Annotated in this window: 59 protein-coding genes and 2 pseudogenes (1 of these 61 cut by a window edge); 29 read left to right on the top strand and 32 right to left on the bottom strand. The window is 62.0% G+C overall.

Translation table 11 applies throughout. From position 1 onward, the window contains the following. Positions 1 to 496: 496 nt before the first annotated feature. A complete protein-coding gene (locus tag QN219_RS07190) occupies positions 497 to 886 on the top strand; it encodes a YkvA family protein (RefSeq protein WP_283998891.1) in 390 nt (129 codons plus the stop codon). 92 nt (positions 887 to 978) lie between these two features. Here QN219_RS07190 and QN219_RS07185 read toward each other — a convergent pair whose 3' ends face one another. Next, positions 979 to 1,386, bottom strand: coding sequence for a RidA family protein (locus tag QN219_RS07185; protein WP_283998890.1), 408 nt, complete (start codon positions 1,384 to 1,386; stop codon positions 979 to 981). A 253-nt stretch (positions 1,387 to 1,639) separates the two neighbouring features. Between QN219_RS07185 and QN219_RS07180 the strand changes: the two genes are divergently transcribed. After that, positions 1,640 to 2,536 (top strand): LysR family transcriptional regulator, encoded by an 897-nt coding sequence (locus tag QN219_RS07180; protein WP_283998889.1) that lies wholly within the window; start codon positions 1,640 to 1,642, stop codon positions 2,534 to 2,536. Between the two features lie 74 nt (positions 2,537 to 2,610). On the opposite strand, the gene QN219_RS07175 is transcribed toward QN219_RS07180, so the two are convergent. The 8 genes from QN219_RS07175 to QN219_RS07140 all read right to left on the bottom strand — a co-directional run bounded on the left by QN219_RS07175 (position 2,611) and on the right by QN219_RS07140 (position 8,731). Next, a complete protein-coding gene (locus tag QN219_RS07175; RefSeq protein WP_283998888.1) occupies positions 2,611 to 3,681 on the bottom strand; it encodes a D-alanine--D-alanine ligase family protein in 1,071 nt (356 codons plus the stop codon). A 141-nt stretch (positions 3,682 to 3,822) separates the two neighbouring features. Further along, complete coding sequence (locus QN219_RS07170; protein ID WP_283998887.1) at positions 3,823 to 4,515, bottom strand: SCO family protein; 693 nt, start codon at positions 4,513 to 4,515, stop codon at positions 3,823 to 3,825. A 2-nt stretch (positions 4,516 to 4,517) separates the two neighbouring features. Beyond that, positions 4,518 to 4,985 carry a cytochrome c gene (locus QN219_RS07165; protein WP_283998886.1) on the bottom strand — a complete coding sequence of 156 codons (468 nt, stop codon included), beginning with the start codon at positions 4,983 to 4,985 and terminating at the stop codon, positions 4,518 to 4,520. Then, a complete protein-coding gene (locus QN219_RS07160) occupies positions 4,982 to 5,107 on the bottom strand; it encodes a hypothetical protein (RefSeq protein ID WP_283998885.1) in 126 nt (41 codons plus the stop codon). The genes QN219_RS07165 and QN219_RS07160 overlap by 4 nt, the downstream gene beginning before the upstream one ends. A 9-nt stretch (positions 5,108 to 5,116) precedes the next feature. Beyond that, complete coding sequence (locus tag QN219_RS07155) at positions 5,117 to 5,557, bottom strand: DUF411 domain-containing protein (protein ID WP_283998884.1); 441 nt, start codon at positions 5,555 to 5,557, stop codon at positions 5,117 to 5,119. Positions 5,558 to 5,576: 19 nt separating this feature from the next. Continuing rightward, on the bottom strand, positions 5,577 to 7,079 hold the full coding sequence (locus QN219_RS07150) for a multicopper oxidase family protein (protein ID WP_283998883.1): 1,503 nt from the start codon (positions 7,077 to 7,079) through the stop codon (positions 5,577 to 5,579). A 129-nt stretch (positions 7,080 to 7,208) separates the two neighbouring features. Next, a complete protein-coding gene (locus QN219_RS07145) occupies positions 7,209 to 7,631 on the bottom strand; it encodes a hypothetical protein (protein ID WP_283998882.1) in 423 nt (140 codons plus the stop codon). A 149-nt stretch (positions 7,632 to 7,780) separates the two neighbouring features. Continuing rightward, entirely contained in the window at positions 7,781 to 8,731 is a 951-nt protein-coding gene (locus QN219_RS07140) for a LysR family transcriptional regulator (protein WP_283998935.1), read from the bottom strand. A gap of 100 nt (positions 8,732 to 8,831) precedes the next feature. Here QN219_RS07140 and QN219_RS07135 point away from each other — a divergent pair, with 100 nt between their 5' ends. Then, positions 8,832 to 9,719 carry an NmrA/HSCARG family protein gene (locus QN219_RS07135; protein ID WP_283998881.1) on the top strand — a complete coding sequence of 296 codons (888 nt, stop codon included), beginning with the start codon at positions 8,832 to 8,834 and terminating at the stop codon, positions 9,717 to 9,719. 537 nt (positions 9,720 to 10,256) lie between these two features. Then, positions 10,257 to 10,546, top strand: a pseudogene (locus QN219_RS07130) (GIY-YIG nuclease family protein). 470 nt (positions 10,547 to 11,016) lie between these two features. On the opposite strand, the gene QN219_RS07125 reads toward QN219_RS07130, so the two are convergent. The 3 genes from QN219_RS07125 to QN219_RS07115 form a co-directional block, all read right to left on the bottom strand. Then, positions 11,017 to 11,355, bottom strand: coding sequence for a hypothetical protein (locus QN219_RS07125; protein ID WP_283998880.1), 339 nt, complete (start codon positions 11,353 to 11,355; stop codon positions 11,017 to 11,019). A gap of 35 nt (positions 11,356 to 11,390) precedes the next feature. After that, the gene (locus QN219_RS07120; protein WP_283998879.1) at positions 11,391 to 12,425 is read right to left on the bottom strand and encodes a methyltransferase; all 1,035 of its coding nucleotides are present in this window, start codon (positions 12,423 to 12,425) and stop codon (positions 11,391 to 11,393) included. Positions 12,426 to 12,825: 400 nt separating this feature from the next. Next, on the bottom strand, positions 12,826 to 13,905 hold the full coding sequence (locus QN219_RS07115) for an adenylate/guanylate cyclase domain-containing protein (protein ID WP_283998878.1): 1,080 nt from the start codon (positions 13,903 to 13,905) through the stop codon (positions 12,826 to 12,828). A gap of 303 nt (positions 13,906 to 14,208) precedes the next feature. Here QN219_RS07115 and QN219_RS07110 point away from each other — a divergent pair, with 303 nt between their 5' ends. Together QN219_RS07110 and QN219_RS07105 are read left to right on the top strand one after the other, a co-directional pair. Then, positions 14,209 to 14,424, top strand: a complete 216-nt coding sequence (locus QN219_RS07110; RefSeq protein WP_283998877.1) for a hypothetical protein — start codon at positions 14,209 to 14,211, stop codon at positions 14,422 to 14,424. A gap of 23 nt (positions 14,425 to 14,447) precedes the next feature. Further along, the gene (locus QN219_RS07105) at positions 14,448 to 15,215 is read left to right on the top strand and encodes an aminoglycoside adenylyltransferase family protein (RefSeq protein ID WP_283998876.1); all 768 of its coding nucleotides are present in this window, start codon (positions 14,448 to 14,450) and stop codon (positions 15,213 to 15,215) included. A gap of 85 nt (positions 15,216 to 15,300) precedes the next feature. Here QN219_RS07105 and QN219_RS07100 read toward each other — a convergent pair whose 3' ends face one another. Continuing rightward, positions 15,301 to 16,266, bottom strand: a complete 966-nt coding sequence (locus QN219_RS07100; RefSeq protein ID WP_283998875.1) for a C45 family autoproteolytic acyltransferase/hydolase — start codon at positions 16,264 to 16,266, stop codon at positions 15,301 to 15,303. 173 nt (positions 16,267 to 16,439) lie between these two features. After that, positions 16,440 to 16,889 (bottom strand): nuclear transport factor 2 family protein, encoded by a 450-nt coding sequence (locus QN219_RS07095; protein WP_283998874.1) that lies wholly within the window; start codon positions 16,887 to 16,889, stop codon positions 16,440 to 16,442. 217 nt (positions 16,890 to 17,106) lie between these two features. On the opposite strand from QN219_RS07095, the gene QN219_RS07090 reads away from it, so the two are divergent. The 3 genes from QN219_RS07090 to QN219_RS07080 all read left to right on the top strand — a co-directional run bounded on the left by QN219_RS07090 (position 17,107) and on the right by QN219_RS07080 (position 18,541). Beyond that, positions 17,107 to 17,664 carry an AAA family ATPase gene (locus tag QN219_RS07090; RefSeq protein ID WP_283998873.1) on the top strand — a complete coding sequence of 186 codons (558 nt, stop codon included), beginning with the start codon at positions 17,107 to 17,109 and terminating at the stop codon, positions 17,662 to 17,664. 146 nt (positions 17,665 to 17,810) lie between these two features. Continuing rightward, the gene (locus tag QN219_RS07085) at positions 17,811 to 18,260 is read left to right on the top strand and encodes a DUF6130 family protein (protein ID WP_283998872.1); all 450 of its coding nucleotides are present in this window, start codon (positions 17,811 to 17,813) and stop codon (positions 18,258 to 18,260) included. Positions 18,261 to 18,340: 80 nt separating this feature from the next. After that, positions 18,341 to 18,541 (top strand): hypothetical protein, encoded by a 201-nt coding sequence (locus tag QN219_RS07080; protein WP_283998871.1) that lies wholly within the window; start codon positions 18,341 to 18,343, stop codon positions 18,539 to 18,541. 74 nt (positions 18,542 to 18,615) lie between these two features. On the opposite strand, the gene QN219_RS07075 is transcribed toward QN219_RS07080, so the two are convergent. Then, positions 18,616 to 19,119 carry a DUF2380 domain-containing protein gene (locus QN219_RS07075; protein ID WP_283998870.1) on the bottom strand — a complete coding sequence of 168 codons (504 nt, stop codon included), beginning with the start codon at positions 19,117 to 19,119 and terminating at the stop codon, positions 18,616 to 18,618. 254 nt (positions 19,120 to 19,373) lie between these two features. Beyond that, entirely contained in the window at positions 19,374 to 19,832 is a 459-nt protein-coding gene (locus tag QN219_RS07070) for a carboxymuconolactone decarboxylase family protein (RefSeq protein ID WP_283998869.1), read from the bottom strand. A gap of 292 nt (positions 19,833 to 20,124) precedes the next feature. Here QN219_RS07070 and QN219_RS07065 point away from each other — a divergent pair, with 292 nt between their 5' ends. The 8 genes from QN219_RS07065 (at position 20,125) to QN219_RS07030 (ending at position 27,775) form a co-directional block, all read left to right on the top strand. Next, entirely contained in the window at positions 20,125 to 21,444 is a 1,320-nt protein-coding gene (locus QN219_RS07065; protein ID WP_283998868.1) for an epoxide hydrolase, read from the top strand. 174 nt (positions 21,445 to 21,618) lie between these two features. After that, a complete protein-coding gene (locus QN219_RS07060) occupies positions 21,619 to 22,419 on the top strand; it encodes an SDR family oxidoreductase (protein WP_283998867.1) in 801 nt (266 codons plus the stop codon). Between the two features lie 181 nt (positions 22,420 to 22,600). Next, positions 22,601 to 23,872: an epoxide hydrolase family protein gene (locus tag QN219_RS07055; RefSeq protein WP_405052090.1), complete on the top strand. Its 1,272-nt coding sequence runs from the start codon at positions 22,601 to 22,603 to the stop codon at positions 23,870 to 23,872. Between the two features lie 91 nt (positions 23,873 to 23,963). Beyond that, positions 23,964 to 24,590, top strand: a complete 627-nt coding sequence (locus QN219_RS07050) for a VOC family protein (RefSeq protein WP_283998865.1) — start codon at positions 23,964 to 23,966, stop codon at positions 24,588 to 24,590. A 222-nt stretch (positions 24,591 to 24,812) separates the two neighbouring features. After that, a complete protein-coding gene (locus QN219_RS07045) occupies positions 24,813 to 25,190 on the top strand; it encodes a MarR family winged helix-turn-helix transcriptional regulator (protein ID WP_283998864.1) in 378 nt (125 codons plus the stop codon). 170 nt (positions 25,191 to 25,360) lie between these two features. Further along, on the top strand, positions 25,361 to 26,296 hold the full coding sequence (locus tag QN219_RS07040) for an NmrA family NAD(P)-binding protein (RefSeq protein WP_283998863.1): 936 nt from the start codon (positions 25,361 to 25,363) through the stop codon (positions 26,294 to 26,296). A 282-nt stretch (positions 26,297 to 26,578) separates the two neighbouring features. Further along, positions 26,579 to 26,980 carry a cupin domain-containing protein gene (locus QN219_RS07035; RefSeq protein ID WP_283998862.1) on the top strand — a complete coding sequence of 134 codons (402 nt, stop codon included), beginning with the start codon at positions 26,579 to 26,581 and terminating at the stop codon, positions 26,978 to 26,980. A 300-nt stretch (positions 26,981 to 27,280) separates the two neighbouring features. Further along, positions 27,281 to 27,775, top strand: coding sequence for a nucleoside deaminase (locus QN219_RS07030; protein WP_283998861.1), 495 nt, complete (start codon positions 27,281 to 27,283; stop codon positions 27,773 to 27,775). A gap of 63 nt (positions 27,776 to 27,838) precedes the next feature. Here QN219_RS07030 and QN219_RS07025 read toward each other — a convergent pair whose 3' ends face one another. Further along, on the bottom strand, positions 27,839 to 28,030 hold the full coding sequence (locus QN219_RS07025; RefSeq protein WP_283998860.1) for a DUF6494 family protein: 192 nt from the start codon (positions 28,028 to 28,030) through the stop codon (positions 27,839 to 27,841). Positions 28,031 to 28,283: 253 nt separating this feature from the next. Between QN219_RS07025 and QN219_RS07020 the strand changes: the two genes are divergently transcribed. Continuing rightward, on the top strand, positions 28,284 to 29,033 hold the full coding sequence (locus QN219_RS07020) for a carbonic anhydrase (RefSeq protein ID WP_283998859.1): 750 nt from the start codon (positions 28,284 to 28,286) through the stop codon (positions 29,031 to 29,033). A gap of 197 nt (positions 29,034 to 29,230) precedes the next feature. On the opposite strand, the gene QN219_RS07015 is transcribed toward QN219_RS07020, so the two are convergent. The 7 genes from QN219_RS07015 to QN219_RS06985 all read right to left on the bottom strand — a co-directional run bounded on the left by QN219_RS07015 (position 29,231) and on the right by QN219_RS06985 (position 33,304). Beyond that, complete coding sequence (locus tag QN219_RS07015) at positions 29,231 to 29,704, bottom strand: VOC family protein (protein ID WP_283998858.1); 474 nt, start codon at positions 29,702 to 29,704, stop codon at positions 29,231 to 29,233. A gap of 142 nt (positions 29,705 to 29,846) precedes the next feature. Further along, entirely contained in the window at positions 29,847 to 30,113 is a 267-nt protein-coding gene (locus tag QN219_RS07010; protein ID WP_283998857.1) for a DUF2277 domain-containing protein, read from the bottom strand. 22 nt (positions 30,114 to 30,135) lie between these two features. Beyond that, positions 30,136 to 30,372, bottom strand: a complete 237-nt coding sequence (locus QN219_RS07005) for a hypothetical protein (RefSeq protein ID WP_283998856.1) — start codon at positions 30,370 to 30,372, stop codon at positions 30,136 to 30,138. Between the two features lie 40 nt (positions 30,373 to 30,412). Continuing rightward, on the bottom strand, positions 30,413 to 30,877 hold the full coding sequence (locus tag QN219_RS07000) for a cupin domain-containing protein (protein WP_283998855.1): 465 nt from the start codon (positions 30,875 to 30,877) through the stop codon (positions 30,413 to 30,415). Positions 30,878 to 30,999: 122 nt separating this feature from the next. Then, entirely contained in the window at positions 31,000 to 31,761 is a 762-nt protein-coding gene (locus QN219_RS06995; RefSeq protein WP_283998854.1) for a Stf0 family sulfotransferase, read from the bottom strand. Between the two features lie 198 nt (positions 31,762 to 31,959). Then, the gene (gene greA / locus QN219_RS06990; protein ID WP_283978710.1) at positions 31,960 to 32,445 is read right to left on the bottom strand and encodes a transcription elongation factor GreA; all 486 of its coding nucleotides are present in this window, start codon (positions 32,443 to 32,445) and stop codon (positions 31,960 to 31,962) included. 175 nt (positions 32,446 to 32,620) lie between these two features. Beyond that, on the bottom strand, positions 32,621 to 33,304 hold the full coding sequence (locus QN219_RS06985) for a TetR/AcrR family transcriptional regulator (protein ID WP_283998853.1): 684 nt from the start codon (positions 33,302 to 33,304) through the stop codon (positions 32,621 to 32,623). Between the two features lie 285 nt (positions 33,305 to 33,589). Between QN219_RS06985 and QN219_RS06980 the strand changes: the two genes are divergently transcribed. The 3 genes from QN219_RS06980 to QN219_RS06970 all read left to right on the top strand — a co-directional run bounded on the left by QN219_RS06980 (position 33,590) and on the right by QN219_RS06970 (position 36,297). After that, a complete protein-coding gene (locus QN219_RS06980; protein ID WP_283998852.1) occupies positions 33,590 to 34,078 on the top strand; it encodes a RidA family protein in 489 nt (162 codons plus the stop codon). Between the two features lie 200 nt (positions 34,079 to 34,278). Beyond that, positions 34,279 to 35,427, top strand: a complete 1,149-nt coding sequence (ampC, locus tag QN219_RS06975; protein ID WP_283998851.1) for a class C beta-lactamase — start codon at positions 34,279 to 34,281, stop codon at positions 35,425 to 35,427. A gap of 300 nt (positions 35,428 to 35,727) precedes the next feature. Continuing rightward, positions 35,728 to 36,297, top strand: coding sequence for a putative glycolipid-binding domain-containing protein (locus QN219_RS06970; protein WP_283998850.1), 570 nt, complete (start codon positions 35,728 to 35,730; stop codon positions 36,295 to 36,297). 139 nt (positions 36,298 to 36,436) lie between these two features. On the opposite strand, the gene QN219_RS06965 is transcribed toward QN219_RS06970, so the two are convergent. The 3 genes from QN219_RS06965 to QN219_RS06955 form a co-directional block, all read right to left on the bottom strand. After that, positions 36,437 to 37,612, bottom strand: coding sequence for a PQQ-dependent sugar dehydrogenase (locus QN219_RS06965; protein ID WP_283998849.1), 1,176 nt, complete (start codon positions 37,610 to 37,612; stop codon positions 36,437 to 36,439). Between the two features lie 44 nt (positions 37,613 to 37,656). Beyond that, entirely contained in the window at positions 37,657 to 38,130 is a 474-nt protein-coding gene (locus QN219_RS06960; protein WP_283998848.1) for a DUF2231 domain-containing protein, read from the bottom strand. 411 nt (positions 38,131 to 38,541) lie between these two features. Continuing rightward, complete coding sequence (locus QN219_RS06955) at positions 38,542 to 39,816, bottom strand: hypothetical protein (protein WP_283998847.1); 1,275 nt, start codon at positions 39,814 to 39,816, stop codon at positions 38,542 to 38,544. 349 nt (positions 39,817 to 40,165) lie between these two features. On the opposite strand from QN219_RS06955, the gene QN219_RS06950 reads away from it, so the two are divergent. The 3 genes from QN219_RS06950 (at position 40,166) to QN219_RS06940 (ending at position 42,655) form a co-directional block, all read left to right on the top strand. Next, positions 40,166 to 40,543: a VOC family protein gene (locus QN219_RS06950; protein ID WP_283998846.1), complete on the top strand. Its 378-nt coding sequence runs from the start codon at positions 40,166 to 40,168 to the stop codon at positions 40,541 to 40,543. An 18-nt stretch (positions 40,544 to 40,561) separates the two neighbouring features. Continuing rightward, a complete protein-coding gene (locus QN219_RS06945; protein WP_283998845.1) occupies positions 40,562 to 41,455 on the top strand; it encodes an arginase family protein in 894 nt (297 codons plus the stop codon). Between the two features lie 486 nt (positions 41,456 to 41,941). After that, positions 41,942 to 42,655, top strand: a complete 714-nt coding sequence (locus tag QN219_RS06940) for a DNA helicase (protein WP_283998843.1) — start codon at positions 41,942 to 41,944, stop codon at positions 42,653 to 42,655. 176 nt (positions 42,656 to 42,831) lie between these two features. Here QN219_RS06940 and QN219_RS06935 read toward each other — a convergent pair whose 3' ends face one another. The 3 genes from QN219_RS06935 to QN219_RS06925 form a co-directional block, all read right to left on the bottom strand. Then, the gene (locus tag QN219_RS06935; protein WP_283998842.1) at positions 42,832 to 43,581 is read right to left on the bottom strand and encodes a class I SAM-dependent methyltransferase; all 750 of its coding nucleotides are present in this window, start codon (positions 43,579 to 43,581) and stop codon (positions 42,832 to 42,834) included. A gap of 403 nt (positions 43,582 to 43,984) precedes the next feature. Continuing rightward, entirely contained in the window at positions 43,985 to 44,386 is a 402-nt protein-coding gene (locus QN219_RS06930) for a hypothetical protein (RefSeq protein WP_283998841.1), read from the bottom strand. Between the two features lie 135 nt (positions 44,387 to 44,521). Next, on the bottom strand, positions 44,522 to 47,860 hold the full coding sequence (locus QN219_RS06925; RefSeq protein ID WP_283998840.1) for a M10 family metallopeptidase C-terminal domain-containing protein: 3,339 nt from the start codon (positions 47,858 to 47,860) through the stop codon (positions 44,522 to 44,524). A 647-nt stretch (positions 47,861 to 48,507) separates the two neighbouring features. Here QN219_RS06925 and QN219_RS06920 point away from each other — a divergent pair. Continuing rightward, positions 48,508 to 48,651, top strand: a pseudogene (locus QN219_RS06920) (VOC family protein); the annotation flags it as partial. A 26-nt stretch (positions 48,652 to 48,677) separates the two neighbouring features. Here QN219_RS06920 and QN219_RS06915 read toward each other — a convergent pair. Then, the gene (locus QN219_RS06915) at positions 48,678 to 49,316 is read right to left on the bottom strand and encodes a peroxiredoxin-like family protein (RefSeq protein ID WP_283998839.1); all 639 of its coding nucleotides are present in this window, start codon (positions 49,314 to 49,316) and stop codon (positions 48,678 to 48,680) included. 407 nt (positions 49,317 to 49,723) lie between these two features. Between QN219_RS06915 and QN219_RS06910 the strand changes: the two genes are divergently transcribed. From QN219_RS06910 to QN219_RS06895, 4 genes are all read left to right on the top strand, one after another. Then, the gene (locus QN219_RS06910) at positions 49,724 to 50,887 is read left to right on the top strand and encodes a calcium-binding protein (RefSeq protein WP_283998837.1); all 1,164 of its coding nucleotides are present in this window, start codon (positions 49,724 to 49,726) and stop codon (positions 50,885 to 50,887) included. Positions 50,888 to 51,245: 358 nt separating this feature from the next. Continuing rightward, positions 51,246 to 51,587, top strand: a complete 342-nt coding sequence (locus tag QN219_RS06905; RefSeq protein ID WP_283998836.1) for a 4a-hydroxytetrahydrobiopterin dehydratase — start codon at positions 51,246 to 51,248, stop codon at positions 51,585 to 51,587. A gap of 686 nt (positions 51,588 to 52,273) precedes the next feature. Beyond that, complete coding sequence (locus QN219_RS06900; protein ID WP_283998835.1) at positions 52,274 to 52,582, top strand: EthD family reductase; 309 nt, start codon at positions 52,274 to 52,276, stop codon at positions 52,580 to 52,582. A 181-nt stretch (positions 52,583 to 52,763) separates the two neighbouring features. Then, positions 52,764 to 53,504, top strand: a complete 741-nt coding sequence (locus QN219_RS06895) for a DUF899 family protein (protein WP_283998834.1) — start codon at positions 52,764 to 52,766, stop codon at positions 53,502 to 53,504. 220 nt (positions 53,505 to 53,724) lie between these two features. On the opposite strand, the gene QN219_RS06890 is transcribed toward QN219_RS06895, so the two are convergent. Further along, a protein-coding gene (locus QN219_RS06890) for a thioredoxin family protein (RefSeq protein ID WP_283998833.1) crosses the window boundary here: on the bottom strand, positions 53,725 to 54,012 show its end. The gene runs 477 nt beyond the window's last position; the window shows 288 of its 765 coding nt (coding positions 478–765); its start codon lies beyond the right edge, outside the window; its stop codon occupies positions 53,725 to 53,727.

Here is a 54,012-nt window from a genome sequence, read left to right as displayed (position 1 = left end):
CGCTCGCCCTGGTTTACGGGTAGTTGGTGGGAACCAGTGCCGCCCTATTCGGCGACGACTCTACCACTGTTCGATCGACAGCTAGGATGCTCATCACGAGAGAGATGAGGACGAGTATCAGCGCCATAAATGCGATTCCTGCCTTATCCATACCCCATCGTGGTCGCGTGAATGCGAGCAAAGCAGGGCGCCATCGCGAATAATCTCACTGATGCCTTTTATGGTAAATTCTGCCTTAACAAAGCCAGTTCGCAACGCAGGCAGGGCAACTGATAGCGGGGCGATCGCACGATTCTTCCGCGCCGATGGACTTGGGCGAGGAAGATTCTGTGACAAGCACAGGGAGGAGAACCTTGTCATACCGCAGCCGACGAGGCGCAGTACGCTACAGTCGTGCCCTGTGATGAGACGCGCAAAGGACGCTGCAGCACTTTGATTTGCTGCATGTTTTTGACCTCAAATCGGCTAGGATTTAAGGAGACATGCGGGAGCGAACATGCAGTGGCTGGACGGGGCAAAGAAATGGGCGAAAGGCATCAAGCGGGACGTCGTCGTCCTGTGGCTGGCGGCGCGTGACCGGCGTGTGCCCTGGTATGCGAAGCTCGCCGCCGGGGCGGTCGCGACCTATGCCTTGTCGCCGATCGATCTGATACCGGACTTCATTCCAGTCTTTGGATATCTCGACGACCTCGTCATCGTCCCGCTCGGCATCATCGCCGTGATCAAGCTGATCCCGGCCGACGTTCTGGCGCAATTGCGCATCGAAGCAACGAAACGCACCGAGCATCCCGTCAGTCGAGGTGGGATGATCGCGATCATCGCGATATGGGTCCTGCTCGCGGTCCTGCTCCTTTGGATGGTGCTTGGCGCAACCGCCCCGCGCTAGATCATTTCATTGTTTCCTTGAATCAACGAAATGATCCAACTCCTTGAAACGACGCAATTCCGGACGGAAGACCGTTGTTCGGAGGCGGCCGCTCACGCGGGCAATCGAACGATCATTTCCATCTCCAGCTGCAAGTCGGGCGCGGCGAGGGCGGCCACGCCCACGCCGGTCAGGCTCGGCTTTGCACCGGCAAACATGGCGGTGAGATGCGGCATCACCTCTTCGATCCGCGCGGGGGTCAAGTCGACCATGTAGACGCGCACCATGACGAGGTCTTCCGGCGACGCGCCGATGGCGTCGAGGACTGCCTTCGCATTGGCGGCGACGAGTTCCGCCTGTTCCGGGAGGCCGTCCGGCGCGGGCTCTCCGCCTGGCCGCCAGGCGACCTGCCCGGAAATGAAGGCAAGCCGGCCCGGCTCCACGGTTGTGATCTGCGAATAGCCGAGGGCACCTGCATCGGGCAGGGTGGGCGGGTTCAAACGCGTAAGTGACTGTGCCATTTTCGTTTTCCTGTCGTTGTAAAAGCGCGGCGGCGGTCGCTCGAAGCTGCAGCCGTCCGCCACGAGGCGCTGGTATCCATAGCCGATTGATTGACGAACGGACGTCCATACAGAAGCGAAACGCGTGACGCAGCCCTGCGCCTTGGCCGGGTTGCCGATCCGAAGCCTTGCATCGCTTGCATCGACGGGCCGTATTATATGTGCGCTCGGCAGCATGAAGCCTCTGCCACGCCCGAGTCGCTGGAGTTGTTTTATGCTGCGTGCGAATCTGAACGATATTCAGGTCTTCATGGCCGTCGTCGAGGCAGGAAGCTTTGTTGCCGGAGGGCAGGCCATGGGCCTCTCCAGGTCGGCGGCCGGAAAAGCCGTCATCCGCCTGGAAGAAAGGCTCGGCGCGCGTCTCCTCAACCGCACGACAAGAACGCTGAGCCTCACCGACGAGGGACGGATGTTCTACGAGCGCGGGCTGGAGATCCTTGCCTCGATCGACGAAGCGGAGGCGAGTGTGGCCGGGCGCAGCGGCACGCCGCGAGGCGTCCTGCGGCTCACCGTTCCCGATGCCTTCGGGCGGCTCGTGGTCCTGCCGCTGATCAGGAAATATCTTCAGACCTGGCCCGACATGCAGGTCGAGGTGAGCTTCACCGATCGCGTGGCCGACCTCGTCGAGGAAGGCTTTGATCTGGCGGTAAGGATCGGGGTCACGACCTCGGACACGCGGCTCGTCTCCCGCGTGGTCGCCCGGTACAGGGCCGTGCCCTGTGCCTCGCCATCCTACATTGCCGCGCGCGGCGAGCCCATGGACATGGATGATCTCGCCGCCCACGACTGCCTGATCTTCAGCAGCCGCAACCAGAGGCAAAGCTGGCGCTTTCGCGGGGAAGGCGGTGCCTGGGTCAAGGCGCCGGGTCGCAGCCGCCTGAGGCTCGACAGCGGAGAGGCGATCCGGGATGCAGCCATCGCAGGGCTCGGCATCGCGTTTCTGCCGGAGTTCCTGGTCGCGGAGGACCTGGCGGCGGGCCGCCTCCGGCAGGTTCTGCCCTACCTCGAGGCCGACGATGCAAAGATCGTGACGCTCTATCCCAACAAGCGCCTGCTGGAGCCCCGCGTCCGACGCTTCATAGATCTCATGGTCGAAGAGCTTGCGACGTGATGCAAGCGAGGCTAACGCTTTGAAATGACGCAATTCCGGACGGAAAACCGTTACACGCTTTTCTTGGCGTTACGCTAGCGACCGGCGCGCGCCAGCCCGTGCGCCACCAGCCGGTCGATGACCTCGGCATAGCCGACGCCGCTTGCCGCCATCGCTTTGGAATACATGCTGATATCGGTGAAACCGGGAATGGTGTTGAGCTCGTTGACGAGGAAGCGCATGTCCGGCGTCAGGAAGAAATCGACGCGCGCCATGCCGTCGCAACCGACCGCCCGGAAGGCTATTGCGGCCATCGCGCGGATATTGGCTTCGACCTCTTCCGGGAGCTCCGCCGGCACTTTCAGGGCGGCGCCATGCTCGTCGATATATTTGGCGTCGTAGCTGTAGAAACCGTGGCTTTCGGCCGGCACGATCTCGCCGGGGCGGGAAACGAAGAGGCCGCCTTCGGTATCTTCCAGCACGCTCAGCTCGATCTCGCGGCCCCGGATGAACTCTTCCGCCAGGAGCTTGCGGTCGTGCTTGAAGCCCTCCTCAAGTGCGGCCGCGTAGTCCTCCTCGGTCGAAACCTTGCTGACGCCGACGGAGGAGCCCTGCCGGGCCGGCTTGATGAAAAGCGGAAGGCCGAGCGCGCGCTCAAGTTCCGCAAAGGCGGGTGCTGCGCCCAGGTGAATGGTGACGGATCGCGCGGTCGGCAGGTCCGCCTCGTTGAGGAGCCGCTTGGCAATGTCCTTGTCGAGCGCGGTGGCGGAACCGAGAATGCCGCAGCCGACGAGCGGCACGCGGGCCACCTCCGCCAGCCCCTGCACGGCACCGTCCTCGCCATGGAGGCCGTGCAGCACCGGGAACAGCGCCCCGATCTCTGGCAGCGCGTAGGGCGCGCCATCGGCCGGGATCGCCAGCATGCGTCCCTTGCCGCCCGGCACAAGCGAGACCTCCGTTCCGCTCTGAGGCTTCGCAAGCGTGCCGTTCTCGAAGTTGCTCAGCAGCCATTGCCCCTCGCGGGTGATGAAGATGGGAACGGCATCGTATTCTTTGGGCTCCAGCGCCCGCATGACGTTGGTTGCCGAAAGCACCGAAACGTCATGCTCGGCGGAGCGTCCGCCAAAGAGCACGGCAATGCGCAGTCTGTTCGAGGAAACGGCCATGAAAGGCTCCAGGGAAACGGGTTTTGAACGCCTCCTGCATTTCCTCAAATCGCGACCGATTTAAGGAGAAACGTGTTGAGGCGATTTCAAAGCGCTGTGACTCATCCCGCCTTCCATCGGCCTGTCGCTTGATCGTCGCGCCTATTGGAACAGCGACCTGAGCCTGCCCCACACGCCGGGCTCCAGCGATTTTGAAGGGTCGGCGAGGCCCTCGAGGTAGAGAACCATATTCTGCGGGTCGAAGCGCAGGCCATGAAACTTGGCGGCGAAGCGTCCGCCCCGGTCGATGACGTGGGTGACGATTCCGTGCATCTGCTGCCCGTCCTCGACGGGCTCGAAGCGGAGATTGTAGGTTTCCGCGAGCTTGCGCGTCGTATCCTCCGGCTCGCCGGGGCGCGTGGTCAGGAACATCCAGTTGCGCGCATCCAGCCCGTGCGCCGGACCATAGGCCTTCAGCACGTCAGGCGTATCCTTGGCGGGATCCGTCGTAATCGCCAGGAACTGCACCCGGTCCTTCATCGGCGTGGCGTCGATCTTCTTCTGGATGTCGGCGATCACCTCGGAATGAACAGGGCATATGTCGGTGCAGCTCGCGAAGATGAAATAGAGCACCACGATCTTTCCGGAAAAGTCGGAGAGGCGAACCGCCTTGCCGTTTGCGTCGGCGAGCTCGAAAGGCGGTGCCGGCTTGTCGATTACCTGGAAGAACTTCTCCTCGCTGCCCATCAGCCTGTCGAGGTCGGCGCCCGGATGGTGGGCGACGGCCGGCACGACGAGCGCCGCCAGCAGGAAAACCGTGAGAAGAAACGGGTTGGCGCGGCGCAGCGGGCGCATGATCACTCTCCTTGCTCGCGACGGGTCATTTCCGCCTGATACTGACGCTCCTGTTCCGGCCAGGTGGTCTTGATGAAGGCGAGCACGGCGCGGATCTCGTCGTCGCTCATGACGTTTCCGAATCCCGGCATGTCGCTTTGGTAGCCACCGCCGACTACCGCCGACGCGCCCTCCCGGGTAATGCGAAAGAGCACGCCATCCGGATGATGCCAGGTGTGGCCGGCTGCGTCGTGCGGCGGGGCGGGCATGCGGCCCGAAGGGAGCGGGCTTTTCCAGTCCCGCTGACCTTCGAGCTTCGCGCCGTGACAGGCGGCGCAGCGCTCGGCATAGAGCGTCTTGCCGAGCGCGATCGTGGCGGCCGTGGCATCGCCGCCCGCCATCTGAGCAGCGAGAAAGGGCCAAGCCCAGGCGAGCCCCAGACCTGCCGCAGCCGCGCCGAGCGCTGCGAAAAGCACGGATGTCCTTCTCATTTGCCGCCGCCGAAGAACAGGTACTTGACGAGCGCGGCCGCCCCCAGGGCGAGCACGACGACGGCGAGCAGCCAGACGAGGCCCATGCCGAACATCATCATCCCGCCCATGCCGTCCATCATCGCAACCTCCTATTCGCTTGCGTAGACGCCGCCGATGCCACCGGATTTTTTGATCTCCAGCATCTTGAAGGGGGCTTCCTTGGTACCGCTCATGCCGGGCGAACCCATGGGCATGCCGGGGAGCGTCACGCCCCTGATGTCGGGCCGTTCGGTCAGGAGCTTGTTGACCGTGCCGATCGGTACGTGGCCGCTCACCGCATAGCCGTCGATCATGGAGAGGTGGCAGCCGTGGAACTCGTCCGGAATGCCGGCCTCGCGGCTCATCGCGGCAAGGTCATGCGTCGGCTTCACGGTCACGTCGAAGCCGTTCTCGCGCAGATAGTCGGCATAGCCTTCGCAGCAGCCGCATTCGGGAGTCTTGTAGAGTGTCACGTCCTTTTCGCCGGCGAGCGCCGAGGTGGCGCCGAACAGGAGGGAGGCGAGGACGACAGCTTTCAGAATCCTGGACATTGCATTTCCTTTCAGATTGTCAGGCGACGCGGAAAACAGCCATCATGCCGCCGGCCTGGTGTTCGAGAACGTGGCAGTGGAACATCCAGTCGCCGGGATTGTCGGCGACGAAAGCGATCTCGAGCTTCTCGCGCGGCGAGAGGAGCACCGTGTCCTGCCATTCGCGATGACGGGTTGGCTGGCCGTTGCGTGAAATCACCCGGAACGAATGACCGTGCAGGTGTATCGGATGATGCCACGCGGTGGCGTTGGTCATGGCGATCACGTGGCTCCTGTTCCGTTCGAGCGTCAGCATCGGCTTCATGTCGTGGCCGGACTCGTCGGCGGCGACACCGTTGATGAACCAGGCGGCGCCGGAGTTCATCATCGCCATCATCCCTCCCGTCATCGAATGCGCGTGGCTCATCCTGCCGCCCGGCGCGCCGGGACCCATCATTTCACCGCCCATGGTTTCGCCCATCTCCTCAGCCACCATTTCCCCCATCATGCCGCCGCTGAAGAGGACCTCGTTGCGGGATGCCGCCTTGAGGTCCGGTTCCGGCAGCGGGTTGGCGGGCAGGCCGAGCGGCCAGTCCGGCGCGCGCTCCCTCAGGGGCGTGCCGTCATAGACCAGATCGACGAGCTTATATTCCAGCCCTTCATAGAACCGGTCGGTGACCGCGGCCCGGCTGCCGGCAGTGCCCGTCATGTCGAGGATCAGGTCGACACGCATCGCCGCACCGAGAACCACCAGCCCTTTCTCCGGCGCATGCGGCGTGACCGGCTGGCCGTCGAGCGCGATCACGATCGGCTCATGGCCCGCGAAATCGAGGCTGAAGATGCGGGCGTTGGCGGCGTTGATCAGCCGCAGGCGGATGCGCTCGCCCTTCCGGACGGCAAAACCATCCGGCACGCGGCGGCCGTTGATGGTCACCGTGTTGCCGACGCGGCCATTGTGGTGGATGTCGTGCCGGTTGCCGAAATCCTCGCTGATTTCGCCGGACTTGGTCAGCCGCCAGTCGCCGAGCATCCAGGTCACGTCACGATCGACGCGCAGCGGTTCCGGTTCCTCGATGATCAGCGGGCCGTAAAGCCCGCGCCCGACCTGCTCGGAGCTCTTCTGGTGCGGGTGATACCAGAAAGTGCCGGCATCGATCGCGTCGAACTCGTAGACGAAGCGTTCGCCCGCGCCGATCGGCTTCTGGGTGAGGTGCGGCACGCCGTCCATCGCGTTTGGAAGGCGCAGTCCGTGCCAGTGGACCGTCGTTTCTTCGGCAAGGGCGTTGTCGACGGTGACGCGCAGGCGCTCGCCTTGGCGCAGGCGGATCTCCGGGCCTGGAGCGGTGCCGTTGTACAACCAGGCGGCCGTCTCGCCGGGGGTCGCGAGCCGGACGCGCCCGGCGGCGGCCCGCAACGAGACATCGCGCATGGCGGCAGTGGCCGGCGAGGCCGGCAAAAGAGGAAGCATCGCGCCGGCCGCGCTTGCGGCCGCCGATGCGAGAAGGGCTCGACGCGTCAGCGCCGGAGCAGGGTATCGGGACATGGTTCAATCATCCTGAAAAAGCTAATGGTGTTTCGCATGGCGCTGGAAGGCATCATGCGAGCCGCGATCACAGGCGGCGGACGGATCCGTCACGCATGATCGTTGGCGCCGGCAACCGGACATGCCCGGCTAAAGGATGATGGTTCGAGGGGGCGGAGACTCGGGCGGGCCGATGAGGCCGGTCAATTCGTCTGCCGGCGAGGCGGTAACATCGGCTGCCATAAGCGGAAGCTCGAAGCCCGCGGCTGCGGGAACCGCGATGAAAGGCGCAAGACAGGCCTGAACGCAGAGCGAGGCCTTGCCGTCGTCACCGGGCGGACAGCCATCGCAGTCGCCCATATCTCCCGCGCCCATATCTCCCGCGCCCATGTGTCCGGTCATGTGTCCGGCAGCCATATCGCCGGTGCTCATGTGTCCGCTGTCCATGTTTCCGGCGGCCATCGCGAGGGACATTGCAAACGACATGCGCGTCGCATTCGCCGCATGCGCAACAGTGCCCGCGGCAAATACCGCGAGCAGGACAATCGCAAGAATGCGGCCAACTCTCTCCATGCCCTCATGCTATTCCGTTTTTGCGGCATGTCCAGCTACAGGCTGTCGCAGCCAGCCCGACACTGCCCGACGCTTTTGGACGACATGCCTTTTTCATTGAAGCCTGAAATGATCCAACTCTTGAAACGACGCATTCCGGACGGAAACCGCTACACATTTTTGCTGGAATTGGGGGGAGTGGATTCGGCCGCGGCCTTGTCAGCCTCGCCGGTTCCGGCGGCGATCCATCGCTCCGCGGCAAGCTCGATGAATGCCTTGACCAGCGGCGAAAGGTGCCGACTGCTCGGATATACGACATAGAGGCCGCCCGCCGGCGTCGTGTAGTCGTGAAGAACGCGGCGCAGCTGCCCGCCGTCGATAAGTCCCTCGGCCATCCTTTGGGGCACCTGGGCGATGCCGTAGCCGGCGACCGCGGCGGCAACCACCGCCTGCATTTCATTGGCAGCGAAGCGTCCGGCCACGGTGACCGTTTCCTGGCCGTGCGGCCCGTCCAGCACCCAGTGGGCGCTGGCTGCCGACGGACCTGCGATGATGCATCGATGGCGGGTGAGTTCTGCCGGTTCCTCCGGCACCCCGCATCGCGCGAGATAGTCCGGGCTGGCGCAGAGGAGCCTGTGGGTGGAGCCGAGCTTACGGGCGATCAGCGTGGAGTCGGCGAGAATGCCGGTGCGGAACGCGAGGTCGATGCCGTTCTCGACGAGATTGAGGTTATCGTCGGTCAGGCGCAGTTCGGCCTTGGTTTTCGGATAGATCGCGAGAAAGTCGACCACGGCGCGGGTCAGGAAATGGCCGCCGAAGCCGACGGGAGCCGAGATGCGAATCGTGCCTGACGGCTCCGCTCTCGCTTCCGCGAGGCGCAGATTTGCTTCCTCTATCGTCCGGAGCGCCTGGCTGCTCTGCTCGTAATAGAGACGCCCGGCGTCGGTCATCTTGAGGCTGCGCGTCGTGCGCTGAAGCAGACGGACCCCGACCTCGCGCTCGAGGGCGGCGATGCGGCGGCTGACGGTCGTCTTGGGCATGCCGAGCTGGCGCGCCGCAGCGGTGAAGCTACCGGCTTCGACGACGCGAGCGAACACCACGATATCGTTGAGATCGAACATTGTATCCATCGGTGGGACAAAGTTTCCCAATTATAGCCCATTATGGATCAATGTGGCAGACCCTAACTTTGCTCCACTGAAAGCGAAAAGGAGCAGACACATGAGCACCAAACGAAACGTTCTCGTTACCGGCGCCACCGGCCAGCAGGGAGGCGCCGTCGCGCACGCGCTGCTCGCCAGGGGGCACCGCGTCAAGGCGCTGACCCGCAGGCCGGACAGCGATCAAGCGCGGCAGCTGGCGTCGGCGGGCGCGGATGTCGTGGCCGGCGATCTCGGCGACGCGGCTTCCATCATGAAGGCGGCGGGCGGCGTCGACACCATGTTCCTGATGGGCAACAGCTACGAGGCCGGGACGGAGGAGGAAACCCGCCAGGGGATCATTGCCGCCGATGCGGCGAAGGCTGCCGGCGTCGGGCACCTGATCTATTCATCCGTTGCCGATGCCGACAAGAAGACGGGCATCCCGCATTTCGAAAGCAAGTATCTGGTCGAGAAGCATGTCGCCGGGCTCGGCATTCCCTATACAATCAGCGCACCGGTCGCCTTCATGGAGAATATCGTCGCGCCGTGGTCGTTCGGTGCGCTGCGTCAGGGCACGTATGCTTTTGCGCTACCCGCCAAACGCGCGCTCCAACTGGTAGCCCTGGCGGACATCGGGGCTTTCGTCGCCGCCCTGGTCGAGCGGCGCGACGATGTGTTCGGCAAGCGTTTCGATATCGCCGGGGACGAGCTGTCCGGCGAGGAGCAGGCGAAAATCCTCTCGCAAGCCATCGGTCGCCCGATCGACTACCAGGAAATCCCGATCGCCGCGGCGCGCCAGCAAAGCGAAGACGCGGCGCTCATGTTCGAGTGGTTCGACCGCGCCGGCTACGACGTCGACATCGCCGCCCTGCACCGGGATTTTCCAGAGGTTCGCTGGCACAGCTTTGCCGACTGGGCGCGTGCTTTCGACTGGAGTGTTGTTGACCGGACCTCGTCGGGAACCTGAGTTCCTCTGCGGCGATTTTTGTCGCGCAACTTCATCCACTCAGTTGTGCCGGTGGCGCGGCGCTGTAGTCGCCGTGCATTCGTCGGCTGCAAGGGGACGGCACTACCGAACGAAAGCGAAAGCGCGGCGCCAAACGGAGTCTCCCGCGCCGCCGACGCGTCGCGGCTGGATTCCTGTGACAAGCACAGGAATGAGGTGGGTGGGGACGGCCGCGCACAACAAACTCAACTGACTTGATTGCTGCATGTTTTCATCCTTGAATCGGCAACGATTTAAAAAAACATGCAGTAGTCTGCTGGCGCGCAGACACAAGACAACAAATTCCCTTCTTTCCTGTGCTTGTCACAGAATCCAGCCGCGCCGCGTCGGCGGCGCGAAGGACTCGCGGCCAGCAGGATAAGCGAGCGTGACGACACCGGACCGTCGCCAACCGTCCGCCAACACGTGACTGTTAAGGCCATCCCTGATGTCTCGCTTCGCGCCGCCATCGGCAACTTTTGCTTGCTTATTCAGAACCACTCAATCACCATCAGCAACATGAAAGGCTATGTCTACATCCTGGCGTCGAACGAAACGGCACGCTTTACACGGGCGTGACGCGCGACCTGGCCGGCCGTCTCTTTGAACATTAGAACGAACTCACACCCGGCTTCACATCGAAATACGAGGTCAAAACGCTCGTCTGGTTCGAGGAATTCGACCTGTTGACGGGTGCCATCACGCGGGAAAAGACGATCAAGAAATGGCCGCGGCAATGGAAGCTGAATCTGATCGAGGCCATGAACCCGGAATGGCTGGACATTTCGCACTACTTACATGGTCTGTAAGGTCGGGCGATGGTTCACGTCGGCGCGCTGATGTACCGAGCACGCCGGAGTCTCCAGCGCCCAAGCACTTGGGCGCGCTGGATTCCTGTGACAAGCACAGGAATTGTCTGTAGAGAATCTGTTTAGATTGGGCCGCCGGTTGATCCTCAGACCTGCCTGCGCTGCCTGCCTTCAACTCAGGGTCCATATTCTCCATCGGGGATGTTGAAAGCTCTGGCAACTATCAAAGACTATCAAAAGCTCGATTGCGCCCCCGTGCGTCGCCTCAAGCTTGGGCCTTTTGAATCCACTCTGCAATTCTGGCCGCCGCATCTGTCGGGGCCAAACGCGTCACGTCGAGCTTTAGCAAGTTCGTCTCGTCGATACCTGCGAGGACTTTGCAATGTGCGTGGTTTCTCCTCGCCATTTCGGCATCGCGTGGCTTCCTCTTCGCAATTCGTCCGGCTGCCTCGATACGGCGAATATTCTCTTCAAGATCGCAGTGTATATGCACGACGAACAACGGACCCCCGCTCGCGACCAAGGCGCACGATCCGTTGCCACTCCGCGTCGCCCCAATCGCTGCTTCCGGCAAGAACGGTCGTTAGTACGACCGGAATTTCGGCCGGGAGTCTCAGAATCAGGTCATGCGCGATTGCTTCGATCTTCTCGACCGTTTCGATGAACTCCGGCGATTTGAACTCCGTCAATGCGAAGGCGACGTTGTAGACACTATGAATGTCCAGCAGGCGGCCCGAGATCTTCGATATGAGTTCTTGACCGATTGTGAGCTTCCCCACTCCGGGATAGCCGTTGAGGACAACGATCACCGATTGCTCCTTCTACAGCGCCGCTCGTCGGTTTCCTACTCGAAGAACACAAGGCTCGCGGGCGAGGGCGGCAGCGGTTTTGTGGTGGCGTTGGCAAAGCCGGCGCGACGGGCCATTTCGGCGAGCTGCTTCTCGGTATAGGCCTCGCCCCTTGGGGTGGTGGCGAGCATTTCCCAGGCGAAGGCGGCCGGGAAGGGCGGCGAGACGCGATCCTCGTTCGGCACGAATTCCACCCCGACCACCCGGCCGCCGGAGGCGAGCGTCTTCTTGCATTTATCGAGAAGCCCGGCGCAGGTTTCGATGTCGAAGTGATGCAGGAAGTTCGGCAGCAGGATGAGATCGTAGTCGCTGCCCCAGTCGACCTCGAAGGCGCTGCCGGCAATGGTCCTGTAGCGCCCGCCGACGCCGAATTGGCTGGCGTTCTGGCTCGCAAGTTCCAGGACGGCGCCCCAGTCGACAGCGACGATCTCGGCCTCGGGAAAGGTTTTCGCGATCTCGATGCCGAAAAGCCCGTGGCCGGCGGCGATATCGAGCACCTTCCTCGGCTTTCTCGGCCATGTGGCGATCTCCTCTGCCAGCGCCATGGCGCTGCGGGCAACGAGCGGACCCATGGCCCGGGCGAACTTCACCCAGACCGGATTGTCAGCCGAGATATTCGCGAGCCCGAGGGCACCGCCATTGCGCACGCAGGCCGCCGGATCGTCGAGGTGTAGCGAAAGCATCTCCGGTGCGGCAACGAATTCGATGGCTCCGCCGATATAGGCCGGCGAGTGGCGGACGAGGAACGTGCGGCTCGATGGTGTCAGCCGATAGGTGTCGCCCTCCTTGGTGAGAAAGCCGTTGACGACGAGATAATCGCAAAGCACGCGCACGCCGCGCTCGGACGCCTTCGCGGCCGCCGCGAGCGAGGCCGCCGTGCCGCCGTCGCCGATCAGGGTGAAAAGATCGAGCTCGATCGCCGCCTTCATCGCGGCCGTCTTCCGGCACGCAAACATCACGTCCACGGCGAGATCGGGCGAGACTTCGCCACCAATGTCTGGACCCATGTCCATTTCAACCGTCGATGCCATTGAGTTCTCCCCCCTTGAGTTCGCGACCTGCAAGCATCGACTCCGGATTTCGGCGAAACCGCAGGTCGTAAAGCGATCGCTACAATACACCGGCGACCACGGCGTCGAAGGAAAAAGGGGTGGAAGCGTGGGGCCATCGACCGCCGACGGTAAAGGGTAAGTCCGAGGATGACCGAACAAGTGGAACGCCCCGGCGGCAAACGACAATGCGGATGAGATGGTAGGCCGTTCATGCCAGCAACCGAGGGCCCAAGCGACCGAGGACGCGGGCGACCGAGGGCCCTAGCGACCGACGGCCCCGAGCGACCAACGGACCAAGTCGGCGGCGCGGAAAGCCTCGCCGGAAAGGCGGAGCGAATGGCCCGCCGCTTCTGCAGCAAGGGGCGGACCGCCACCCGCGTTACCCGCGTGAGCGCGGCTTCTCGCGGCGCATGACCCAGCGGAGCGCGGCGGCAAGGGTGAGGCCGAGGAGCGGCCAGACGGCCCAGAAGGTTCCCTCGAAGGAGAAGAGGTTGACCATGAGGACCGTGATGGCGGCGATGGCGAGGAGGCCGAGGACGGGATCGATGTCTGTCCTCCGCCTGAGCCAGACGACGGCGGAGAAGATCGACAGGCCGAGCAATGGCCAGACGGACCAGAGGACGCCTTCCCAGGTGAGGAGGTTTATCGCGACGAGGCCGGCGGCGATCACGGCGACGACGGCGAGTTTGCGGTTGCGCGGCGATGCGGCGGCGCTTGCTCCGGCGGGCGCTTGGGACGGTGCCGTTCCGGCAGCGGCTTGCCGGCCCCAGTTGCCTGCGGGCTCCGCTGCCGTCCCGTCTTGACGCGCCGCGCCGGCGGCGGTGGGCGCCTGCGGTCGGGCCGCATCGGGAGGAGGTTGCCGGTCCCGGGTGCGGACAGGCTCTGCCGATGCTGCCCGGTCATGCCGGGTGCCGCTCTCTCGGGCGCTGCTCTCCCGGGCGCCGATCCGCACCGCATAGCTCGGCACGCCGCCATCGATGTTCTTCACCTCGAGCTGGCCGAGGAAATCGAAGCCGACGGCGACCTTGTTGCGCACCTGATCGTAGACGGTGTTGGAGATGACGATGCCGCCGGCCGGCGCGGTCGCCTGCAGGCGGGCGGCGATGTTGACGCCGTCGCCATAGAGGTCGTCGCCCTCGGCGATCACGTCGCCGAGGTTGATGCCGATGCGAAAGAGCATCTGCGTCTCGCTGGGGCGCTCGGCGTTGAGGCCCGCAAGCTCATTCTGGACGTCGACGGCGGCGCGCACCGCCTCGACCACGCTCGGGAATTCGGCGATCAGCCCGTCGCCCCAGGTGTTGACGACGCGTCCGTCATGCGCCTCGATCAGCCGCGCCATGGCGTCGCGGTAGCGCTTCAGCGTCGCGAGCGTGCCTTCCTCGTCCGCCCCCATCAGGCGCGAATAATCCTGCACGTCGGCGGAGAAGATCGTCGTCAGCTTGCGGCGGGTTTCGGACATGATGGTTCGTCCTTGCTTCGGTTCCGCCGGGTGGCAGGAGAAAGAGCGGCGGAGCGCTTGCGAAACGGGCCCGTGCCACCTTGGATTGCGCGCAAGCTAACCTTACTGCATGTTTGCTTGAATCGAAGCCGATTCAAGGACAAAAACATGCAGCAAGTCAAAAGTGCTGCAGCGGCCTTTGTGCGTCCGTAAAGACGCACGGCGCTGCGGATCGGTTCCGTGGGAAGGGCACTGCTGCATGATTGCTTAAATCGGAATCGATTTGAGGCAAGATCGTGCAGCAGCACAGACGAGGTCAAGGCCATGCACAAATTCACAGTCATCGTCACGGAAGAGTTCGAGGCCGACACCGCCGAGGAGGCTGCCTTGCTCATGTATCAGCAACTGACCAAGGAGCCGGCACCTCTCAATTATTCGGTCGCGGACGAGACGAAGGTTGCAACCGATCTGACGCTGGACCGGGAAAAGGCAGATGAGTTTGCCAGTGTCGATCACACGGCAGATCCCGGCAACTGGTAGCGCTCGTGGCGAGACCTGTGGCGATGCATGAAGCGTCCGGTGTTCCCGTCGAGGCGCGGCAGGCGTTGCCCGTTATCTGGCACGCTTTCGGAGATTCGCTGGTGGCGGCGTACCTCCATGGCTCGGCGGTGTCCGGAGGGCTGCGCCCGGACAGCGACGTGGACGTGCTCGTGGTCATCGACCGGCCGACGACGCATGCGGCGCGCGCGGAGCTCTTGGGCGAGCTGATGAAGATCTCGGGGCGTCCCGGCGGCGCTTCCCGCCCGCTTGAGCTGATTGTCTTCCACCGCGCCGACCTCGAGGCATCGGCCTACCCGGCGCGCAGCGAGTTCATCTATGGCGAATGGCTGCGCGAAGCTTTCGAGGCAGGGGAGGTGCCGGCGCCGGCATCCGATCCCGAATATACGCTGTTGCTGGCACAAGCCCGGCACGAAGCCCGGTCCCTCATCGGCCGCGATCCGGCCGAACTCCTGCCGATCGTTCCCGAAACGGACATACGCCGCGCCATTGGCGACGCGCTTCCGGCGCTCATCTCTTCACTCGAGGGGGACGAACGCAACGTCCTTCTGACGCTCGCACGCATGTGGAGGACCTTGGCGACGGGGCAGTTCGTGCCGAAGGACGTGGCGGGCGAATGGGCCATGTCTCGCTTGCCTGCCGAGTCGGCAATGCTGGTCGCCCATGCCCGGGAGGCCTATCTCGGCGTAACGCGCGATGATTGGCGGCCTCGCCGGCAGGAAGCCCGGCGCGTGGCCGGCGACCTCAGCGCGCGGGTGGTTGCGATGCTGTGACAGGCCCGCCGGTTGGATGGGGGAGGGCGTCGCCATGGCGAGGCATCCCGAGGGTGCCGATGATCCATCCCAGGCATCAGGCCGCTCAAACAACGCGTTCGCCGTAGTGGTGCGTGTATTCGCCCGTTCCAAAGCTGTCGAAGCCCTGGGACCAGCGTTTTCCCGGCCAGATGTAGTCCACCCGGCCTTCGGCGGGCCGGTAAACGGCCGTGTAGAGCGTTGGGGAAGGGCCGCGCGCGGAATAAAGCGGCGGCTCGAGAAAACGGTCGGTCAGCGTCGAAAGCGACATGGAAGGATCCTCCAGCGCTTGCAAAACCGCGAGCTGCCGCGCCAGCGAAGACGACGAGGGTCTTCCGGTCCGCTGATGGTTCGTGCATGCCTTGAGGCGCGAGACGGTTGGTCGCTGGCCCGGGCCGAGGAGCAGGGTGGCATAGTGGCCGGAGCGGTCGAGCACGGTCACGTTCTGCGGCAGCGCCACGGGTATCCGGCATAGGGCCGCCACCGCCTCGCGCACCTGTCGGCAGGTCTCGAGCACGTAGCGGATGACGAGAATGATCGAGAAGCCGACGCCCTGGGCGCGGCTTCCGCCCAAAGTCACGCTGGCGACCAGCCCTTCCTCGTTCATCCCGTCCAGGCATCCTCCCCAAGGGCGCTGCGCCTTCGCAATCACCCTCAGGCCCGACCACGCGGTCATCTCGAAGCGCTCGGAGACGATGTCGGGCGGATAGTCGAAGTTGCGGATGAGCGCCGGGCCTTCTTCTCCCAGCCAGACGGCCTGGCTGCAGCCATAGCGCTCCGGCGCCGGGCGGTAATGGCTCAGCACCCGGTGAGCGACCTCGTCATCTCCGACGAGGCCGCAGGCGTCGTCATAGTAAGGGATCAGCTCGGGCATGTGCTGCCACAGGGCGGCGCGACAGTCCCGGGCGTTCGGGATCGATGCCACGGCGCGGCCGAAATACCATTTCTCGGCCTCGGCCCGGCCGGCGGTGAACCGGGACAGCCAAGCTTCCCCGGGCCGGTTCTCCCGCGCTGCGACGAACGTCTTGTACATGGCGGCAGGAGTATAAGGAGGGAAGGGGCCGTGTGGCAACGCAGGCCCGACTGCAGGCCTCCTTGAATCGCAGCCGATTCAAGGACAAAAATGATGCAGCAGTTCGAAGTGCTACAGCGCCGTGCGTCTGAGGAGACGCACGGCGCTTTGTTTGCTAGCCGCTGAGCTGAACGTCAATTGAACGTATGCAGCTTGATTTTCAAACTGCCATCGGCCTGCCGCTCGAAAACATGCGTGGCAACTCCGCCCCACGGCTGGTCTTTACCCTGAGCATCCTTGCCCTTGGCCGACCATTTTGCTGCGCCGTAGATCAATTTCTCGTCGCCGTCCGCCCTGATCACTTCGAGTTTGTGACCGGTGGCGCCCATGCCGAATATGCCGCTGAAAAACTTTTCGACGCCGGAGGGTCCTTCGATCACGTCATGACTGGGGGGAAGAAGGAGCGCGTCCTCGGTATAGAAGGCGGAAACCGCCTTGGCGTCCCCCTTTCCGAAGGCCTCGTCCCAAGCCGTGTAGGCGGCCTTGACATCGTCTTCAAGGGGACCGGCACGAACCTCCATCGACGCCATAGAGATGGAGCATGCTGCGAGCGCAATTCGCCAACCGACACGTGTCGTGAACATGGCTTTCCTCCTCCTGATTGTTATTATGCCCCAGGGAAGCTCATAATATACCTCTGTTCGCATGGAGGCGACGTCGGAGGCACGGATCGTCAAGAACTATGATGCCGTTTAATCTTTCGATTGCAGACCCGCGTCCAGGTCGGGGTTGTGGGTTGAAGCCGCGCTCTCTTTGACTCCGGGATGGGCCCAACTGCCGCTCTCCACTCCGTTGCGGATCATGGAGATCGGCCGAAGCTCGCTCGGCCGGCCTTTTCGTATAAGGAGAGCCATGCCTTTAGTCATTCTGATTGGCGCTTCAGGGTCGGGAAAAACGACGATCGCTCGGGCGATCCAGGATCGCCATGCCGAGAGTGTCGACGTGTTCTATTTCGATCGAGTCGGCGTGCCATCGGTCGAGCAGATGATCGCCGAGTACGGGTCAGCCGAGGGCTGGCAGCGCGCCATGACCATCGCGTGGATGATAAAGCTTGCGCAACCCGTCAAATCCGGAGGCAGAGTGCTGTTCGAAGGCCAGACACGCGTTTCCTTTCTCGCAGACGGAGCGTCCGCCGCCGGTGGTTTCAGTTATCTGCCTGTTCTCGTGGACTGCGATGATGAAACCAGATCGAAGCGCCTGACGGTCGACCGGGAGCAAGCTGAACTCGCGACCGAAGATATGATGAACTGGGCGCGATATTTGCGGTGCGAGGCCAGGAGGAGCCGCTGCGAAATACTCGACACGTCCTCGCTCTCGCTGGATGAGAGCATTTCATACGTCATGGCCAAGCTGCGTTGAGCGGTCCGATGCTCTGTATCCCACTATGTCCAAACAGCCGGCCGCTACACAGGCTTTCAAATTGGCCGGACGCCAAAACAATGGAGATACATATCGGCCGTCTTTTGTGACCGTAAGTCATCACGTCACGGAAGAGGTTCACGACCATGCTCATCAGGACGCTTGCGGCAGTCGCCGCTGCCGCCGTGCTCGCCACGAGCGCTTTCGCAGAAGGCACGGGGGAGGGCCGCCCGGCGCCGGTGTTCTTTCCCATCAAGAACGAGCCGCCGCCGAAGCTGATCGTGGAGCCGCCGCTTGCCGGGGCGCTCGCGCGTGGCGCCGTGCTCATCCCGTACCGGACCGAGAACTTCCGCATCCTATCGGTGTTCGGGGCGGGCGCCAGCAGCGTATCTCCACGGGTCGGGCATCTGCATGTGACGGTCGATGACTCGCCCTGGCGCTGGGCGGAAACCGGCGACACCAGCACGGTGGTCGTGGTCGGGCTGCCGCCCGGCGAGCACAAGGTGCGGATCGAACTGGCGAGCCCCGAGCACAAGGTCTTCACCGGAGAAACGGTGGCGTTCACCGTGCCTGAAACCGCGGCTCACCCGCATTGAAGACGACAGCGGCCGCGGCCATCGACGCGCCAAGGACGCTGCAGTTGCTGCATGTTTTATCCTCAATTCGGAGCGGACAAATGACTGAGCCATTGAAAACGATTGCCTCGAAGGCGGAAATTCGCCGCCAACTCGATCAGGCTTCGAAGGCGGCCGAGCTGGAAGAGATTGGTGTCGCGGCAAGGCGCCTCGGCCTCCGTCCGGAGGTGCTGAAAACGTTCGATCCGGTCAGGATACCGACAACGCCGCGCGTCTTTTCGGATGCGCAAGGGTCGATCTAGCACTTGTGCTGCATCTTCAGGTGCAGCAGCCGCAGCCAACGAAACAATGAAATGATCTGATCTGACAGCTGCCCCTACGGCAGAATTCTGTTTGTCATCAGCCATTTCGCAGAGCGGGGCCATGCGTGGTTCGCACCCATGCGAAGATTGGTGAAGCCCTGCGAAACAGGTTTCCCGGTTTCAGCGTCAAGGATGCGAATGAACATGGTGTGCTCTGTTCGGTTGACGCGCGTTACGACGCCCAGCAAGGCAAGAGACGCGCCGTGCTCCCTGGCGATCTTGCCCTCACAGCCCCCGCAGTTGCGCAACCCGTGCGGCGCCACCTGGTCGTCCCTTTTCGGTGCATCGATGACGGTAAAGCGCCCGGACTTCGAGAGCATGTCCTTCGCAACTTGCTCGGACTCGGACAGATAGCGCCGGTCGTGTTCGTCCGGGGGAATTATTCCTGCCCCGGCGCTCTTGTCCTCCAGTTCGAACGGAAACACCTCGATCGGCATCGGCTTTGCCTGTTGAGCCTGCGCAAATGAACAGGTGCCCGCAAGCAGCGTCATCAGGACAGTCAAACTGCGAATGCGCATGGTCGCCTCCCGTCAATGTGACCACCATTGTACACGGCTGAATTCCGGATCGCAGCGACAGCGCCGACGCCCAAGTCATCACCACTACCGCTGCGCCCGCAAGCTTGAGGCCCGCGGTGGCAGCGCTTGTGCTCGTCACAGAACGTGATCCGCGCCCAGGTCCGTGGCGCGGAAGGGTCTTTTCAGCCCAAGGACTTCAAGCGCCGCGCGTCCGATTGGACGCACGGTGCTTAAGGCTGTCGCCGCGTGCAGATCTACCAGGCCTGGCCGGCCGGTTGACGGGTCGGGACGTTGATCCGGTTGAACAGGTTGACCATCGCGACCCAGATCACCAGCCCCGCAAGCTGCTTTTCGTCGTAGTGCGCGGCAGCGTCGTTCCAGACGGGATCGGGAACCGGATCGTCCCGGTCGTCAAGGCGCGTCACGGCTTCGGCGAGCGCGAGCGCCGCTCGTTCGGTATCCGAGAAATACGGCATCTCGCGCCAGGCCGCGACGGCATGGAGCCTCTCATCGGTTTCGCCGTCCTGCTTCGCATGCTTCACACCGCCGTCGACGCAGAAGCTGCAGCCATTGATCTGGCTCGCGCGCAGATGCGCGAGGTGAAACACCTTTGGCGGGACGCCCGCCTTCTGGACGGCCGCTATCAGGGCCTGGATTGCCTGCACGGCGCCGGGCACGAGCGCGCCGGGATTTTTCATTCGGGCTTTATTCATCGAGATCTCCTGTCACATCGGGTTGGTCACATCGGGTTGACGCCATTCGGCATGCCCCATGACGGACGAGCCGGGCGGAATGTGACTGACGAGCGAAAAATTCTGGCGCGGCGGTTTGAGGCAATTTCGGAGCTTCGTATCGAAGCGTGTCCGCCCGGCATTCGCTGGCAATCGCTTACATAGCGCCCCCCATTCCGAAACATCCGAGACACCTTAGGAGCGCGATATGCGCTTCGACGGGCGGTTCGGGCAATCAGGCCTCGGCATCGCCAGCCGGTCGAAAGGAACGACAATGACGAAGACGGCAAAGGCCCAAACGGGCATCATGTCTGGATCGCCGACACGGCGCGAACTGCTTGCCGCGACGGCTGTCGCCGGGGCGATCAGCATGTTTCCCCGGACGCTTCGCGCGGCGGCCGCCGGCGAGGCGATCCGCCCCTTCCGCGTCGACATTCCGGACGACAAGCTCGCCGATCTCCGGCAGCGCATTGTCGCCACGCGCTGGCCCGAAAAGGAGACTGTCACGGACCAGTCGCAGGGCGTGCCGCTCGCGACGATGCGCGACCTCGCGGACTATTGGGCGACGGATTACGATTGGCGCAAGGGCGAAGCGAAGCTGAACACCCATCCGCAGTTCATCACCGAGATCGATGGGCTGGACATTCATTTCATCCACGTTCGCTCGAAACATGAAGGTGCGTTGCCGCTAGTCATCAATCATGGATGGCCGGGCTCCGTCTTCGAGCAATTGAAGCTCATCGAGCCGCTCACCAATCCCACAGCCCATGGCGGCAGCGCATCGGACGCATTCCACGTCGTGATCCCGTCGATGCCGGGCTACGGTTTCTCCGGCAAGCCGACGGAGACCGGCTGGGGTCCCGAGCGCATGGGCCGGGCCTGGGCGGAGCTGATGAAGCGCCTCGGCTATGCCCGCTACGTCGCCCAGGGCGGCGACTGGGGTGCATTTGTCGTCGACCAGATGGGCTTGCAGAAACCGGCGGGACTGCTCGCGATCCACACCAACATGCCTGCGACCGTACCCGCCGACGTCGACAAGGCACTTCTGGCCGGCGAGCCGGCGCCATCGGGCCTTTCGGACGAAGAGAACCGCGCCTACCGGCAGCTGGTCAGGACCTTCAAGCAGGTCGACTACGCAAGGCTGATGGCGACGCGGCCCCAAACGCTTTACGGGATCGCGGATTCACCCGTTGGCCTCGCCGCCTGGCTTCTCGACCACAACGATGCCGACGGCCAGCCGGCGGCGGCAGTCGCCTCGGCTCTCACCCGCACGACGAGCGCCACGGGCGAACTGACGCGTGACGAGATCCTCGACAACATCACGCTCTATTGGCTGACGAACACGGGCGTCTCCGCATCTCGTCTCTATTGGGAATACAAGGGCGGCTTCTTCAACACCAAGGGCGTCACCATCCCGGTAGCCGTGAGCGTCTTCCCCGGCGAGCAGTACGAAGCGCCGCGGAGCTGGACCGAGCGGGCCTATCCCAAGCTCATCCACTACAACAGGGTGGAGAAAGGCGGCCACTTCGCCGCCTGGGAACAGCCGATGCTTTTTACCCAGGAACTCAGGGCTGGGTTCAGATCGCTGCGCTGAGGCGCGGCGCTCCCGGAGGACGCGGACGGGCCCTCCTGACGTCCGCGTCCTCACCCTCGGAAGTGCAAGAGCCGTGCCGGCAGCGGTTCATGTCCTAAATCGCTGCATATACGACATTTGAGACACAAGCGCTTCGCCCTAGTATCGAAGCAGTTCAACCAAATGGAGCCTGTCATGACCCAGAACTCGAAAGGTACCGCGCTGATCACCGGCGCTTCCTCTGGCATTGGTGCGATCTATGCCGATCGCCTGGCGCGCAGGGGCTATGACCTGATCCTGGTCGCCCGCAACAAGGCACGCCTCGATGAAGTGGCCAAGCGCCTCAGCGACGAGACCGGCCGCTCGATCGAGGTGGTTGCGGCGGACCTCGGCGACCGGGCCGATCTCGCCCGCATCGAGACGGTGCTTCGGACGGACGCCAGCATCACCATGCTGGTCAACAATGCCGGCGTCGGCGCGACCGGGCCGCTCATCGCCTCCGATGTCGACAAGATGGAGGAGATGATCACGCTGAACGTCACCGCGCTGACACGGCTGAGCTACGCCGCGGTGCCGGCCTTCGTGGCGCGTGGCGTCGGCACCATCATCAACATCGCTTCGATCGTCGGCATCGCGCCGGAAGTGCTGAACGGCGTCTACGGCGGATCAAAGGCCTTCGTGCTCGCCTTCACCCTGTCGCTGCAGAAGGAGTTGGCCGACACGGACATCCGCATCCAGGCCGTGCTTCCGGGCGCGACGGCAACCGATTTCTGGGGCCTCGCCGGTACGCCCTTGGAGCATGTGCCGAGCGAGATCGTCATGCGCGCCGAGGACATGGTGGACGCCGCGCTTGCCGGCTTCGATCTCGGCGAGCGGATCACCATTCCCTCGCTGCCGGACGCAGGCGATTGGGAAGCCTACGAGGCGGCGCGCCAGAAGCTCATGCCGAACCTCTCCTTGAGCGTGCCCGCCGCGCGGTATCTGACCGTGGGCTGACCCCCGCGGCCCACGCCTTCGAATGGCAGGAGCCCCGCCGGCGGCACGCCGCCGGCCCCCCCCACAGAGCATGTCGGCGGCGTGCCGCCGGCCCTCACGGAACAGGAGAATGATCATGCCCGGAGTCTTTTCGCTGATCGGCAAACGCCATCATCTTGCGGCCACCGTCTTGGCCGGAGCGATGGCAATCCTTCTTCCCCCGGCTGCCGCCTATGCCGGAACGACGTCGCCCGTCGCGACCGTTGCGGCTGCAGCCAAACCGGCTTTCGACGAATCCATTCGTCCGTTCCAGTTCCGTGCGTCCGACGAGGCCCTTGCCGACCTCAGGCGGCGCATCGCGGCAACCAAGTGGCCGGGGCGGCAACTGGTGTGGGATGCTACCCAGGGCGTGCAGCTCGACACCATGGAGAAGCTCGCAAAATATTGGGCGACGGACTACGACTGGCGCAAGGTCGAAGCGAGACTCAATGCCCTGCCGCAGTTCGTCACCAACATCGACGGGGTCGACATCCATTTCATTCACGTGCGTTCGAAGCACAAGAACGCGATGCCGCTGATCGTCACGCACGGGTGGCCGGGTTCGGTCATCGAGCAGTTGAAGATCATCGATCCGCTGACGAACCCGACGGCCCATGGCGGCAGCGAAGCGGATGCCTTCGACATCGTCATTCCGTCGCTGCCCGGCTACGGGTTCTCCGGGAAGCCTGACGAGCTTGGCTGGGATCCTGCGCGGATCGCACGCGCCTGGACGGTGCTGATGAAGCGCCTGGGCTACACCGGCTTTGTCGCACAGGGCGGCGATTGGGGTGATGCGGTAACCGAGCAGATGGCCGCCCAGGCGCCGCCGGAGCTCATCGGCATTCACACCAACATGCCGGCAACTGTGCCGGACGAAATCCAGAAGGCGCTCGACGCCGGCGGTCCGCCGCCCAACGGACTCTCCCCGGAGGAGCGACAGGCCTATGAACAGCTCGACTTCTTCTACAAGAACGGGCTCGCCTACGCTCAGGAGATGAGCAAGCGCCCGCAGACGCTCTACGCAATCGAGGACTCGCCAGTCGGGCTCGCCGGCTGGATCCTCGACCACGATGCGCGCAGCTATGCCCTGATCGCCCGCGTCTTCGATGGCGAGCGCGAGGGCCTCACGCGAGACGACGTGCTCGACAACATCACGCTCTATTGGCTGACAAACACGGCGGTGTCCTCGGCGCGTCTCTATTGGGAAAACAAGTTCGCCTTCTTTGCTCCGAAGGGTGTTACGATACCGGTCGCTGTTAGTGCTTTTCCGGACGAACTTTACCAAGCACCGCGTTCCTGGGCAGAAAAAGCGTTTCCCAAGCTCATTCATTACAACCGGCTCGACAAGGGCGGACACTTTGCCGCCTGGGAACAGCCGGAGGTCTTCGCGGAGGAGATCCGAGCCGGATTCAGGTCGTTGCGTAAGTCGATTTGAACGCGAGTTGAGAAAAACACGAGTTGAGAAAAGCAGGGGCGCGCGCGTGTGCGTACTCGCCGCCGCCCTTCCAAATTCAAGGAGAAAAACCATGACAACTGAGACCAGCAGCGAGAGAACCGTGGACTTCAAGCTCGAGGCCATCGTCATACCCGTTTCCGACGTCGACCGCTCGAAACGCTTTTACAGCGACCTCGGCTGGAGGCTCGACGCCGACTTCGTCGTCGGCGAGACGTTCCGCGTCGTGCAGTTCACCCCTCCGGGCTCGCCCGCTTCGATCCACTTCGGCAAGGGCATCACGTCGGCCGCGCCCGGCTCGGCAAGCGGTATGTATCTCGTCGTCCCGGATATCGAGGCGGCGCGCGCCGAACTCATCGACCGCGGCGCCGAGGTGAGCGAAATCTTCCACCGGGCCGGTCCGGGACAGCCGGCGACGAGAGGGCCGGATCCGGAGCGGCGCAGCTACTTCTCCTACGCCACGTTCAGCGATCCGGACGGCAACAGCTGGCTGTTGCAGGAGGTCACGACGCGCTTCCCCGGACGCGTCGACCCGGGCGCCACGACATTCGCCTCGGCCACCGATCTCGCCAATGCCTTCCGCCGCGCGGAGGCCGCGCACGGTGAATACGAAAAGCAGCTCGGCCACCGCGACGAGGACTGGCCGGCCTGGTACGCCGACTACATGATCCGGGAGCAGAGCGGCGCGGCCGCCACATGATGAGCAACGGCCGCGGCGGTTCGCCGAGGTGAGCCGCAGTCACCACCCGCGGGCTGCGCGGCCCGCGGGTGGTGCATGAACATCGGCCTTCCCTGTCGCGGGGGCATTGCAGCATAGGGGAGCCATGATAATGAGCACCGAGATCAAGGCGGCCGCTGCAGGCGTCGTAGGCGAGGTCACGCGCGCTTGCGTGATGACGCGGACGCGAAGGATATCGCGGTTGTGACCAGCATCTACGACCAGGCGCTCAGGCCGCATGGCGTCAACGCCTCGCAGTTCTCGCTGCTGGTGCTGATCGCGAAGCTTCGCGGGGCGAGCCGTGCCGAGATCGGGCGCGCCAACTATCAGGATCGCTCGACGCTGACGCGCAATCTCGCGCCGCTGTTGACGGAGGGCTGGGTCGAGGAAGTGGCTTCCGAAGCGGGCGGCCGGAGCCGGCCGGTGGTGACATCGGAGGCGGGCAGGGAACTCCTGGTTTCTGCAGCGCCTGCGTGGCGAGCGGCGCAGGAGAAGGCAAGGGGACTGCTCGGCGAGGAGGGCGTCGCAGCCATCGTCGGCGTGGCCAACAGCCTTCCTCCCGACGAACTCGCAAGTGCCTGAACTCATTTAGATCCGGATCGAAAACCGCTTCGCGCTGTTGCGCGAATTGCCACAACCGAGATGTTGCATATGCAACGCAAGGGTTGCGCAGACCGCTGCCGGTGAGCGCAGGATCCGATGGATCGTTTGAACAAACGCTTTCAACCAATTGTCATTGAAAGGAATTAGGCATGACGACGACATCCGCGAACGAAAAACCGATCCTGGTGACCGGAGCGGCTGGCGACCTTGGCGCCATCGGCCGCAATGTCACGGAGATGCTGCTCGCCAAGGGCAGAAAGGTGCGCGCGCTGGTCCGCAGGGAGGACGAGCGCGCCGAGGGCCTGCGCCGGCTCGGTGCCGAAGTCGTGCAGGGAGACCTGACGGATCTTCAATCGATGCACCGCGCGATCGAGGGTGTCTCCCGCATCTACTTCGGCATGTCCGTTTCGCCGTCCTATCTCGAAGCCACGGTCAATACGGCCGCCGTCGCGCGGCATCACGGTGTCGAGGCATTCGTGAACATGTCGCAGATGACGGTGACGCAGATGAGCATCAGCGAAACCACCGACAGCCCGCAGCACAAGCTGCACTGGCTTGCGGAGCAGGCCTTGGCCTGGTCGGGGCTGCCGGTCGTGACCGTGCGTCCGACGGTGTTTCTCGAAGGCTTCTTCCTGCGTCTCGCCGCCGCCGGCGTCAAGCAGCGCGACGAGCTGGCCGTCCCGCTCGGCGCCGGCAAGACCTCGCCGATCTCGGCCGTCGACGTGGCGCGCGCCGTATCCGTGATCCTCGACGATCCGGCGCCGCATATCGGCAAGGTCTACAATCTGACCGGCTACGAGTCGGCGGACCTCGAACACTATGCCCGGGTGTTCTCCGAAGCGCTCGGCCGCAAGATAAGCTATCGCAACGTGCCGCTCGACGCCTGGGTCGAGGCGCTGCGCGGTCTCGGCGTGCCGGATCACCTTGTAAGCCACCTCTCCGTGATGTCGAAGCTTCACGCCGAGGGGCGCTACGACCGCATGACGGACGACCTCATCAGGCTCACGGGCCAGGCGCCGACCAGCGTGCACGATTTCGTCAAGCTCCACGCCGCCGAATTCACGCCGCGTGAAGCCGCCGCGTGAGGGGCAGGCGGCTTGGCCTTTTTGGGGAACAGGCAGCAGGTGGACCGAGCCAAGCGCCCGGGCCCGCCTCCGTGACGCTGCACCTGGCACTTCGCGGCCCCAGTGCTGCGGACATCGGCATGGCTTCCACTGTGTCCGTCGCTGCCGCGATTACATCCGCTTACAAAAGTCCCGCCCGGCCGACACATCGGCACTACACGCCTGCGCTCAAATGACGACGCTCCTTCGAAGACGAAGGCTCGACCGAAACAATCGCCATACACAAATGGAAGGACGACGCTTATGAAAACGACTCGGATCATCGCGGCTGCGCTGCTGATCGTCGCCAGCGGATTGATGCTTGACGGGGCCGCGGCCCAGCAGCCCGGAATCCACCGCACCGATCTTATCAAGAACGATCTTGGCGTTCCCGGACGCGAGACCCTTCAGGTGCGCGTCGACTTCGAACCGGGCGCCGTCTCGATCAAGCATTCCCATCCGGGCGAAGAGGTCGCCTATGTGCTCGAAGGTTCGCTGGAGTATCAGCTCGAGGGCAGGGCACCCGTGACGCTGAAGGCCGGCGAGGCCCTGTTCATCCCGGCCGGCGTGGCCCATGTGGCGAAGAACGTCGGCAACGGCAAGGCGTCGGAACTCGCGACCTACATCGTCGACAAGGGCACGCCCCTCGTCGTTCCGGTCGAGTGAGCTTGTCCTAGTTGCGTCGCGGGAGCCTGCGGGCGAGGCGTCTCCCGCGCCGTGATGACGCGCAATCGGGTAGCAACTGCCGCCAGTCCCCCGGTCGTTCTCTGACGCGCTTGCACCTTCGATCGGTGTTGCTGGACAAGTCGAAAAGGATCAAATTGATCTTTGATGCCTGTTCATCGGGGAATGTCAGATAAGTATTGCCGGGAAGCTGGCAACTTCTGCTTGGCGGAGAAATTACCCGCTCCGTCAGCGGAAACATTGATGGTGAATGAACTGCGATAATTCTCAGGAGTTCACAAAATGGCAAGCACCAAACGGCCCTATGACAAGTCACTTTTGCGGAAGGCCTTCGAGGTGGCGCGGCGTTCGCGCGAAGGCGGAGACCACCCGTTTGGTTCAATTCTCGCCGACCGTGATGGCAATGTTTTACTGGAACAATGCAATGGCTACAGTTCGGAAGGTGGCGACCGCACGGCCCACGCGGAGCGGCTTCTCGCCACGCGCGCCGGCAAAGCCTATGATCTGGATTTTCTTGCCGGATGCACGATGTACACATCCGCGGAGCCATGCGCCATGTGCTCGGGCGCGATCTATTGGGCAGGCATAGGGCGCGTCGTGTTCGGCCTTTCCGAGAGAGAGATGAAGCAACAGATCGGCGCCAGCCAGGAAAATCCGACGCTTGATCTCCCCTGCCACATCGTGTTCGCCGCCGGTCAGCGCCCAACGGAAGTCGTCGGCCCCATGCTTGCGGACGAGGCGGCGAAACTCCACGAGGAATACTGGTCTCGCCGCTAACGGTCCCTCCGCGACATGGCAGCGGAGCCGGTTCGGGTAACGGCTGGGCAAAAATTATGCCTCCTATGGAAGTTCGATCTCGCCGTCGACCACGTGGTTGAGGTCGGTGCCTTCCGCCGTCAGCGTCATGCGAACCTTCAGCTTCTTGCCGCCGGTCTGGCCTTCGCGCACCATCTCCTCGATCTTGCGCTGCGAGGTGACGCCGACTTCCTTCAGGAATTTGCGGATCGACATGTTGAAGGCGTCTTCGCTCATGGCGGAACTCCTCTGTGCCCGGAAGGGGATTGTAAGGGAAGGCGAGGGGTCAAGGAAGCTACGCTTTTGACAATGGCGAGGATCGCGCGTCTGTCGCACGGCGGAGAGCGGAGCTTCTCGCCGGCGTGCCGAAGGTTGAAATCGCGCGCCATTCTGACAGGTGTTGGACAGCTGACAGGTGTTGGACAGGTATCGAGGACAACATCCCGTCCCCGAGCGCGATCTGCTCGTGATCATTCGAAAGGGAATATGAATGGAAAGGCGTGATTTCCTCAGGGGCCTGGCCTTGCTTGCGGCCTGCCCGCTCTGCGTCAAGACGGCATACGCGGCCGAGGGCGTGCACTGGGGCTATGAAGGCGAAGAGGGGCCCGAGCATTGGGGTACCTTGAGCACTGAGAACAATGCTTGTTCGGCCGGCTCGCAGCAATCACCGATCGACATCCGCGGCGCGATCAAGGCCGAAATCCCCGATCTGGCGACGGACTGGAGGCGCGGCGGCACGATCCTCAACAATGGCCATACGATCCAGGTGAAGGCCGCCGGCGGTACGCTTCGCCGCGGCGACAAGACCTTTGATCTCGTGCAATATCACTTCCACGCGCCCAGCGAACACCTTGTCGACGGCAAGAACTTCCCGATGGAAGCGCATTTCGTTCACAAGAACGCGGAGACCGGCGCGCTCGGCGTGCTCGGCGTTTTCCTTGTCCCCGGCGCGGCCAACCCGACCTTCGCGAGCCTCGCGGCGAAGTTCCCGCAGAACGCCGGCGAAGAAACCCGGCTCGATGCCGTCGACCCGAAAGGCCTCTTGCCCTCCTCGCTGAAGTATTGGAGCTATGAGGGATCGCTGACCACCCCTCCCTGCAGCGAGATCGTCGACTGGATGGTGGCGATTGAACCGATCGAGGTCGACCCGGCCGATATCAAGAAGTTCACCGGGCTTTATTCCATGAACGCACGGCCGGCGCTTCCCGGCAACCGCCGCTACGTTCTGAGCTCCAGTTGATCGACGACGGGGGGCGCTTCTCCTCACGGCCGCAGGGCCACCTCGGCAAAAGCGTCGCTTTTGTAGAGGTGGCCGTTTGCCTGCCGGCGCATGCAACTCTCAACAATACTCACACGTGAGGTGCGGTCTCTCGCATTGACTGTCCGTCGGTTGGCGTTCAAACCATGCCGCCAGCAACCGGACCGTACGACGGGGCGTCAGCCGCGCCGCGCCGCCTCGATCGCGGCGACGTCGATCTTTCTCATGTCCATCATCGCATCGAATGCGCGCTTTGCCTCGGCGCCGCCCGCCGCCATCGCCTCAGTCAGGACGCGCGGCGTGATTTGCCAGGAAATTCCCCACTTGTCCTTGCACCAGCCGCATGCGCTCTCCTGGCCGCCGTTGCCGACGATGGCGTTCCAGTAGCGGTCGGTCTCTTCCTGATCGTCGGTGGCGATCTGGAACGAGAAGGCTTCATTGTGCTTGAACATTGGCCCGCCGTTCAGGCCGATGCAGGGAATGCCCGCAACCGTGAAATCGACCGTCAACACGTCGCCCTCCTTGCCGGAGGGGTAGTCGCTGGGTGCACGGTGCACGGCATGCACCATGCTGTCAGGAAAGACCTCGCAGTAGAAGCGGGCGGCAGCCTCGGCGTCGTTGTCGAACCAGAGGCAAATCGTATTCTTCGCCATTTGCGTGTTCCTTTGCTTTGAAGCCATACGGCCTTGTTTCCCCCACCCCCCCGGAAGTGTCCGTCTCTCCAGGCCAGGGTGGAGGCCGTGGAGCCGGAAGTCGACAGGCAAGCGCGCTTTCGTCGGCCTTGCCGCCAATAGGTTACGCGAACCGGGCTGCGCTTCTTGCGCGCGCCTTTGCGGCTTCCTCCTCGCGGTTGCGTGGCGGTTGCGATGTCTCCATGGAATCGAGCAGTTCGCGGGCGCATTCCGCGATCGAACTCACCGCGCGATCGAATGCCGCCTCATTCCGCTTCGACGGCCTGGTCGTTCCGGCGAGTTTACGCACGAACTGTAACGCAGCATCCTCTATTTCCTGGTCCGTCGCCGGCGGATCGAAATTGAAGAGGGATCTTATGTTTCTGCACATGACTTGCTCCCGGTCATCCTCATCAAGCATCGAAGGCAGAATACGACATCGAGGCATTTGCGCCAAAACCGCCGGTACGAACGCCGTCGCCTGCGGCGTAGCCGGCGCTTTTCGGTTCAGGTTTCCGCATGGCCGAAAACATTTCGGTCTCCTCTGTCGCCGGGCGGTATTCGCCATCGGATGCAGCTAGGACGAACGGGCTGGGGCGGATCCGACATCGCATCAAAATAAAGTTCAGAGCACCGTCCGAACCCGTCATCGGTCTTGCGCCGGAAACGGAGATCGGCCGGCCGCGGCAGTCAAGTTTCAGCGGGCCAGTCGGGCAGCAGGGTGATGCCGAATTTCGGGGAATCCGCCCTCAGGCGGGCAATCTCCTCGGGCGACGGTGGCCCGATCACTTCGCCGGGCCTCAGTTCGTGGCCGGCTTCCGCCAGGAAGCTGTCGAAGAGAGCCGGCGTACCGATCAGGATATAGCGTGCCGGTCGGCCGCTCCTATTCATCAGCTGATGCGGCACCCGGCGCTCGAGAAAGATGCTCTGACCGGCGGTCAACCGGTGCACCTCTCCGTTGACGAGAGCGGTCATTTCGCCCTCGATGACGTAGACGGTTTCATCGTCCTCGGCGTGGACGTGGATCGGCGTCGTCGTGTTTCCGCCGCTGATGTTTTCGAAGAGGCAGAACTGGCCGTTGGTCTCGTCGCCGGACAGCAGGCGCTTCATGACCACGCCGGCGAGAACGAACTCTTTCGGTTCCATGCTGCTCATGGCATTCATCCTTGTCGGTTTCGAGCGGTATCATCTGCTGCGATTGCAGTCTTCCGGCCACGACGGCAGATGCCGTTTCCGGGCAGCTTTGCGGACAAATCCGCCATCCAAGGAGTGAGCAGTCAAACGATATCGTGTTCCAAACGGAAACGCGACACCCAGTCCTGGTTTGTCTCGTCGGCGAGCTTTGCGACACCGGGTGCCACGCCAGTTGCGGCGTCGCCATTCAAGCCCAGCTGGCCCAGTATTTCGCGCAAAGTTTCAATAGGATCGGAAGAAAGCGCCTCATAAGTGATCCGAAGGGGTTCGATTCCCTGCGCCTCGAACCAGTTCTTCCAGTCAAGATCATATGTGGTCAATCTATCGCAGCAGGTGCGGATTTCTTCCGCGTTGTAAACCGGCGTGCTTGGCGGTGCGAGGCGTTCCAACTCCGTCCCGTCCGGCGCCCTGTGCCACAATCCGGTTTGCTCCGCCTTCACATTCGAAACTGCCTGTTGAATCTTGTCCAACCGAGTGAGGTGAATAAAAAGCGTTCGTCCGAAGGCGGCTTCAAAACGTTCTAAGTCACTCGCTCGTTCCGGGTGCAGCACCGCCAGTTTCTGGGCAAAAAAATCAAAGCTATGTCTTTGCAGCCGCAGGCCAAACATGCCCGTATCGAGGCTTCCCTTCGCGATTGCCGCGCGAAATATCAGGGCCAGAAGGTCCGGTTCCGGAGTTGAAACCTCTGAGGCCAAATCGAAATAGGCAAGCCATTCGGAAATCGAGGTGCGATGAAAGTAAGACCCTGGATTTCCGGAGACGCCGGTCGCAGCCAGGAGTTTGCACAACAGTGTACTGCCACTGCGCGGGGACGTGCAGATCACATAGGAGTCAAATTTCGACATTGCTGTTTTCTAAAACCAAGGAGGATTCTGACAAAGTTCCAACGCCTTATCAGCCCCGTGTTGCAGTGGCATGACCGCTTTGGGCGCGAAGAAAGAGAGCTTCGCCACCAGTTCCCGTCCGGCCAGGCGCGATCATTCGCCTGCAACTGCGGATCGATCCTGCAGAGCCGTTGCGTTCGCATGTCGGCGATAGGGCGCTTACTGCGAGATGGCGATGATCTCGAGCTCCTGGTCGCCTACGCTCACGACATCGCCAACGGCTTTGCCCATGAGAACCCTTGCCACGGGCGATACGTAGGAAATAGATCCGGCCTTGGGATCAGCTTCGTCCTCTCCCACGATGCGGTATTTCTGCACGCGCCCGTCGTCGCGGCTGAAGGTGACCGTGCTCCCGAAGGCAACGGTGTCACTCGAAGTCGGGTCAGGGACGACCTGAGCCGTGCGAACGCGTTCCGCAAGGTAGCGCAGGTCACGCAAGGGGCCCGCCGCCTCCCGGCGTCGTTCATTCACGTCCTCGATCTTGCTCGTCGCATCATAGGCTTCGCGCGCTTGCTGGAGCTGCAATTGCAGAGCCTTCAGTCCCGCTTCCGTGACAAGGTTCGGGTGTGGTGAAATCGGGCGGTCAGGCAGCAGGGTTTCCGAGGCCGTTTCGGCACTTTCTTCCTTGACGAAGGCAACACTCAAGATCGAACTCCGTTCAGACGCGGTGCGTTCTGACAACGCCGGGGAAACAGCAGTTATCAGAACCAGTGTTGCGGCGACTTCGGTGGCCGCCGCGGATCAATGGTATACGATGTTTCCGATGCGGACCATTGATTCCGCCCGATGCTCAATGTCCGCCCTGCGGCCCAAAGCGTCATTATCTCGGGGTCAGGCCATCGAGCAGGAAGTCCAGGCCTTTCCTGAAAGCGCCGTCCCAATCGTTATCCAACAGCAGACGAGTGCGTTCGATTGTCGGATAGCGTTCGCTGAGACGTGTAAGGCGCTGCTGCGCCGCGGCCCTGTCGTCGTCCGAGAGGTCAAAGCTCGCCCGGGTGATGGTAGCGCCTATCACATAGTTCCAGAGCGACCATATTGCGACGTTCAGATCCGCGTCCGCTACACCGGCTCTGGACAAGGCCTTGCTCAGCCGTTCCAGGCGACTGAGGATGTTCGGGCCGAGCGCCCGGCGCGGCAACAGCGATGCCGACCAAGGATGGCGCAGCATGCTGGCGCGCCAGTCTTCGAGCATATGAACGACTTCCCCGCGCCAGTCTTGAGACTCAACAGTTTGCGGCGGTGCGCGATATTCGAGCACCGAGTCGAGCGCCAGATCAAAGACCTCCTCTTTGTTGTCGACGTGCCAATACAGGCTCATTGCGCCGGAGCCGAGGCGATCGGCCAGCCGACGCATCTTCAATCCGTCGACACCCTCGGCGTCCAGCAGTTCTACCGCGGTCGCCACGATCCGTTCCAGGGAGAGAGGCGGCTCCTGTACGGACCGGAGTGATGCATCTGTCCGTGGAGACCGTTTGCCCTGAGCGCCGCTACGTTTGGCTGCCATCCGTCTTCCCTGCTACTGCATGATTTCCTCAAATCGGAATCGATTTGAGGACAAAACCATGAAGCAATTCAAAGTTCTACTGCGACCCCTTTGCGCGTCCGATTCGACGCGCGGCGCTGTAGTCACAACGTCGATTTAAGCCGACAACGCGACGAATGTCGATCCAGACCGATTGACTCGTACGGCGTACGATGCGATTGAATCGTACGCCGTACGAGTCAATCGTAGTCAATCCTGCAGACCGCGAGGTACTTTGCTCACGGTCCTCAGAGCCAAGAGAAAATCATGTCACGCGCAATCAAGCATTTGCTTATCGGAGGGCTAATCATCATGACCATCGGAGTTCCCAATGCGGCGACAGCGAATGAGAAGGATCTCAAGCTGACCATCGTCAATCCGAAGAACCTCTACGACCCGACGCCGAATGGCTACAGCACGGCGGTGATTGTGCCCCGCGAAGCCCGGGTGGCCTACATCTCCGGACAGGGCGGCCAAGACAGCACTGGAGCCTTGTCGCCCGACTTCGCTGTCCAGGTTAGGCAGGCCTACGCAAATTTGCGCACCGCCCTTGATGCGCTCGGTGCCCGGCCGGATCAGGTCGCCAAGCTCACGGTCTTCGTGGTCGATCACGATATGTCCAAGCTTGAGGTGTTGACCCAGAACGTCAAGGAAATGTTCGGCGGGGCACTGCCGGCACAGACTCTGATTCCTGTCCCCAAGCTTGCAATTGACCCCATGCTCTTCGAGGTCGAAGCCGTCGTCATGCTGGATTAGGGCAACTCCAAGGAAAAGTGTGTAGCGGTTTTTCCGTGCGGAATTGCATTTCAAAGAGTTAGATCATTTCACTGTTTCAACGAAACAAGAAATGGTCCAGTGGCGACGGAGGATCAGGCGCCGACGCTGTAGCACCTTGAATTGCTGCATGTTTTTATCCTTATATCGGATAGGATCCAAGAAACATGCAGCAGGTTCAAATGAAAACCCTAGGACTGGCAGCCTTCAGCCTCATCGTCTCGACGCTCCCTTTCACCTCCGCTGCGGCAAACGAAGACAGCTTCCAATCGAAAGCGCGCGCCGCCTTTGCAAGCGCCATCGAAGAATACGAAATTCCCGGGCTCGTCGTGGGCATGACCAGGAATGGCGAGCACAGCTTTTATGCGACGGGCCTCGCATCGCGCGCCGACAACCGTCCGACAACGCCCGACACTCTTTTCGAACTGGGATCGATCAGCAAGATCTTCAACGTGACGCTGGCGGCGCTCGCAGAACAGCGCGGCCAACTCTCCCTTGATGACCAGGTTTCCCGGTATCTGTGCGCCGACGCCTGCTCGATCGGCAACGGCATGACGCTCATGGATCTCGCGACCCATCATTCCGGCGGGCTGCCGCTGCAGGTTCCCGACGGCATCGCGGACACCAAGGAGCTCGTAAACTGGCTCAAGGACTGGCGGCCGCCGCAGCCTGGAACGCGCAGCTACTCCAACGTCAGCATCGGGCTTCTTGGCTATATCGCCGCAAGGGCGATGGAGATGAACTACACACAGGCGGTCGAGACGGTGCTGATCCCCGAATTCGGTCTTGAGAACACCTGGATCGACGTGCCCGCCAAGGCGATGGACAACTACGCCTTCGGCTACGACCGCAAGACCGACAAACCGATCCGCGTCACGCCGGGCGTCCTCGACGCGGAGGCCTACGGCGTCAAGTCGAGCGCGCGCGACATGCTGAAGCTGCTCGATGTGGAACTCGGGGAGGGGAGCGTGTCCCCGGAGCTGAAAGCGGCTGTCCGGCGCACCCAGGAAGGCCAGTTCAGGACCGCCAAATTCACGCAGGATATGATCTGGGAGCAATACCCGTGGCCCGCCGATCTCGAGACGATGGTGGCGGGGAACGGCTACGACTTCATCCTTCGCCCGCAGAAGGCAGACAGGATCGAGCCGGCGCTCGCGCCTGAGAAGAATGTCATCATCAACAAGACCGGATCGACGAGCGGCTTCGGCGGCTATGTCGTCCTTATTCCCCGCGAAAAGCTCGGCATCGTGGTTCTCGCGAACCGGAATTATCCAAACGAAGCGCGGGTCAGGGCAACCTATGCGCTGATCGAAGCGCTGCTTTCGAAATAGGCTTGCGAGCGGGGTCCGGACGCCGGGGAGGGTCACGACACGACCCGTTGCTGCCAGTCAAGTGCTCCGTTCCCTCACGCTTCCCCCGCCGTACAGCCTTCCCCCCTCTCGAGGTGAGAGTTTCCTTCACTGCGCGAATGGCATTGACGAAGACGCCTTCGGCCATAGTTAGTCGCTAAAGCCGTGGGCGGGATGCAACTCGGGTTTTTGGTCCAAGTCCCGTCGGCCGCCAACGCGATTGTCTCCATCGCCTTCCCAGGTGCGCTGGGGAAGGCAAGACGGACCTGTGGAAGAGGCGAGATGACGAAAGTCGCGCTCTGGAGAACCCTCTACACCCCTGGCCATGATGCCGCCCGGTTGTTTCAGGCAGAGTCGGGGTGGCGGCTCGAAGGGACAGCCGTTTATTCAAGGGACGGAGAGCCGTCGTGTGTTCGCTATGCCCTGGAGCTAGGGCCTGACTGGTCCACGCGGAGCGGATCAATCGAAGGTTTCATTGGCGCCAGAGCCATTAGCAGCCGGATTCAACGCGATGCACAGGGCTGGACTCTCAACGGGGTTAGGCAAAGCCGGGTCGAGAACCTCGTAGACCTCGACTTCGGGTTCACGCCGGCGACGAACCACCCGCAGTTGCGCCGCATGGCGCTGCGGAGGGGACAATCTGAGCGTATTACCGTCGCATGGATGGATGCGGACTCCGAGAAGCTGGAGCCGTTGCCGCAAGTCTACCGCCGCGTTTCTGAGCATGCCTACGACTATGAATCGCCACAAGGTCCATACCGTGCAACGCTTCGGATCGCCCCGAGCGGCTTTGTCGGCCTCTATCCGGAGCTTTGGGAGATGGAACTGAACGTTGCCCAGACCCGCTCCTGACCCGGCAACCATGACGAAGCGCATCGGAAACCGTCAAGCGGCTGCTTCTGGCGCTGTCTGCGCGTTACTGCAACCGAGGCATTGAAGCCGAGCCACCACATCAGCCAGATGCTGCCAACAAGTGCGAAGGGCAGCAACGCTATCCGCCCTTCTTGTAACTCACCCTGTAGATCACGCCGTTCGTATCCTCCGAGACGAGCAGTGAGCCGTCCGGAGTTATCGCCAGCCCCGCGATGCGGCCAAATTCGGTCTTCCGGTCCTCGCTCAGGAAGCCAGTGAGGAAGTCCTCCGTGCCAGTCGGCTCGCCTTTTTCGAAATTGACCCGGACGACCTTATATCCGGCCGGATCGGCCCGGTTCGCTGAACCGCGCAGCGTAACGAAGGCATCGTTGCGATAGTCCTCCGGAAACTGCTGCGCATCGTAGAAGCGGATGTTGATCACCGACGCATGTGCGTCGAAGGTTAGCGCTGGCGCGACTGTCTTGGTTTTGCAGAAATCATCCTTGGGCGCACCCTCGGGCATGGTGAAACTCGCCCAGTCGGCCTGTCTGTCGCCGTAGCAGAACGGCCAGCCGTAGTGCGAGCCTTGCTCTATCTTGTTCAGTTCCTCGCCGGGCAGCTCGTCACCGAGGTGGTCGACACCGTGGTCGACGCCCCACATGACCCCGGTGTCCGGATGCCAATCGAAGCCGAGCATGTTTCTCAGCCCCTTCGCGAAGACCGTGCGTTTCTTGTCTTTTATGTCTAGCCGAAGGTTGGCAGCCTTTTCGTCGCTGCTTTCGAAGCACGCATCGCAGGAACTGCCGACGTTGATGTGCAGCGCTCCGTCGGGCGCGAAGGCGAGCGTCCGCCGCCCGTGCTGGCCGCCGTCGGGCAGGTCGTCGATGATCGTCTCGAATTTGCCGATCGTCCCATCCTCGTTCAGATCGGCCGCCATAACGGCATGGACCGTGGCGAGGAAGATACGACCGTCCCGGATTGCAATGCCATGGATGCCGTCGAGATCGGAGGCCATCTTGCGAGGCTTCGGATCGCCTTCCTTGACGGCGATCACGTCCTTTTCCTCGGGGCGCGTCACGTAGACGGTGCCGTCTTCGGCGATCGCCATCATGCGGGCGTTGCCGAGGTCACGGGCAAAGATGCTGACCTCGAAACCTTCCGGAACCTTGAGCCGCTTAACGACATCCTCGCTGAATGGCTGGTGTTTCGGCCTGAAAACATTCGTCTCGACCTTGTGGAGCACGCCTTCTTGCTGCGCCCAGGCAGATGCTGACACAAGCACAACACTCAACAGCATAGCTGCTTTTCTGGCCATATCTGCTCTCCTAATCTCCGGCGCTGCCGGGACCCGTCGAGTGCCTAGAGCGGTCCGGCCTCGCGATCAGCCACACCCACGCGATGCCGGTAGACCATCTCCCAGCCTTTCCAGCCGGTGAAGAGGAAGATGCCGACGACGATAAGGGAGAGGATGAGCCCCTCCGGCATCACGGCAGAAGGACCGTTGACATAACGCAGGTAAAAATTGGCGAGCGTCAGGAGGAGCGCGACCGCGTTGCCGACGAAGTGGTACCAGGCGTCGGTCAGTTCACGGATGCGCGGTTCACCGATGAAATCGGCAAGCCCGGCCAAGGCTGCAAAGACGCCGAAAAAAAGTGCACCGCCAAGCAGCCAAAGCGTTGCCGTCGCCCACGATCCTGATCCGGTTCGCCAGAATGCAAGGTCGCAGAACAATGTCGAGACGACAAGCACTACCGGGAACGGGATCAGCATCGGGTGGATTGGATGGCCGGCAACCTGGACGGTGCTACGGGGATTTCGATCGGAAGCAGCCATCTCCTGTCACCGTTTGGGTGTTTGATCCCATCATAACGTGTGTCTCCGAGAGTTGGTTCCGGCTCACGCCGGCCGCGGCTCATGGAAGCGGCACCAGCCATTCGGACTGATCTCACCGGCGACGATTTCGCATCCGTTCGGCTCCAGGAAATGGGTGCAACCGCCGCAGCGGCGACCCCGATTTGGTGAATCCTGGTATCGTGCCACGCGTTTCGGCGTAGTTCCGGTGCCCCGCGCAGCAGGCGGACTCGTCATGCATGAGGCGACCACTCCAGTGCTGGCAACGACCGCGCCAGCGATTGACACCTGCAGAAGTCTTCTGCGAGACAGCTTTTGTTTCGGCCCGCTACCCTCTTTCATGACCTATCCTCCATGTAGGAGCGCACAGCGCACATCCCCGTTGGGTTACGATTAGATCGACTTCAAGTACTCGATGAGGTCAGCCTTTTCCTGGGTGGTCAGATTCAATTTCAAATGATCGTTGTAGTGCTCGACGACGTCCTCGAGCGCGGCGAACCGGCCATCATGGTAGAACCCGCCCTTGTGAACCTTTTCCATGTTCCAAAGCGCCCGCAGCGGCGCTGTCCGATAACGCCCGTCCGGGGATCGCTTCGCCTGGAAATCATCAATCCCGATCTCGTCCGCGGTGTGCAGGTTCCATCCGGGTTCGGTGAAGAGCGGCGGCACATGGCACGTGGCGCACTTGCCCTTTTCGCCGAAGAGGGTTTTGCCCTTTTCGGCGGCTGCGCGGTCGAAAGTGCCCTCCGGTGGTTGTGGGGTTGGCAGCGAGAGCTGATAGAAGTGAAGCGCCGGCAGCTTCGCGGTGATCCGGTCTTCCTTGTCCTGCTTGTGGCCCTGCTTCGTCCTGGCGGCGACCGGATACTTCTCTGCGTCGTCGAGGCGCGGATCGTAGAACACGCCCTTGCCATGCATTTCAAGATTGCCGACATAGGCGTTCCAGTAGCTGACGGTGCCCCAGGCGCCGGTCCAGGTATGGTTGTTCACCCCCGCCAATCCGAATGCGGGAGGATTCAACGTGGCGGACGTCTTGCCGTCCGGACGAAAGGCTTTCCCATCGAGGTTGAGTTCGGCATCGAACTTGCCGGGTCCCCACGCCTCCACCGCTTTCTTCACTTCGGCTTCGGAAATCTGCAGCATTTCGGTGAATGCCGTGAGGTCAGGCGCTAGGGCGACGATCGCACCGATGTTCAAATCGCGGTTGGGCCAGCCGTCCAGGCGATGACCGATACCGGGAGCGTAGGCGTCGTCGACCGTCGAGTGGCACACCGCGCACTGGATGCCAACTGAAGTCAACGTCTTCCCGTCATCGTCGAAGAATCCGGTAACGCCGACAACGGCATTCGCCTTCAGGAGAACAAGTGTGCTGGCCGGATCGGTTAGATCAACCTCGCCTTTGTTAAGCGCCGCAGCTACGTCCTTGGGAATAGCGTTGACGTCGACCTTCAGGCCAAGCTCGAGTGCCTTCTGGGGACTAAGGCCTGGCCCCTTGCCACCCAATTTTTCACCGGCGATCGCCTCGTGGAGCTTGAGCTTGCCTCCCCAAAAGTCCTCGCTGCCGAACGTGTCGAAGCGGAATGTCTCGCGGCCTTCCTCGAGATATCGTTTGGCTTGCTCGGCCGCTGCTGCGTCAAAATCCTTCCCCCGGATCGCGTCCTTGACGCTCATTTGAGCCGCGGCGGGAAGCATGGTTGAAGAGAGGAGAAGAAGAATAAAAAGCGCAGTTCGCTGCAGGTGTCGAGGCATCCTACGTCCCTCCACGCGGCCGGTATGTTCGGTACGCGGAACCTGGTCAAGCCAAAGGAAAATACGCGCTATAGTATATTGCAACTTGCTAAAGTAGCAAGGACTCCTGCCGCCCGACACATGCTGGAAAGCACACTGCCCTCCTGACGTAGGTGGTCCGACGAGGCGCCCGCGCCCGTTCTCACCGTTGGGGTGGATAAGCGACGGTCGACCTCAAGGGAACAATGACCAGAAGCACCCGTTACAAGATAAGGCCGGAACGGAGGTAACCGTGATCCACCATGTCTCGGTAGGGACAAATAACGTTGAACGGTCGAAGCGCTTCTATGACGCTGTCCTGCCAATCGTCGGCATACTGCCAATGGCAGAAGACGAAGGTGGACTGGGTTATGGCAGCGGCACGTTTCACTTCAGCGTTCAGGTTCCGATTGATGGAAAACCAGCGACCGTGGGAAATGGCACTCATATCGCGTTTGCCGTCGAAGACCGTTCGATGGTCGATCGATTTTTCGCAGCAGCATTAAAACATGGTGGTATCGACGATGGCGCACCGGGGCTGCGACCGAATTACGATGCCAACTATTATGGGGCGTTCGTCCGCGATCCAGACGGGCACAAAATCGAAGCAGTGACCTACTCCGCAAAATAGCTGCCAACCGAGGCGCCCATGCCGATCCTCCCCTATGCCATTCTCGAAGCCCCTTCCACGCTGGGCCTTGCGACCGACGGTGTGGAGCGCTTGCCCGATCAGCTCCTGGACCTTGGCCTTGCTGAGCGCATCCACGCGCGCCGCGCCGGACTGTTAGCTGTGCCGCCAAAGGATCCGACGCCCGATCCCGAGACCGGCACCCTGAACGCCAGGGCAATTGCGGCGTGGTCGCCCAAGCTCGCCGACGCGGTGGAAGCGGTGCTTGATGCGGGCGAGTTTCCGGTGGTGCTAGGCGGCGATTGCACGATCTTGCTGGGCTCGATGCTCGCGTTTCGGCGGCGCGGCCGCTACGGCCTGTTCTTCATCGACGGCAACGCCGATTTCTTCCAGCCCGAGGCGGAACCCAATGGTGAGGGCGCCTCGATGGATCTCGCCTTCGTCACCGGCTACGGTCCGTCGCTCCTGACCGACATCGAAGGTCGCGGTCCTCTGGTCCGCCCTGAAGACGCTGTTGCGTTCGCCTATCGCGATCACAAGGACCAAGAGGAGTACGGAAGCCAGCCTCTCCCCGAAGAGCTCAAGATACTTGATCTCCCCGCAGTGCGCACGATGGGCATCGAGGCCGCTGTGCGCGAAGCGGTCGACCACCTGACGCGAGCGGAACTGGACGGCTTCTTCATCCATCTCGACGCAGACTGCCTCGATGACGCCATTATGCCGGCTGTCGATTTCCGCGTGCCTGGCGGGTTGTCGTGGGACGAGCTAGAGGCCGCACTCCGCGTTGCGCTGTCGAGCGGCAAGGCCGTCGGCCTCGAGATCACCATCTACAATCCGCGCCTTGATGAGGACGGCAGCGCCGGACGCGGCCTGGCCAAGGTATTAGCCGCAGCGCTCGGAACAGCAGCACCCTGAGCACGGCGAGCAACGTCTGCATTCTGGCGCAATTAGGCACACTCCGAACGACAGACTTTGGGTCGGTTGCCGAAGGGCGCTATCCGGTCAATTTGTCCTATAGCAGACCGTCCCCTCGCGGCCCCACTCGAGACGTTCGGCGTGTCGTCACCAAGCGTCCGCAATTGGCGCTGTCTGCGCGTTCAGCTCGACGGCAGCAATGTGAACTTTCCACCTACTGCTACGATATCTGAACCGGACAGGTCGACCCTTTGCTGCCATATGCCGATCGCACGGGGAATTCCGGTGCTGGACGAAGCTGTCATCAATGCTTGTGACGAATCAGCAGGCCCGCTAGTTTCCGTAGCACAGGCTTGGCCCACGCCTCCTCCCTCCATTCGGGGAAGTATCGCACATACGGGGTAACAACATCATCATCATCGAACCATCTGTTCGAGCGTCGCATAAGGAGGGATTGCGTTTCCGGCTCGGAATGGAGGTCCTTTGATGAAACTTTCTGCCCCCATCTTCCAATTGAAACGACGAGCCAAGCTCATGGCTCGGAACAATAATGTCCCCCTGCACGAAGCACTGGATCAAATTGCGCGTGAGGAGGGGTTTGCAAGATGGAGCCTCCTCTCGTCCCAAGTCGCAGCGGCGTCACTCTCCAAATCAATCCTGGCTCGGCTGGATGAGGGTGATTTGCTGCTAGTGGCCGGTCGCCCCGGGCATGGCAAGACCACGCTCGGCCTACAGCTGTTGCTCGACGCTGCCCGAGACGGCAGAAAAGCGGTATTCTGCACGCTGGAATTTACAGAACAGCAGGCGAGGAGGCACCTTCGGTCTTTGGACGAGGGGGCTCACGATTTTTGCGACACGCTGGAAATCCTGACGTCCGATGAAATCAGCGCGGACTACATCATCCGCCATTTGTCGGGGTCGGAGCGCCGGACGGTTGCCGTTATCGACTATCTGCAGATACTGGATCAGCAGCGAAGCAAGCCTGCGCTCTCGGAGCAGGTTCTCGCCCTTGGAGATTTCGCCAAAAGGACGGGCGTCATACTCGGGTTCATTTCGCAGGTAGATCGATCGTTTGATCCGGAAAGCAAGCGCCTGCCGGACATCCGGGACATTCGTCTCCCTAATCTCGTTGATTTGGGGCTCTTCAACAAAGCCTGCTTCCTGCACAACGGTGAGGCACAGCTTCAAGACGTGGCCTGACGTGCTCGACTGCGGTGATGCCGAAGAGGTATCACGGCAGTCGATCTTGCAATGACCGATGTTGGCGCTCCGCAGCACGGGCCGGCAGTCTCGCCGATGCCGCGGCCGGCGACACCCGCTTCCGTTAATGGCCAACGGCGCCGGAGCAGGCGATAGCCTGGCTCGATGGGTGGACCTCAAGCCTCCAGCACCATTACCACGATCCAGGCCTGCCACTTCAGCCCAGGAATTTTCAGGAGCAGATTATCTATGCGTTCGCCGAGAGCCCGGATGACGCGTCCGGCGGCTTTTGTCCGGAAGGGTATCGAGGCGAGCGTCGAGAGTCCGAAGAACTGCAAGTCGCATCTCGAAAAATGTCGGCGCACGATGTCGAAATCGGACTTCAGCAGCGGATGCTCGTCGACGGTTCGGGCTTCGGGCGTCCTGCTCCGGTAAAGATTGATCGCCCGATTGTGGCCGAGAGGCTCGAAGAAGATCGCGCGGCCCGAGGGACGCAGCACGCGCCTTACCTCCTTGAGTGCTTCCTCAAGATTCAGATGATGGAGGATGCCGCTGCCGAAGACCACGTCGAAGCTTGCCGGCGGAAATTCCATCTTTTCCGCGTTGTCGACCCTGAAGCTGATATTGGTGATCGACTTGCGCGCGGCTTCGGTATTGGCTTGGGCGATGGCCACATCCGAAATGTCGATGCCGGTGATTTGTTTCGCCGATGCGGCCAGGCCAATGCTGCTTTGGCCGTTGGAGCAGCCATATTCCAGTACGTCCCTGCCGGCGGTCGCCTGCCGGACCAGCTGCCAGTACGCCGCGACAGCCGCCTGCACAGCGAAATAGAAGGTGTCTTCCTTGCGCGCTTCCGTCGCGCCGAAGCGCTCGTTGTGGAAGTCGCGTTCCCGCATGAGGCGATCGTAGAACTGGTTTTGCGTCATGTTCCCCTCCTCCTGGCACTCTCGCGAGCGGTCCTCCAGTCTGCTTGGGTGAATGCGCGTGCTGCTTTTCTTGCGCTGCGGGATGTCCCGAGCTAACACCCGCTGCCGTGCAGCAAAGTACGGCCTGCATGATCAGCGACATTTCATGGTTGGTCAACACTCTAGCGCCTACAACCCCACGTTGGTAGTTGGTTGGTTGCAGCGCCACTCATCCGAGACGCCAGGTCCAGTTCCGACCCAAACCTGCCGTCTGGCAGTCTCAGTGTGAGTGACCGCTCTGCGCCTCATTTTCGCCGTAGAACAGCTTGGCCGCTTGCTGAAAGCAGACATTGCCAGTGTCTATGCCGGAGCCGGTGATCAGCCGTCGACATCGGTTTTCGAGATGAGTTCTTGTCGCCAGCCTTTAATAAATCACTGTGTTGAGTGTGACGTTGACAGGCGGACCCGGCTCGAATTGTGTGCTGCCGCGCGCCACCAGCCAGCCATCCGCACGCTTCAGGCGCGCAACGATCCGCAGCGTTGGCGAAGCTGTCGAGCCTCGGGGCGGGGACAAGGAAAAGGCTATCGCCTTTGACCCGCCGTCGCTTCTGATGCGCGTTTCCGTGGCACGACGTCGCGCATTATTTTGAATGGCAGGGTCCTCGAGATAAATTTCGAGATGACCCTTCGGTATAACCGCGCCGCCCTCGAACGTGATCGTGCCGCGAATATCCGTGGATTGTGCCGCGAGTGGCCGGGCGACCGCGGCGACAGCCGCAGCTCCGACAGTCATTAACACTGTGCGGCGGTCGGTCGGGCGCTTCATCACACACTCTCCATGATCGCCCCGTAAGGCCCGTGCGGCAGCGGCATTGCCGCTCAACTAAGGGTTCGAAAAGAGAAACCAACTCCAAAAGGAATATTAGGTGGGGCGCCTGAACGCGCCCCACCTGCGGTCGAGTTAGATGATAATGAAGTCGGCCGTCGAAAGCCTCAGATTTGTGCTCAGCTGCGCAAACTGAATGGCTGCAACGTCTCCGCCGCCATCGGCGTCATAGGACAAGGCGCCGCTATCGGTATCGTAGATGATGCGGTCGTCTGCGTCATGAGCGACGCCCGCCGCACTCCCGTAAAACGCGCCCAAGGCGAGAGCGCCGTCGCCACCCACGCTGTCAAAGATGAGGTTGTCCAGCAGGATCGTGTCGTCAATGACCTTGAAGTCCTTGATCCAGTCGACATTGCCGTTCCCAAGCGCCGTCGAGAAGCGGAACGTATCCTCTCCCTCGCCGCCGGTAAGCGTGTCGGCCGCCAGACCGCCATCCAGCAGATCGCTGCCGCTACCGCCATTGAGCGTGTCGGATCCCGCGACGCCCGGCTGGGCTGGCGCAGGGGGAAACTCCACCGATACATTCAACTCATATGCGGAGCCTGCCGGCACGGCTTCCTCCCAGCCATCGCCCGGCGCCGTTGGCGACCAGCTGCCTTCCAATATGTAATAGGTTCCGGTCTCCTGAGCGACGAATACCAGGCTTGAATCCCGGTTGCTTGTAGAGCCGGGGTCGCCGCCGCCATCATCGTTCTGAGCGACGATGTTGCCGGCGCTGTCGAGCAGCCTGACCCAACTGTCATGGACATTCGGATCGGCAATTCCGTCAATGTCGATCGTAATGACCGTGCCGGCGGCCAGATCGACCTTGTAATATCCGCCCTGGCCGTTTCCGGTGGCGTTGACGGTCGTGTGAAGGACCGTCGTCGAATCGAAGATATCGGGATCGGCGGTCAGGGAAAAGTTGTTGGAGATGTCGAACGCGGCTGCGATCGAGTTGTTCGTCGCGTCCGGTCCGAGCGTCGCGTAGCCGGTTCCCATGCCCGGCCGTGGCGGTGCGTCGCCCTGATAGGCGAAATCGCCGAGCAGGGTGTCATCGCCGCCGCCGCCGTCGATCGTGTCGTTCCCGCCCTGGCCGGTCAACACATTGGCTGCGCCGTTGCCGGTCAGTCGGTCATTGAATCCCGAACCTGCAAGATTTTCGATGGAGACGTATGTATCTCCGCCGGACTTGCCTCCCGCGAGACTGAGCCTGACGCCGCTCGTTGCGTCAGCGTAGTCTGCCGTGTCGCTGCCGGCGCCGCCGTTCAACCTGTCGGCGCCGCCGCCGCCGGTCAGCGTGTCGTCACCAGCGCCGCCGGAGAGCTCATTGACCAGGGCATCGCCGATGAGATGGTCATCAAAAGATGAACCGACCGCATTTTCAAAGCCCGCGAGTATATCGTGCCGGATCGCTGCGCCTCGGCCGACGATTTGCACCGGACCATCACCGTCGCCACCGCTGGCCGTGCCGTTGGCAAGATCGATGATCACGCCGTCAGGGCTGCCCGCGTAGACGACCGTGTCAACACCGGAGCCCCCATCGAGATAGTCCTGACCGGCGCCACCGATGATCGTGTCGTTGCCGCCTTCGCCATAGATGATGTCGCCATCATTGCCGCCATCCAGGATGTCATTGCCGTCGCCGCCGTTGAAATAATCTCCGCCGCCTTGGCCCCAGAAGTGGTTTGCGGCAGCCGTGCCGATGAAGCGGTCGATGCGGTCATCGGAACCGATCAGGTTTTCGATGCTGTAGAAAGTGTCGCCCGAGGCGGTGCCGCCGCTGGCGACATTCGTGGCGAGGTTGACGAGCAGCTGGAAAGGACTCTCCTTGCTGAAATCGACCGTATCGACGCCCGCGCCGCCCCTGAATATATCGATTCCGTCCTGGCCGCTCAGCGTATCGTCGCCGGCGCCGCCGTCGAGAATATCGTTGCCCTGACCGCCCAGAATGGTGTCGTTGCCGCCGCCCCCGTAGAGCGTGTCGTTACCATCATCGCTTTCGGTCTGGTCTTCGAGGTCCTCGACATCGATCGTGTTGTTGATGTCGCGGCTGGCGAGCGAGTCGCGGCCGCCGATGATCAGGTCATCACCGCCCTGGCCGAAGATCGTATCGTCGCCGGCGCCGCCGTCGAGCGTATCATTTCCGCCGGTGCCGAAGATGATGCTGGTCATCGTGTTGTCGCCGATGATGGGCGGGGTCTCGCCGCTGCCGCCAGGCGGGGGCGTCGACTCGTCGGCGTAGATGATGTTTTCGACGTTGGCGATTTTCCTGATTCTCAGGTCCCTGGACAGGAGAATGACCGTGTCATTGCCGCCGTTCGCCTCCTCGCGAACGATGTCATCCAAGGAATCGACGAAGTAAGTATCGTCGCCGCCGTTGCCAGCCATGCGGTCGCCGCCGCCGCGGCCGTCCAGCGTGTTGGCGCCGTCATTGCCGATCAGGATGTCGTCAAACCTGCTGCCGATGCCGGTCTCGATGTAGTAGTCGGTCCCATCCGCGTTGTGTCCGGCGAAGATCGACACATTGTTGCTATGGCCGTTGACGCTGGAGAACTGTCCGGCGCGCAGGTCGAGTATTGTACCCGCCGTCGAGCCGGAGAAGTCGATCGTGTCCGTCCCGCCGGTGTCATGGATCACAAAGCCGATGTCATGCTGCATGCCAGAGGAGGTCAACTGGTAGCCGTACTGCGTGCTGCCGAAGCCGTAGACATTGTCCCCTGTGTTGAGCTCGATGTGCTGATAGGTGCGCACGCCATTGGCGTCGACGGTCGAGAAAAAGCGGCGAATGACGGCCTCGATGTCGGCCATCAGCGGCGTCGACGCAGACCAGCGGGTGGTTTCGCCGACATCGATGCCATCGAAATAGGACATGACGCTGTATTGCTGGCGATCATAAGTCCAGGTCGCATTGTTCAGGTAGTTGATCTGCACGCCGCCGGGACCGCTGTAATTATAGAGCCCGGGATGGTTCAAGCCGAATTCATGGCCGAATTCATGGATGAAGGAATCGAAGACGTAGCCGCCGATATCCGTCTTGTTGGGTTCCGTGTCGTGGAACCGCTGGCCGATGCTGACATAACGATTGGCCGAATAGGCGCTGCCATCGTCCTCCTCGCCGAGTTCGGGGCTCACAACCTCCATCCAGTCCGTTGCGCTATTGAACGGCGCGTCGTCGACGATCTCGAATTTCAGCGGGGTGACAGACGCCCACATCTCCAAGGCGCCGATCGCGGCGGCCTTGTACTCGGGGTGGTCGTTGAGCTCGTAGACATTGATCCTCAGCGTTCCCGCAGCGATGTCCGGCGTCAGGCTACGGGGCAATGCCCCAAGATAATCGAGAAAGGACTCATAGTCCTCGCTCTTGCCATAGGGGTTGTCCGGCGTCTGATCGTTTTCCCACCAATTGTCGCTCGTCTGGCTTGGATTCGGCATCGTGAGGTTCCCTCTCTGACGATCGTGCTTAGTTTACGGCTATGCCGTTTTTGCAACTGCCAATTTTCCACCACAGGCATAGCGTGCGCCTGCCTGTCAGCCCCGTCACCCGGTCCGAATAATGTTATTGCAACCTCTGATTTGTCACCCCCATAAAGACGGGGGTGATGCCACATTAACAATTGGAAGCGCGGCGACCTGGAGGGGCAAGCTACGAAACCGTAGCGGCGCCTGACCAATTCTCAGCCTCTGCCGGTTACTTGCAGAGTTTTGAGATGAAAGCGGCTTCGACGCGCCCAGCACCGAACAGAAGAAGGCTGCTGGCGTGTTGTTCGCCTTTTAAGTCGATGTCTGATTGTCATCGTAGGCTCAGTCAGATTGGGACAAAGCCTGGGCCAAGTTGATGTCCGCTATGGCTTTTCGTGCGCCAAGGAGCCGCCAGTCCGCAAACGGCCAAAATGTCGGTCTGCCATGGACGCCGTGCAATATGGCTGCGTCTGGCGCATACTGGTCATGCTGGCGACCGAAGCTCGTCTGGCGACAATCGATTCCCGACGTCTCCATCCAACCGGTACTCGAGCTTGATCTTCGAGTTGCATGTGGGTGCCTGCATCGGCATTGTCCCCTCCTGGACCAAGGAGAATCCCATGCCGAAGGTCGTTGGTATTGGTGGTGTGTTCTTCAGGGCGGCGGACCCGGCAGGGCTCGCCGAGTGGTACGAGAAGCATCTTGGGATTGACGACCTGCACAGATCCGTATGGCAGCAAGAGGCAGGGACAACAATTCTTGGTTGTCGGCCGGGTTTTTTGGCCACCTGTCAAACTGCAACTTGGGAAGCTGCCGACATCAACTCCTTGGGATTCGGTGCCTTGAACGTATAGTCCGTTTCCAGAACTTCAGTGAAGCTCCAACGTACGATGCCCTCCCGGTCTATCAGGAACTGACCGACAAGTTGCGCCTTGTCGGAAGCCATCATCTGCTGATCGGCTTCCGTAATCTCATATCCTTCCTTCTTGTTGAGAAACGCGTTCATTGCCATTACGTCCATAGGCTCGGGCAACTCGCCCGGTAGTTGGATCCGTATTGCCATGACCGTCTCCATCCCGACCTCCTGCAAGCCGAAAGCGCGGTGCGAGGCCCGCGCCAGGTCGGACGCCGCCAGAAGATCGGGTACTGGATGGTAACGGAAATAGAGCCGCGCGCGTTCGACCGGCGTGTTGACCACAGCCAAGCATTCGACGCCTTTCTCACGCAGGGCCGGATTGAGCTGCGCCATCGTCGCGACATGGCGCCGGCAGAACGGACAATGCAGGCCTCGAAACAAACCGATCAGTAACGGACTGCGGCCTCGGAAATCATCGAGGGCGATCTTGCCTTCGTGCGAGATCGCATCGAGCACAACGTTCGGTGCCCGGTCGCCGGGCTGCAGCGGGCCGTCGACATTGTTCGTAGACATGGACAAGCTCCTCGTCCCGGATCAGCCAACAAAAGACCGTGGCTCGTAGTCCATATTAATCCTTAGAACGACCGCGCTCACGATCAAAATACCATCTGAGCCAGATTTCGCTGCGTTCAGGGGTCTGTTTCGGGTCCATGCGGCAGTTCGCCGATCCGTCGGGCATGTCCCACGCCGGGCGCATTGCAGTCGCTCGTGGCAAGAACACGCTTACGCGAATTTGAGATCTCTGACGCGGTGAATACCTGACGTTTCTTCCGCGAAAAAGTGGCGTATCTTGCGGCGACGGGCGCCATATCGTTTCATTATTTCATTGAAACGGTGAAATGACCCAACTCTTTGAAACGACGCAATCCCTGCGGAAAACCGTTGCACAGTTTTCCTGGAATTGCCTTGGGGGTACGACCATGATTCTGAAGGGAACCAATTTATCCGACACGATACGCGGCTTCCTCAGCGACGACGAGATCTGGGGCTATGACGGCGACGATTATCTCGACGGCGGAGGTGGCAACGACATGATCTTCGCCGGCCTTGGCAACGACTACATCGTGGCGGGGGACGGCGACGACTATGCCGAGGGCGACGATGGCAATGACCGTTTTGAAGGCGGCCTGGGCAACGACACCCTCAAGGGCGGATTGGGAAACGACATCTTTGACGGCGGCGACGGCAGCGACGTCCTGAATGGCGGCGACGGCCATGACCGGATCCACGGTGGTCGCGGACACGACAAGATCTTTGGCGGCGCAGGCGAAGAATATATCGACGGAGGCGATGGCGACGACATCATTTACGCTGGATCGGGCCATGATGGCTTCAATAATCGCGTAAATCCGGCAACCGGAAAGATCACACAGCAGGCGGTCGGAGGCGGCGCCGGTGATGACAGGATCTACGGTGAAGAGGGCGACGACGTTCTCAAGGGCCAGTCCGGCAATGACCAGGTCTATGGCGGCATCGGCGATGACATCGTTGATGGTGGCGATGGGAACAACTACCTGGACGGCGGCGACGGCAATGACATTCTCGATTCGGAAACCGGCATCGACGAAGCACATGGCGGGGCCGGCAACGACAGGATCGAGCTCGGCGCCGGCAATGATCTGGCCTACGGGGATGACGGTCACGATGCCCTGTCGGGGGAAGCGGGAGACGACACCCTCTTTGGCGGCATCGGCAATGACATCTTCTATGCTGGCGATGGCAACGACACCCTGCATGGTGACGCCGGGAGAGACACGCTCATAGGAGAAGTGGGAAACGATATTCTGTGGGGTGGCGCCGATTCCGACCGCTTCGTCTTCAAGGCGACGCCCGCGCTCGACGGTCAGGACACCGTCATGGATTTCCAGGATGGGGTCGATTTCCTGGTTATCGAGAAACTCGGGGTTACCCAGTATTCCAGCTCCGGCGCCAACGGGACCGTCCATGCCTATGATACCTCCGGCGGCGACGTGCTCATAAAGGGCTATGACTCCGGCGGTCACGTGTTCTCCATCCTGATGGACGATCCCAACGGCAGTCTCAGCGCCGCCAAATTCTCGATGAGCGATTTCCTCTTCGCTTGAGCGATCGGCAGCCAGCGTGATTTGCCAAGAGGTGATCGGGCAGGGGTGATGAGGCAGTTTTCGCGCGGCCGCCGCTCTCGCGCGCAGCACCCGTCGCGGTCGGCGTCTGGATAGCCCTCGGGCGCATCCTCCCAGACCTCCTGCCGGCGGGCGGTGATGTCGGGGTGGTTAGAGGTGCTCCTTATCTCCTCGTATCGAGATCGCCTCTTGAGGAAGCGGGCCGAAACGCCGAAACATAAGGACGGCGTCAGCTCCAAGCCGCTGGCAAGCCGCAGGAGGCGTCGACGAACATCTTGCCGACCAGATCCGCAACGACCGCGCACTGTGCGAACCGGAGCCTGTTCCGGGAGGAGGAACTATGACCGAGAATATCGCTGAGAAGTCCTGCACGCCCTGCCGCGGCGGCATACCACCGCTGACCAGCGAGGAAGCCGCCGGCTATCTTTCGCATACACCGGGCTGGGACCTCCTGGACGACGGGCACCTGATCCGCCGCAAGTTCAAGTTCGACGATTTCAAACAGGCGCTGGCCTTCGTCGACGAGGTCGGCCGGCTGGCGGAGGACGAGGGGCACCACCCCGACATCCGCTTCGGCTGGGGCTATGCGGAGGTCTCGCTGTGGACCCACAAGATCAAGGGTCTGCACGAGAACGATTTCATCATGGCGGCCAAGATAAACCAGTTGCCGAGGGCGTCCTGAATTTCAGGTGAGGCCGGCTTGCAGAGGTCGGCCTTCTCCGCGACTGCGCCGTTTCGGAAATTTGAGCGGGATGAGGAAAAGTGTGCGCGGTTTTCCGCCTCGTTGGTGGCGGTACGGTAACCTCTTCTCCTCATTCCTGTGCTTGTCACAGGAATCCAGCCAGCCCAAGTCTTTGGGCTGAAATGACTCTTCCGCGCCGCAGACGCGGCGCTGCTGGATTCCTGTGACAAGCACAGGAATGAGGGCGAAAAAAGCATCCGCCCAAACCAATTGAGCTGCTGTCGTGTGCTGGCGTCTGATACGACGCGCGAAGCTGTAGATTACCCCAATCCGTGCGAAGACGCGGATCCGCAGGCTGGACGTTACTCCGGCGGCTATCACCCTGGCCAGCCGGCGCGCGTCGCCGGGCGATCGTTGGCGTGGCTCCAGAGTGCTTCACCAGGAGCGGTGACGCTCCTCTGCGGACCAGTGACGGATGTAGCACTCACATACTCGGCGGCAACCGTCCCCTCCTGAGAACTGGTCTCGCGACCGGGATTTGAGCCGGTTTCGCCATGCACATCAGTCGTTAGACCAGCACTTCGTAGACGGCAGAGTGCGCCCGCACCAGACCTTACGTGAAGGTTCATCACAGTCTAAGCTTGGGCGTCTGAATTTGATTGGACCCCCCATTCAAGGAGGAACTGATGGCCAAGATTCTCGTGCTTTACAGAATGCCCAAGGACACCGCGGCGTTCGACCGATACTACCGCTCCACGCACATTCCCTTGGCGCAGAAGCTGCCTGGTCTCAGAAAGTACGAAATCAGCAACGGCGCGATCTCGACGCCCGCCGGCGCCGCCGATCTCCACCTTGTGGCCACGCTTCATTTCGATTCGATAGCCGACATCCAGCGCGCGTTCTCATCACCGGAGGGTCAGGCCACGGCTGCAGACCTGGCGAATTTCGCAGACGGCGGTGTCGATCTTTATTTCTTTGATACCGAAGAGGTTTGATTCATTTGCACGAAAGCGGGGGCACCGAGAAGGTCCGCGGCTGTGTTATACTGCATGTTTCCTTAAATCGTCGCCGATTCAAGGATAAAAACATGCAGCAATTCAAAGTGCTACAGCATCCTTTGCGCGTCTGATAGTCGCGCGGCGCTGTAGTTGCGCACCCGCTTCGATGGAGGCGTCCATGGGCGTAGGCTTTCCAAATGAAACTCCTGAATATCGCGCCGCTCGCGAAAGGCTGCTGCAGCGCGAGGTGGCCCTCCGGCGTGAAATGGAGGCAGTGGCCGCGGAGATCCGTGCACTCCCGCCGGGTGGGGCCGTTCCCGAGGACTACGAGTTCGACCACATTGGCGCCGACGGTGTTCCTGCCAAGATACGACTGTCGGAGCTGTTCCGGCCCGGTACGGATACCTTGATTCTTTACCACTATATGTTCCCGCGGCATCGCAGCGACGACCGGCGCGGTCCGAGCAATGGCCCGATGGCAGATCTTCCCCTTGAAGAGGGGCCGTGCCCGTCCTGCACTGCATTGCTCGACAACTGGGAGGGGGCGGTCCCGCACGCCGAGGGGCTAGGAGCCAACATCGCGGCCGTGGCGAAAGCGCCGATCGAGCAAGTTGCGGCCTTCGCCGCGCATCGTGGCTGGCGCAATCTGAAACTGCTCTCAGCCGCCAACAACAGCTTCAAACGCGATTACCATGGCGAGGACGAAAACGGACAGCAGGTGCCGATCCTGACGGTGTTCCACAAAGGCTCGGACGGGGTGGTGAGGCTGAGCTGGGCCTCCGAGTTGTTGTTCTTGCCGCCGGAGCCGGGACAGGATCCGCGCCATGTCGGCACGGTCGAGCCGATGTGGACCCTCCTGGACCTCACGCCCGGTGGGCGGCCGAACGCGTACGAGCAGATTGAGCAGGAGTACTACTGAACGCTGCGTCGGCGGGTTCTTGTCCGACCCCAGTTGTGCCAGTTGATCTCGCAACGCCGGTAACCGCCCGCACGCCGTCAAGCAGCACCCATCGCGGCACGGCCGGTGTGGGCGGCGCGACCGGGGGCCACACTCGCCACCGCTCTGCACGGCGAATCTTCGGCGACGGCCGGCCGCCCTCACGCGACCGACCGTAGTCACTAGCCAAGCCAAGCCTCGCCTATCGCTTGTCCGTGTCCTGGTTGCGCATCGCCGCCTCTCCGGCGTCCGACACCTCGACCCACTTCTTGTCGGGCGCGGCATCCGCGACGTAGCTGTCGTGCCAGTTCCACCACTTGTAAGTCGGCGTCTGCGGATAGCCCTCGGGCGAATCCTCCCAGACCTCCTGCCGGCCGAGGGGGGTGATGTCGAGGTAGTTCCAGGTGCTCCCCATCTGCTCGTCGCCGCGATTGTTGATGAAGTAGGTGCGGAAAATGCGGTCTCCGTCGCGGTAGAACACGTTGGTGCC

The organism is Sinorhizobium sp. 8-89 (genome assembly GCF_030124325.1).
Taxonomy (GTDB): Bacteria; Pseudomonadota; Alphaproteobacteria; order Rhizobiales; family Rhizobiaceae; genus Sinorhizobium.
Note: the sequence above shows the minus strand (reverse complement) of the source record. Positions and strands in the feature narration are given on the sequence as shown.

What these genes read in the sequence shown, in the direction of transcription:
- QN219_RS07060 (WP_283998867.1), top strand. Translation starts at nt 21,619, where the DNA reads ATGACCCAGAACTCGAAAGGTACCGCGCTGATCACCGGCGCTTCCTCT.
- QN219_RS07185 (WP_283998890.1), bottom strand. Translation starts at nt 1,386, where the DNA reads ATGGCACAGTCACTTACGCGTTTGAACCCGCCCACCCTGCCCGATGCA.
- QN219_RS07145 (WP_283998882.1), bottom strand. Translation starts at nt 7,631, where the DNA reads ATGGAGAGAGTTGGCCGCATTCTTGCGATTGTCCTGCTCGCGGTATTT.
- QN219_RS06985 (WP_283998853.1), bottom strand. Translation starts at nt 33,304, where the DNA reads ATGGCAGCCAAACGTAGCGGCGCTCAGGGCAAACGGTCTCCACGGACA.
- QN219_RS06930 (WP_283998841.1), bottom strand. Translation starts at nt 44,386, where the DNA reads ATGAAGCGCCCGACCGACCGCCGCACAGTGTTAATGACTGTCGGAGCT.
- ampC (WP_283998851.1), top strand. Translation starts at nt 34,279, where the DNA reads ATGAAAACCCTAGGACTGGCAGCCTTCAGCCTCATCGTCTCGACGCTC.
- QN219_RS06955 (WP_283998847.1), bottom strand. Translation starts at nt 39,816, where the DNA reads ATGAGCGTCAAGGACGCGATCCGGGGGAAGGATTTTGACGCAGCAGCG.
- QN219_RS07150 (WP_283998883.1), bottom strand. Translation starts at nt 7,079, where the DNA reads ATGTCCCGATACCCTGCTCCGGCGCTGACGCGTCGAGCCCTTCTCGCA.
- QN219_RS07070 (WP_283998869.1), bottom strand. Translation starts at nt 19,832, where the DNA reads ATGAATAAAGCCCGAATGAAAAATCCCGGCGCGCTCGTGCCCGGCGCC.
- QN219_RS07025 (WP_283998860.1), bottom strand. Translation starts at nt 28,030, where the DNA reads ATGAGCGAAGACGCCTTCAACATGTCGATCCGCAAATTCCTGAAGGAA.
- QN219_RS07095 (WP_283998874.1), bottom strand. Translation starts at nt 16,889, where the DNA reads ATGTTCACGACACGTGTCGGTTGGCGAATTGCGCTCGCAGCATGCTCC.
- QN219_RS07010 (WP_283998857.1), bottom strand. Translation starts at nt 30,113, where the DNA reads ATGTGCAGAAACATAAGATCCCTCTTCAATTTCGATCCGCCGGCGACG.
- QN219_RS07140 (WP_283998935.1), bottom strand. Translation starts at nt 8,731, where the DNA reads ATGTTCGATCTCAACGATATCGTGGTGTTCGCTCGCGTCGTCGAAGCC.
- QN219_RS07175 (WP_283998888.1), bottom strand. Translation starts at nt 3,681, where the DNA reads ATGGCCGTTTCCTCGAACAGACTGCGCATTGCCGTGCTCTTTGGCGGA.
- QN219_RS07080 (WP_283998871.1), top strand. Translation starts at nt 18,341, where the DNA reads ATGACTGAGCCATTGAAAACGATTGCCTCGAAGGCGGAAATTCGCCGC.
- QN219_RS07035 (WP_283998862.1), top strand. Translation starts at nt 26,579, where the DNA reads ATGAAAACGACTCGGATCATCGCGGCTGCGCTGCTGATCGTCGCCAGC.
- QN219_RS07015 (WP_283998858.1), bottom strand. Translation starts at nt 29,704, where the DNA reads ATGGCGAAGAATACGATTTGCCTCTGGTTCGACAACGACGCCGAGGCT.
- QN219_RS07115 (WP_283998878.1), bottom strand. Translation starts at nt 13,905, where the DNA reads ATGTCCGAAACCCGCCGCAAGCTGACGACGATCTTCTCCGCCGACGTG.
- QN219_RS07110 (WP_283998877.1), top strand. Translation starts at nt 14,209, where the DNA reads ATGCACAAATTCACAGTCATCGTCACGGAAGAGTTCGAGGCCGACACC.
- QN219_RS06940 (WP_283998843.1), top strand. Translation starts at nt 41,942, where the DNA reads ATGAAACTTTCTGCCCCCATCTTCCAATTGAAACGACGAGCCAAGCTC.
- QN219_RS06895 (WP_283998834.1), top strand. Translation starts at nt 52,764, where the DNA reads ATGGGCGTAGGCTTTCCAAATGAAACTCCTGAATATCGCGCCGCTCGC.
- QN219_RS06905 (WP_283998836.1), top strand. Translation starts at nt 51,246, where the DNA reads ATGACCGAGAATATCGCTGAGAAGTCCTGCACGCCCTGCCGCGGCGGC.
- QN219_RS06935 (WP_283998842.1), bottom strand. Translation starts at nt 43,581, where the DNA reads ATGACGCAAAACCAGTTCTACGATCGCCTCATGCGGGAACGCGACTTC.
- QN219_RS07160 (WP_283998885.1), bottom strand. Translation starts at nt 5,107, where the DNA reads ATGATGGACGGCATGGGCGGGATGATGATGTTCGGCATGGGCCTCGTC.
- QN219_RS06995 (WP_283998854.1), bottom strand. Translation starts at nt 31,761, where the DNA reads ATGTCGAAATTTGACTCCTATGTGATCTGCACGTCCCCGCGCAGTGGC.
- QN219_RS07030 (WP_283998861.1), top strand. Translation starts at nt 27,281, where the DNA reads ATGGCAAGCACCAAACGGCCCTATGACAAGTCACTTTTGCGGAAGGCC.
- QN219_RS07090 (WP_283998873.1), top strand. Translation starts at nt 17,107, where the DNA reads ATGGAGATCGGCCGAAGCTCGCTCGGCCGGCCTTTTCGTATAAGGAGA.
- QN219_RS07005 (WP_283998856.1), bottom strand. Translation starts at nt 30,372, where the DNA reads ATGACGGGTTCGGACGGTGCTCTGAACTTTATTTTGATGCGATGTCGG.
- QN219_RS07040 (WP_283998863.1), top strand. Translation starts at nt 25,361, where the DNA reads ATGACGACGACATCCGCGAACGAAAAACCGATCCTGGTGACCGGAGCG.
- QN219_RS06980 (WP_283998852.1), top strand. Translation starts at nt 33,590, where the DNA reads ATGTCACGCGCAATCAAGCATTTGCTTATCGGAGGGCTAATCATCATG.
- QN219_RS07050 (WP_283998865.1), top strand. Translation starts at nt 23,964, where the DNA reads ATGACAACTGAGACCAGCAGCGAGAGAACCGTGGACTTCAAGCTCGAG.
- QN219_RS07170 (WP_283998887.1), bottom strand. Translation starts at nt 4,515, where the DNA reads ATGCGCCCGCTGCGCCGCGCCAACCCGTTTCTTCTCACGGTTTTCCTG.
- QN219_RS07075 (WP_283998870.1), bottom strand. Translation starts at nt 19,119, where the DNA reads ATGCGCATTCGCAGTTTGACTGTCCTGATGACGCTGCTTGCGGGCACC.
- QN219_RS06960 (WP_283998848.1), bottom strand. Translation starts at nt 38,130, where the DNA reads ATGGCTGCTTCCGATCGAAATCCCCGTAGCACCGTCCAGGTTGCCGGC.
- QN219_RS07190 (WP_283998891.1), top strand. Translation starts at nt 497, where the DNA reads ATGCAGTGGCTGGACGGGGCAAAGAAATGGGCGAAAGGCATCAAGCGG.
- QN219_RS06965 (WP_283998849.1), bottom strand. Translation starts at nt 37,612, where the DNA reads ATGGCCAGAAAAGCAGCTATGCTGTTGAGTGTTGTGCTTGTGTCAGCA.
- QN219_RS06900 (WP_283998835.1), top strand. Translation starts at nt 52,274, where the DNA reads ATGGCCAAGATTCTCGTGCTTTACAGAATGCCCAAGGACACCGCGGCG.
- QN219_RS06915 (WP_283998839.1), bottom strand. Translation starts at nt 49,316, where the DNA reads ATGTCTACGAACAATGTCGACGGCCCGCTGCAGCCCGGCGACCGGGCA.
- QN219_RS07135 (WP_283998881.1), top strand. Translation starts at nt 8,832, where the DNA reads ATGAGCACCAAACGAAACGTTCTCGTTACCGGCGCCACCGGCCAGCAG.
- QN219_RS06910 (WP_283998837.1), top strand. Translation starts at nt 49,724, where the DNA reads ATGATTCTGAAGGGAACCAATTTATCCGACACGATACGCGGCTTCCTC.
- QN219_RS07000 (WP_283998855.1), bottom strand. Translation starts at nt 30,877, where the DNA reads ATGAGCAGCATGGAACCGAAAGAGTTCGTTCTCGCCGGCGTGGTCATG.
- QN219_RS07055 (WP_405052090.1), top strand. Translation starts at nt 22,601, where the DNA reads ATGGCAATCCTTCTTCCCCCGGCTGCCGCCTATGCCGGAACGACGTCG.
- QN219_RS07120 (WP_283998879.1), bottom strand. Translation starts at nt 12,425, where the DNA reads ATGGCATCGACGGTTGAAATGGACATGGGTCCAGACATTGGTGGCGAA.
- QN219_RS07085 (WP_283998872.1), top strand. Translation starts at nt 17,811, where the DNA reads ATGCTCATCAGGACGCTTGCGGCAGTCGCCGCTGCCGCCGTGCTCGCC.
- QN219_RS07165 (WP_283998886.1), bottom strand. Translation starts at nt 4,985, where the DNA reads ATGAGAAGGACATCCGTGCTTTTCGCAGCGCTCGGCGCGGCTGCGGCA.
- QN219_RS07020 (WP_283998859.1), top strand. Translation starts at nt 28,284, where the DNA reads ATGGAAAGGCGTGATTTCCTCAGGGGCCTGGCCTTGCTTGCGGCCTGC.
- QN219_RS06970 (WP_283998850.1), top strand. Translation starts at nt 35,728, where the DNA reads ATGACGAAAGTCGCGCTCTGGAGAACCCTCTACACCCCTGGCCATGAT.
- QN219_RS06925 (WP_283998840.1), bottom strand. Translation starts at nt 47,860, where the DNA reads ATGCCGAATCCAAGCCAGACGAGCGACAATTGGTGGGAAAACGATCAG.
- QN219_RS07065 (WP_283998868.1), top strand. Translation starts at nt 20,125, where the DNA reads ATGACGAAGACGGCAAAGGCCCAAACGGGCATCATGTCTGGATCGCCG.
- QN219_RS06945 (WP_283998845.1), top strand. Translation starts at nt 40,562, where the DNA reads ATGCCGATCCTCCCCTATGCCATTCTCGAAGCCCCTTCCACGCTGGGC.
- QN219_RS07100 (WP_283998875.1), bottom strand. Translation starts at nt 16,266, where the DNA reads ATGTACAAGACGTTCGTCGCAGCGCGGGAGAACCGGCCCGGGGAAGCT.
- QN219_RS07105 (WP_283998876.1), top strand. Translation starts at nt 14,448, where the DNA reads ATGCATGAAGCGTCCGGTGTTCCCGTCGAGGCGCGGCAGGCGTTGCCC.
- QN219_RS07180 (WP_283998889.1), top strand. Translation starts at nt 1,640, where the DNA reads ATGCTGCGTGCGAATCTGAACGATATTCAGGTCTTCATGGCCGTCGTC.
- QN219_RS07155 (WP_283998884.1), bottom strand. Translation starts at nt 5,557, where the DNA reads ATGTCCAGGATTCTGAAAGCTGTCGTCCTCGCCTCCCTCCTGTTCGGC.